Origin of the sequence: Streptomyces sp. 840.1 (genome assembly GCF_003751445.1) — a bacterium.
In the GTDB taxonomy this organism is placed as follows: Bacteria; Actinomycetota; Actinomycetes; order Streptomycetales; family Streptomycetaceae; genus Streptomyces.
The window spans coordinates 5,694,033-5,750,029 of the sequence record NZ_RJUU01000001.1; the positions used below are offsets into that span (position 1 = coordinate 5,694,033).

The 55,997-nt window shown below is 71.0% G+C and carries 54 protein-coding genes (1 of these 54 only partly in view); 22 read left to right on the plus strand and 32 right to left on the minus strand.

Translation table 11 applies throughout. The features are described 5' to 3' along the window. Positions 1-71: 71 nt before the first annotated feature. The gene (locus tag EDD93_RS26010) at positions 72-806 is read right to left on the minus strand and encodes a hypothetical protein (RefSeq protein ID WP_123527453.1); all 735 of its coding nucleotides are present in this window, start codon (positions 804-806) and stop codon (positions 72-74) included. Between the two features lie 301 nt (positions 807-1,107). On the opposite strand from EDD93_RS26010, the gene gcl reads away from it, so the two are divergent. Beyond that, entirely contained in the window at positions 1,108-2,892 is a 1,785-nt protein-coding gene (gcl, locus tag EDD93_RS26015) for a glyoxylate carboligase (RefSeq protein WP_123527454.1), read from the plus strand. A gap of 440 nt (positions 2,893-3,332) precedes the next feature. On the opposite strand, the gene EDD93_RS26020 is transcribed toward gcl, so the two are convergent. From EDD93_RS26020 to EDD93_RS26090, 16 genes are all read right to left on the minus strand, one after another. Then, the gene (locus EDD93_RS26020; protein ID WP_123527455.1) at positions 3,333-4,706 is read right to left on the minus strand and encodes a tryptophanase; all 1,374 of its coding nucleotides are present in this window, start codon (positions 4,704-4,706) and stop codon (positions 3,333-3,335) included. After that, positions 4,679-5,935 carry a tryptophan dimethylallyltransferase family protein gene (locus tag EDD93_RS26025; RefSeq protein WP_123527456.1) on the minus strand — a complete coding sequence of 419 codons (1,257 nt, stop codon included), beginning with the start codon at positions 5,933-5,935 and terminating at the stop codon, positions 4,679-4,681. The genes EDD93_RS26020 and EDD93_RS26025 overlap by 28 nt, the downstream gene beginning before the upstream one ends. Before the next feature lie 352 nt (positions 5,936-6,287). Beyond that, positions 6,288-7,634, minus strand: a complete 1,347-nt coding sequence (locus EDD93_RS26030) for a cytochrome P450 (protein ID WP_123527457.1) — start codon at positions 7,632-7,634, stop codon at positions 6,288-6,290. Next, a complete protein-coding gene (locus EDD93_RS26035; RefSeq protein ID WP_123527458.1) occupies positions 7,631-8,236 on the minus strand; it encodes an ATP/GTP-binding protein in 606 nt (201 codons plus the stop codon). The genes EDD93_RS26030 and EDD93_RS26035 overlap by 4 nt, the downstream gene beginning before the upstream one ends. Further along, positions 8,211-8,612, minus strand: coding sequence for a DUF742 domain-containing protein (locus tag EDD93_RS26040; RefSeq protein ID WP_123527459.1), 402 nt, complete (start codon positions 8,610-8,612; stop codon positions 8,211-8,213). Before EDD93_RS26040 ends, EDD93_RS26035 begins: the two co-directional genes overlap by 26 nt. After that, on the minus strand, positions 8,609-9,007 hold the full coding sequence (locus tag EDD93_RS26045; protein ID WP_018552722.1) for a roadblock/LC7 domain-containing protein: 399 nt from the start codon (positions 9,005-9,007) through the stop codon (positions 8,609-8,611). The genes EDD93_RS26040 and EDD93_RS26045 overlap by 4 nt, the downstream gene beginning before the upstream one ends. After that, positions 9,004-10,203: an ATP-binding protein gene (locus tag EDD93_RS26050; RefSeq protein WP_260255870.1), complete on the minus strand. Its 1,200-nt coding sequence runs from the start codon at positions 10,201-10,203 to the stop codon at positions 9,004-9,006. Before EDD93_RS26050 ends, EDD93_RS26045 begins: the two co-directional genes overlap by 4 nt. A gap of 281 nt (positions 10,204-10,484) precedes the next feature. Beyond that, positions 10,485-10,718 (minus strand): hypothetical protein, encoded by a 234-nt coding sequence (locus EDD93_RS39455; RefSeq protein ID WP_148083906.1) that lies wholly within the window; start codon positions 10,716-10,718, stop codon positions 10,485-10,487. 323 nt (positions 10,719-11,041) lie between these two features. Further along, positions 11,042-12,499, minus strand: coding sequence for a catalase (locus tag EDD93_RS26055; protein WP_123527460.1), 1,458 nt, complete (start codon positions 12,497-12,499; stop codon positions 11,042-11,044). A gap of 286 nt (positions 12,500-12,785) precedes the next feature. Further along, a complete protein-coding gene (locus EDD93_RS26060) occupies positions 12,786-13,685 on the minus strand; it encodes a 2-hydroxy-3-oxopropionate reductase (RefSeq protein ID WP_123527461.1) in 900 nt (299 codons plus the stop codon). 61 nt (positions 13,686-13,746) lie between these two features. Beyond that, the gene (locus EDD93_RS26065) at positions 13,747-14,586 is read right to left on the minus strand and encodes a TIM barrel protein (RefSeq protein WP_123527462.1); all 840 of its coding nucleotides are present in this window, start codon (positions 14,584-14,586) and stop codon (positions 13,747-13,749) included. 168 nt (positions 14,587-14,754) lie between these two features. After that, entirely contained in the window at positions 14,755-16,215 is a 1,461-nt protein-coding gene (locus EDD93_RS26070; RefSeq protein WP_123527463.1) for a cellulose binding domain-containing protein, read from the minus strand. Between the two features lie 40 nt (positions 16,216-16,255). Beyond that, complete coding sequence (locus EDD93_RS26075; RefSeq protein ID WP_123527464.1) at positions 16,256-17,848, minus strand: beta-N-acetylhexosaminidase; 1,593 nt, start codon at positions 17,846-17,848, stop codon at positions 16,256-16,258. Positions 17,849-17,878: 30 nt separating this feature from the next. Next, positions 17,879-18,718: a carbohydrate ABC transporter permease gene (locus EDD93_RS26080; protein WP_123527465.1), complete on the minus strand. Its 840-nt coding sequence runs from the start codon at positions 18,716-18,718 to the stop codon at positions 17,879-17,881. After that, positions 18,715-19,698 carry a carbohydrate ABC transporter permease gene (locus EDD93_RS26085; RefSeq protein ID WP_123527466.1) on the minus strand — a complete coding sequence of 328 codons (984 nt, stop codon included), beginning with the start codon at positions 19,696-19,698 and terminating at the stop codon, positions 18,715-18,717. Before EDD93_RS26085 ends, EDD93_RS26080 begins: the two co-directional genes overlap by 4 nt. A 41-nt stretch (positions 19,699-19,739) precedes the next feature. Beyond that, positions 19,740-21,008 (minus strand): extracellular solute-binding protein, encoded by a 1,269-nt coding sequence (locus tag EDD93_RS26090; RefSeq protein ID WP_123527467.1) that lies wholly within the window; start codon positions 21,006-21,008, stop codon positions 19,740-19,742. 257 nt (positions 21,009-21,265) lie between these two features. On the opposite strand from EDD93_RS26090, the gene EDD93_RS26095 reads away from it, so the two are divergent. From EDD93_RS26095 to EDD93_RS26140, 10 genes are all read left to right on the plus strand, one after another. Further along, entirely contained in the window at positions 21,266-22,105 is an 840-nt protein-coding gene (locus tag EDD93_RS26095; protein ID WP_123527468.1) for a GntR family transcriptional regulator, read from the plus strand. A gap of 134 nt (positions 22,106-22,239) precedes the next feature. After that, positions 22,240-23,409, plus strand: a complete 1,170-nt coding sequence (locus tag EDD93_RS26100; RefSeq protein WP_123527469.1) for a lactonase family protein — start codon at positions 22,240-22,242, stop codon at positions 23,407-23,409. Between the two features lie 85 nt (positions 23,410-23,494). Continuing rightward, on the plus strand, positions 23,495-23,746 hold the full coding sequence (locus tag EDD93_RS26105) for a hypothetical protein (RefSeq protein ID WP_123527470.1): 252 nt from the start codon (positions 23,495-23,497) through the stop codon (positions 23,744-23,746). Further along, positions 23,743-24,120 (plus strand): helix-turn-helix domain-containing protein, encoded by a 378-nt coding sequence (locus EDD93_RS26110; protein WP_123463609.1) that lies wholly within the window; start codon positions 23,743-23,745, stop codon positions 24,118-24,120. Before EDD93_RS26105 ends, EDD93_RS26110 begins: the two co-directional genes overlap by 4 nt. A 177-nt stretch (positions 24,121-24,297) precedes the next feature. Further along, entirely contained in the window at positions 24,298-24,807 is a 510-nt protein-coding gene (uraD, locus tag EDD93_RS26115) for a 2-oxo-4-hydroxy-4-carboxy-5-ureidoimidazoline decarboxylase (RefSeq protein WP_123527471.1), read from the plus strand. 28 nt (positions 24,808-24,835) lie between these two features. Next, positions 24,836-25,228, plus strand: coding sequence for a hydroxyisourate hydrolase (gene uraH / locus EDD93_RS26120; RefSeq protein WP_123527472.1), 393 nt, complete (start codon positions 24,836-24,838; stop codon positions 25,226-25,228). 7 nt (positions 25,229-25,235) lie between these two features. Then, on the plus strand, positions 25,236-26,159 hold the full coding sequence (gene pucL, locus EDD93_RS26125) for a factor-independent urate hydroxylase (RefSeq protein WP_123527473.1): 924 nt from the start codon (positions 25,236-25,238) through the stop codon (positions 26,157-26,159). A 67-nt stretch (positions 26,160-26,226) separates the two neighbouring features. After that, a complete protein-coding gene (locus tag EDD93_RS26130; RefSeq protein WP_123527474.1) occupies positions 26,227-27,624 on the plus strand; it encodes a nucleobase:cation symporter-2 family protein in 1,398 nt (465 codons plus the stop codon). Between the two features lie 41 nt (positions 27,625-27,665). Further along, a complete protein-coding gene (locus EDD93_RS26135; protein WP_123527475.1) occupies positions 27,666-29,063 on the plus strand; it encodes an 8-oxoguanine deaminase in 1,398 nt (465 codons plus the stop codon). Between the two features lie 225 nt (positions 29,064-29,288). Next, positions 29,289-30,737, plus strand: coding sequence for a nucleobase:cation symporter-2 family protein (locus EDD93_RS26140; protein ID WP_123527476.1), 1,449 nt, complete (start codon positions 29,289-29,291; stop codon positions 30,735-30,737). 79 nt (positions 30,738-30,816) lie between these two features. On the opposite strand, the gene EDD93_RS26145 is transcribed toward EDD93_RS26140, so the two are convergent. From EDD93_RS26145 to EDD93_RS26155, 3 genes are all read right to left on the minus strand, one after another. After that, the gene (locus EDD93_RS26145) at positions 30,817-31,680 is read right to left on the minus strand and encodes a chitosanase (RefSeq protein ID WP_123527477.1); all 864 of its coding nucleotides are present in this window, start codon (positions 31,678-31,680) and stop codon (positions 30,817-30,819) included. A 143-nt stretch (positions 31,681-31,823) separates the two neighbouring features. Then, a complete protein-coding gene (locus EDD93_RS26150; protein ID WP_123527478.1) occupies positions 31,824-32,660 on the minus strand; it encodes a chitosanase in 837 nt (278 codons plus the stop codon). Positions 32,661-32,749: 89 nt separating this feature from the next. After that, entirely contained in the window at positions 32,750-33,355 is a 606-nt protein-coding gene (locus tag EDD93_RS26155) for a TIGR03086 family metal-binding protein (RefSeq protein ID WP_123527479.1), read from the minus strand. Between the two features lie 160 nt (positions 33,356-33,515). On the opposite strand from EDD93_RS26155, the gene EDD93_RS26160 reads away from it, so the two are divergent. From EDD93_RS26160 to EDD93_RS26175, 4 genes are all read left to right on the plus strand, one after another. Next, positions 33,516-34,508, plus strand: coding sequence for a fibronectin type III domain-containing protein (locus EDD93_RS26160; RefSeq protein WP_123527480.1), 993 nt, complete (start codon positions 33,516-33,518; stop codon positions 34,506-34,508). An 89-nt stretch (positions 34,509-34,597) separates the two neighbouring features. Next, entirely contained in the window at positions 34,598-35,950 is a 1,353-nt protein-coding gene (locus tag EDD93_RS26165) for a M20/M25/M40 family metallo-hydrolase (RefSeq protein WP_123527481.1), read from the plus strand. Beyond that, positions 35,947-37,476: a YfcC family protein gene (locus tag EDD93_RS26170; RefSeq protein ID WP_123527482.1), complete on the plus strand. Its 1,530-nt coding sequence runs from the start codon at positions 35,947-35,949 to the stop codon at positions 37,474-37,476. The genes EDD93_RS26165 and EDD93_RS26170 overlap by 4 nt, the downstream gene beginning before the upstream one ends. 180 nt (positions 37,477-37,656) lie before the next feature. After that, entirely contained in the window at positions 37,657-39,948 is a 2,292-nt protein-coding gene (locus EDD93_RS26175) for a glycosyl hydrolase family 18 protein (protein WP_123527483.1), read from the plus strand. Between the two features lie 61 nt (positions 39,949-40,009). On the opposite strand, the gene EDD93_RS26180 is transcribed toward EDD93_RS26175, so the two are convergent. The 3 genes from EDD93_RS26180 to EDD93_RS26190 form a co-directional block, all read right to left on the minus strand. Continuing rightward, the gene (locus EDD93_RS26180; protein ID WP_123527484.1) at positions 40,010-40,657 is read right to left on the minus strand and encodes a hypothetical protein; all 648 of its coding nucleotides are present in this window, start codon (positions 40,655-40,657) and stop codon (positions 40,010-40,012) included. A 150-nt stretch (positions 40,658-40,807) separates the two neighbouring features. Next, positions 40,808-42,427: a malate synthase A gene (gene aceB, locus EDD93_RS26185; RefSeq protein ID WP_123527485.1), complete on the minus strand. Its 1,620-nt coding sequence runs from the start codon at positions 42,425-42,427 to the stop codon at positions 40,808-40,810. Positions 42,428-42,661: 234 nt separating this feature from the next. Beyond that, positions 42,662-43,309, minus strand: a complete 648-nt coding sequence (locus tag EDD93_RS26190; RefSeq protein WP_398904941.1) for an NTP transferase domain-containing protein — start codon at positions 43,307-43,309, stop codon at positions 42,662-42,664. 218 nt (positions 43,310-43,527) lie between these two features. Here EDD93_RS26190 and EDD93_RS26195 point away from each other — a divergent pair, with 218 nt between their 5' ends. Next, on the plus strand, positions 43,528-43,830 hold the full coding sequence (locus EDD93_RS26195) for a DUF5955 family protein (protein ID WP_185092526.1): 303 nt from the start codon (positions 43,528-43,530) through the stop codon (positions 43,828-43,830). A gap of 44 nt (positions 43,831-43,874) precedes the next feature. On the opposite strand, the gene EDD93_RS26200 is transcribed toward EDD93_RS26195, so the two are convergent. Then, positions 43,875-44,525 carry a response regulator transcription factor gene (locus tag EDD93_RS26200; RefSeq protein ID WP_123527487.1) on the minus strand — a complete coding sequence of 217 codons (651 nt, stop codon included), beginning with the start codon at positions 44,523-44,525 and terminating at the stop codon, positions 43,875-43,877. Beyond that, positions 44,522-45,730, minus strand: coding sequence for a sensor histidine kinase (locus EDD93_RS26205; protein WP_123527488.1), 1,209 nt, complete (start codon positions 45,728-45,730; stop codon positions 44,522-44,524). Before EDD93_RS26205 ends, EDD93_RS26200 begins: the two co-directional genes overlap by 4 nt. Before the next feature lie 110 nt (positions 45,731-45,840). Here EDD93_RS26205 and EDD93_RS26210 point away from each other — a divergent pair, with 110 nt between their 5' ends. Together EDD93_RS26210 and EDD93_RS26215 are read left to right on the plus strand one after the other, a co-directional pair. Then, a complete protein-coding gene (locus EDD93_RS26210) occupies positions 45,841-46,932 on the plus strand; it encodes an ABC transporter permease (protein ID WP_123527489.1) in 1,092 nt (363 codons plus the stop codon). Next, positions 46,929-47,639 carry an ABC transporter ATP-binding protein gene (locus tag EDD93_RS26215; protein WP_123527490.1) on the plus strand — a complete coding sequence of 237 codons (711 nt, stop codon included), beginning with the start codon at positions 46,929-46,931 and terminating at the stop codon, positions 47,637-47,639. The genes EDD93_RS26210 and EDD93_RS26215 overlap by 4 nt, the downstream gene beginning before the upstream one ends. Before the next feature lie 74 nt (positions 47,640-47,713). Here the strand turns inward: EDD93_RS26215 and EDD93_RS26220 are convergent, their stop codons facing one another. After that, positions 47,714-48,514: an IclR family transcriptional regulator gene (locus tag EDD93_RS26220; RefSeq protein WP_123527491.1), complete on the minus strand. Its 801-nt coding sequence runs from the start codon at positions 48,512-48,514 to the stop codon at positions 47,714-47,716. Positions 48,515-48,839: 325 nt separating this feature from the next. Between EDD93_RS26220 and allB the strand changes: the two genes are divergently transcribed. Next, entirely contained in the window at positions 48,840-50,183 is a 1,344-nt protein-coding gene (gene allB, locus EDD93_RS26225) for an allantoinase AllB (RefSeq protein ID WP_123527492.1), read from the plus strand. Between the two features lie 168 nt (positions 50,184-50,351). Then, positions 50,352-50,681: a putative quinol monooxygenase gene (locus tag EDD93_RS26230; RefSeq protein ID WP_123527493.1), complete on the plus strand. Its 330-nt coding sequence runs from the start codon at positions 50,352-50,354 to the stop codon at positions 50,679-50,681. A 64-nt stretch (positions 50,682-50,745) separates the two neighbouring features. Here EDD93_RS26230 and EDD93_RS26235 read toward each other — a convergent pair whose 3' ends face one another. The 3 genes from EDD93_RS26235 to EDD93_RS26245 form a co-directional block, all read right to left on the minus strand. Beyond that, positions 50,746-51,576: an aldo/keto reductase gene (locus EDD93_RS26235; RefSeq protein WP_123527494.1), complete on the minus strand. Its 831-nt coding sequence runs from the start codon at positions 51,574-51,576 to the stop codon at positions 50,746-50,748. Positions 51,577-51,655: 79 nt separating this feature from the next. Further along, entirely contained in the window at positions 51,656-51,889 is a 234-nt protein-coding gene (locus EDD93_RS26240; RefSeq protein ID WP_123527495.1) for a hypothetical protein, read from the minus strand. 70 nt (positions 51,890-51,959) lie between these two features. Next, the gene (locus tag EDD93_RS26245) at positions 51,960-52,724 is read right to left on the minus strand and encodes a 3-oxoacyl-ACP reductase family protein (RefSeq protein ID WP_123527496.1); all 765 of its coding nucleotides are present in this window, start codon (positions 52,722-52,724) and stop codon (positions 51,960-51,962) included. A 222-nt stretch (positions 52,725-52,946) separates the two neighbouring features. Here EDD93_RS26245 and EDD93_RS26250 point away from each other — a divergent pair, with 222 nt between their 5' ends. After that, positions 52,947-53,570 (plus strand): dihydrofolate reductase family protein, encoded by a 624-nt coding sequence (locus tag EDD93_RS26250; protein WP_123527497.1) that lies wholly within the window; start codon positions 52,947-52,949, stop codon positions 53,568-53,570. 72 nt (positions 53,571-53,642) lie between these two features. On the opposite strand, the gene EDD93_RS26255 is transcribed toward EDD93_RS26250, so the two are convergent. From EDD93_RS26255 to EDD93_RS26265, 3 genes are all read right to left on the minus strand, one after another. Beyond that, entirely contained in the window at positions 53,643-54,260 is a 618-nt protein-coding gene (locus EDD93_RS26255) for a TIGR03086 family metal-binding protein (RefSeq protein ID WP_123527498.1), read from the minus strand. A gap of 51 nt (positions 54,261-54,311) precedes the next feature. Continuing rightward, on the minus strand, positions 54,312-54,746 hold the full coding sequence (locus EDD93_RS26260) for a hypothetical protein (protein WP_123527499.1): 435 nt from the start codon (positions 54,744-54,746) through the stop codon (positions 54,312-54,314). 139 nt (positions 54,747-54,885) lie between these two features. Further along, positions 54,886-55,530: a TetR/AcrR family transcriptional regulator gene (locus EDD93_RS26265; protein WP_123527500.1), complete on the minus strand. Its 645-nt coding sequence runs from the start codon at positions 55,528-55,530 to the stop codon at positions 54,886-54,888. A 153-nt stretch (positions 55,531-55,683) separates the two neighbouring features. Here EDD93_RS26265 and EDD93_RS26270 point away from each other — a divergent pair, with 153 nt between their 5' ends. After that, positions 55,684-55,997, plus strand: partial view of a DMT family transporter gene (locus EDD93_RS26270; protein WP_123527501.1) — the beginning only. The gene runs 610 nt beyond the window's last position; the window shows 314 of its 924 coding nt (coding positions 1-314); its start codon is at positions 55,684-55,686; its stop codon lies beyond the right edge, outside the window.

The following is a 55,997-nucleotide window of genomic DNA, read 5'->3' on the forward strand; positions in this document are numbered from 1 at the left end:
CGTCGCGCCGAATACGCCCCCCCCGCCGCCGGTCCGGCCCGTGTTCTTCGTGAGCACGCGCACGCCCGCGCTCAGGCGCCGGTGCTGACCAGTTCGTCCGCAGGGCTGTTCACCGGCTGCGGGGTTCCGGTGAGGTCCATGACGAAGAGCGGGATGGCGAGCCCGTCCGCGCGCTCCCGGGCGTCGGGTGCGTATCCGGCGAGCGAGAACAGCACCCCGGACACCGAGGTGCTCAGCGCGTTGAGCCACAGGCATTCGACGTCGCGCAGCGCGGTCGCCCTGGTGGTGGAGTCGACCTGGGCGATCAGCCCCGCCGCCCGCAGGTCGATCCGGGACGAGGGGCGCTCGGCGGGCTGGACGACATCGCGGTAGCCGAGCCACTTCAGATACAGCGCTGCGGCGCCGACCGCGTCCCGCGCGGTACGGATCGTCAGTGGCCGGAACGCCGGTCTGGGGGCCGCGGCCGTACGGGGCAGCGGGATGTGCGACGGCCGCACCGGCCCCTCCGCCCGTTGGGGGCCCGTGCCCGCCGCGCGGCCCGCAGACGCCACCGGGCGGACCGGGACCCGCAGCACCGCCCCGCAGGGGCAGCACAGCTCGGGCTGCGGCCACTGGTCGTGCCGCCCGCAGGCGCGGCAGCGCACCGTCACCCAGTCGTCGTTCCAGGTGCGGTGGGTGATCGTCGTGACGGGGGCGCCGCGCAGCAGCGGCGGGGCGGTCGGGGAGCCGCACGGGCACGGGTAGGCGGCTGTGACGTACGTGTGGTCGCGGCGGCAGGCCGGGCACCGTACCGGCACTGACTCCACCCTGGGCTCCTTCCGCCGCGCGGGCCGCGGGCGAGCCGGGTTCCGGGCCGACTCCGCTCCGTACCCCCATGCTCCACCAAGAGCGAGGTCCGGGGGAGGGAGTTGAGCCACTTCGAGGTACTGCCTCCGCTTGTCCGCACGGGCCCGTACCCATCCGCGCTCGGCCCCTCCCTTGACGGCTGTCCGGGCACACTTTAGATTTGCTTCCGTATAGCAGAATCAACTTTCCGTAATGCGGAATTGGTGCTCTCAGGTGGCGCGACAGAGCCCGACTCCACCCAGGTCCGAGCAGGAGCACTCAATGCCTCGAATGACCGCTGCCCGAGCGGCAGTTGAGATCCTCAAGCGCGAAGGCGTCAGCAACGCGTTCGGTGTGCCGGGCGCGGCGATCAACCCCTTCTACGCGGCCCTCAAGGCCTCCGGCGGGGTTCATCACACGCTCGCCCGCCACGTCGAGGGCGCCTCGCACATGGCCGAGGGGTACACCCGGGCCAAGGCGGGCAACATCGGCGTCTGCATCGGTACGTCGGGTCCGGCCGGCACCGACATGATCACCGGCCTGTACTCGGCCATCGCGGACTCGATCCCGATCCTGTGCATCACCGGCCAGGCCCCGACCGCGGCCCTCCACAAGGAGGACTTCCAGGCCGTCGACATCGCGTCGATCGCCAAGCCGGTCACCAAGGCGGCCACCACCGTCCTGGAGGCCGCGCAGGTCCCCGGCGTCTTCCAGCAGGCCTTCCACCTGATGCGCACCGGCCGTCCCGGCCCGGTCCTCATCGACCTGCCGATCGACGTGCAGCTGACCGAGATCGAGTTCGACCCCGATCTGTACGAGCCGCTGCCGGTGCACAAGCCGGCCGCCAGCCGTAAGCAGATCGAGCGGGCCGTCGAGATGCTGAACGCCTCCGAGCGCCCCCTGCTCGTCGCGGGCGGCGGCATCATTAACGCCGACGCCTCCGAGCTCCTGGTGGAGTTCGCCGAGCTGACCGGCGTCCCGGTCGTCCCGACCCTGATGGGCTGGGGCATCCTCGCCGACGACCACGAGCTGAACGCCGGCATGGTGGGTCTGCAGACCTCCCACCGCTACGCCAACGCGACCTTCCTGGAGTCCGACTTCGTCATCGGCATCGGCAACCGCTGGGCCAACCGCCACACCGGCAAGCTGGACGTCTACACGCAGGGCCGGAAGTTCGTCCACGTCGACATCGAGCCGACCCAGCTGGGCAAGATCTTCGCCCCCGACCTCGGCATCGCCTCCGACGCCAAGGCGGCGCTGGAGCTGTTCGTCGAGGTGGCGCGCGAGCTGAAGGCGGCCGGCAAGCTGAAGGACCGCTCGCAGTGGGCCGCGTCCACGCAGGAGCGCAAGGCGACCCTCCAGCGGCGTACGCACTTCGACAACGTGCCGCTGAAGCCGCAGCGCGTGTACGAGGAGATGAACCGGGCGTTCGGCCCCGAGACCCGTTACGTCACCACCATCGGCCTCTCCCAGATCGCCGGCGCGCAGATGCTGCACGTCTACCGCCCGCGCCACTGGATCAACGCCGGCCAGGCCGGTCCGCTCGGCTGGACCATCCCGGCCGCGCTGGGCGTCGCCACGGCCGACCCCGAGGGCTCCGTCGTCGCGCTCTCCGGCGACTACGACTTCCAGTTCATGCTGGAGGAGCTCGCGGTCGGCGCCCAGCACCGCATCCCGTACGTGCACGTCCTGGTCAACAACTCCTACCTGGGGCTGATCCGCCAGGCGCAGCGCAACTTCGACATCGACTTCCAGGTCAACCTGGAGTTCGAGAACATCAACTCGCCGGAGCTGGGCGCCTACGGCGTCGACCACGTCAAGGTCGTCGAAGGCCTGGGCTGCAAGGCGATCCGGGTCACCGAGCCGGACCAGCTGCTGCCGGCCTTCGAGGAGGCCAAGAAGCTGGCGGCGGAGTTCCGGGTGCCGGTGGTCGTCGAGGCGATTCTGGAGCGCGTCACGAACATCTCGATGAGCGGTTCGGACATCGCCTCGGTGAACGAGTTCGAGGACATCGCGTCGGAGCCGGGCCACGCGCCCACGGCGATCCGCCCGCTCACGAAGGCCTGACGCCTCAGAGCCTGCGGTCCCGTTGCCGAAGAGCACCTGCGGAGGTCCGCAGGTGCTCTTCGGCGTCTGCCCCGGCACGAGGCGAACCTGCGACCCTCGCTCCGCAGGTTCGATCCGGGGGCTGCGAGCCGGTCACCTGTGCTGATGGTCCGCCGGCGGCCACGGTTTCCGTGAGTGCCGCGCAGTTGGACACTCACGCCGCCCCGACTCGCCCGCCCACGCAAGACGCCCGGCCGGGAATCCCCAGCCGGGCGTCTGTCCGAACTGCTCGCCACCACACGTCAGTGATCACGTGTTGCGACGGCGGCTGGAATTCGCCCACCGGGGTGGGGCCTTCCCGTCGCCGCCGCACTGTCGCTGGACCGGTACAGCCGAAGAATCCGCACTGCTCCGGGATTCTGATGGCTGGGGCTCGCGTCGCAACGAACGAAGAGTGCTGATCAGTCGCCGGACTTCACGGGCTCCAGTTTGATGCTGAAGTGCCGGAGGATCGGGGACTGGCCCGTAACCCGGTAGCCGCGCACTGATTCAGGGTTCTTCGCGATGTCCGCCAGGGTGGCGGCGACGTGGTCGTAGTGGCTGCGGGTGTAGACCCGTCGGGGGAGAGCCAGCCGGACAAGTTCGTAGGGCGCCGTCTTGACCGGGTTGCCGTGCTCGTCCTCTTCGCCGAGGTACAGCGACCCCAGCTCCGCCGAGCGGATGCCTCCGCGCAGATAGAGCTCGCAGACGAGTGCGGTGCCGGGGTACTGGTGCGGGGGGATGTGGGGCAGGAGGCGCCCGGCGTTGAGGTAGAGGGCGTGCAGACCGGCGGGTTCCACGATGTCGACGCCGGCCTCGCGGATGCGTGCGGCGAGATAGCCGGCTATGTCGGCACGCTCGGCGAGGTAGGCCGGCTCGGTCACTTCGAGGAGGCCGCGGGCCATCATGTCGAGGTCACGTCCGGACAGACCGCCGTAGGTGGTGAACCCTTCGGTGGCGATGAGCAGACCCCCGCACCGCTCGGCGAGTTCGGCGTCCTTGAGGCCGATGAAGCCGCCGATGTGGACGATCCCGTCCTTCTTCGCACTCATGACGCAGCCGTCGGCGAGGCGGAAGGCTTCCTCGGCGACCTGGCGCGGGGTGCGGTCGGCGTAGCCGGGCTCGCGCTGGGTCACCAGCCAGGCGTTCTCCGCGAACCGGGCCGCGTCGAGGATCATCGGGACGTTGTGACGGCGGCACAGTTCGGCGGTGCGGTGCAGGTTCTCCATGCTGACCGGCTGGCCCCCGCCACCGTTGTTGGTGATGGTCATCAGCACGGCCGCGACGGGCGTCCGGTCCGCGTTCTCCAGGGCCTGTTCGAGGGCGACCAGGTCGATGTTGCCCTTGAACGGAAAGTCGCTGTCGAGGTCCTTCGCCTCGGCGCAGGGCAGGTCGTGCGCCGTGCAGCCAGTCAGTTCGACGTTGGCGCGGGTGGTGTCGAAGTGCGTGTTGGACAGCACGCTCGTGCCGGGCCGGAGCAGCGAGGAGAAGAGGATGCGCTCGGCCGCGCGGCCCTGGTGGGCCGGCAGGATGTGGGGGTAGCCGGTGAGTTCGGAGACGACCTCGTGCCACCGGTAGAAGGAGCGGCTGCCGGCGTAGGACTCGTCGCCCTGCATTCCTGCCGCGAGCTGGTCTGCGGAAATGGCCCCGGTCCCGGAGTCGCTCAACAGGTCGATGGTGACTTCGTCGGCCCGAAGATCGAAGGGGTTGTAGGCGACCCGCTCCAGCGCGGCCTTGCGCTCCTCCCGGGTGGTGAAAGCAAGAGGTTCTACGACCTTGATGCGGTAGGGCTCCATGTGACTTCCTTCTGTGCGGTGTGCGGGCTGACGTGGCCGACGGCCTGGTGCCCGAGGTCCAGGAGGCTCTGGGTGCGTTGCGCAGACATCCAGGTTTCCTGCGGGTACTGCTCCTGCGGCGGCCGGACGCGGTAGGCCTCGGAACTCAGGTAGGTGGTGAGCCGGGGCGGCCGGTTGCGCTCGTACACCAGGGCCAGGTAGGCGATCAGCCCCACGCCGTCGGCGAGGTTTCGCTCTGTGAGCGCTCCCAGACTGCGGTTCAGGACGCTGGGGTCCATGCCGGCCCGGTTCAGCAGGGCTGCGGCGCGGGCGAGGGTCTCTTCGTCGTCGCGCACGTAGTCACGAATGGGAATGTGGAGTGTGAAGCCGCTCGGGTTGTTGTCGCCTTCGGTGAAGGAGTGGCAGGTGAGCGCCGGCCGCCGCACCAGTCGCAGGGGGTCCCTCCCGCCGCGCTCGGACGGCGTGAGGGAGCCCGCGCTCGCGTGGAAGAAGTAGCGGGTGTCGGCCGCTGTGGCTCCGGAGGTACGGCTGAGCGCGCAGGCGTCATCGGCCGACATGCGCGGGTGCCTCACGTAGACCTTGACGCGGGGGGACGCCCAGGCGCCCAGGTCCAGAGCGAGGAACGGATAGCCGGCCGCCGGGGGCAGTTGCTCGAAGGCCTGGCCGTAGCCGAGCCGCCGCAGTGCCTCGCGCACGGTGCGGGCCGCGTTTTCCGGGCCGGAGGCGGAGGGGTTCAGGTAGACCTTGACCCCTGGGACCCCTCCGGCGCGCAGATCGAGCGCGTACCACAGGGCCAGCGGGCCCTGGGCCGCAGCGGGGAAGAACAGGTCGGCGATGGCGTCGAGCCGGTCGGTGGCGAAGCCCCAGCGGGCGCCCATCGCGCGGATGACCGCAAGCCCGGCGCGGCCGCTTTCGGCCATGTCGCTGTGGGCCCACCCGGGCTCCACGAGCATGCGCAGGGCCGGGGCGGCGTCCGGAGCGCTGGCGAGGGAGAACTCGACGGGGGTGTGGTCGTCGGAGAGGAAGGTGGGCGAGGCCGGCGGCAGGGACAGCGGCCGGTGTGCGGAGCCCGCGAGGGAGTCGGTCAGGACCCGCCCGTACAGCTCGGTGTCCGCCTCGCTCAGGCCCACCGTGGCGCCCAGGCGCCGGAGTTGACCGAGTACGTGGTCGCCGAGCGTCGTCTCACCGGGGCTGGTTGCCGGTATGCCGGGCCCCGGGCGGGCGGTCATCGTGCACCTCGCACGTCGTGGTGCGTATCGCGTGCGGACGGTGCGGGAGTACGGGGGCGTGCTCTGCCGACAAGCAAGGAGGCGAGGGCCGGTCCGCTGCCGGGAGCAGCGGGTATTCGGTCCTGCGGCTGGTCGGGTTCGACGCCCCCGCACGGGTTCCTTCTGGTGGGGGTGGTGCGCTGTGGGCCCGGTCGGGCGCTGGCGGACGGGGGCGCGGAGATGTTTGCGAGGTCCACTGCCTCTCCTTCATCTTGTGTCACTCCAGAAACTCCGCGCCGTTCTACCCAGGAAGTTGATCTTTCATGCAGGCTACATCAACTGCCTGTGTCACATGCATCACAGGGGGTGTGGGCTACTGGCCCGTCAGCCACTTCATGAAGCCGCTCCAGCGCCCCGCTTTACCGGTGGGCTGCGGCGCCGCGTGCGCGGGTGCGGCCGCGCCGGGGGGTGCCTGGTAGCGGGGCGCGGCCGTCGGCTCCGGTGGGGCCGCGGCGCGCGGGGTGGCCGCGCTGAACCGGACGGGCAGCGAGGCCAGGGCCCGGTTGAAGGGGCCGGGCCGCCAGGCGAGGCTGTCCGCGGGAATGGCGAGTTCAACGTCGGGCAGGGCGTTGAACAGCGTCTCCAGGCCGGTCAGGGCGATCAGCCTGGCCGGCTCCTTCGACGGGCAGGCGTGCGGGCCCGCGCTCCAGGCGAGGTGACCGCGGGTGTCGGCACCGCGGTCCGCGAGCGCCGTGTTGGCGGCGCCGAAGGACACCAGCACCAGGTCACCGGCGCGCACCTTGTCGCCGGCCACGTCCGTGTCGACCACCGGGTAATGGGGCGCATAGTTCGACATCGGCGCATTGCGCCACAGAGTGTCGTCCACAGCCTTGTCGAACTGACCCAGGCGCGCGAACTCCTCGTTGGTCAGCATCGTGTAGAAGGCGTTGCCGATCAGGTTGCCCTCCGGCTCGCCGCCCGCACCGAGGAGCAACACCAGCGTGTGCGCCAGTTCCTCGTCGCTCAGCTGCGCCGGATGCTGCATCAGGTAGGACGTGACGTCCTCCCCGGGCTGGGAGCGCTTGAGCGCCACCAGCTCGCCGACCGCTCCGAGCAGGACCTGGCTGGCCGCCTCGGCGTTGACTCCGTCGAACATGCCGGAGATGCCGAACAGCACCCGGTCACCGATCTCTGCCGGGCAGCCGAACAGCTCGTTGAACACGTACAGCGGGAGCTGCTGGGCGTAGTCGCGGAGCAGGTCGGCGCTGCCGCGGGCGCTGAACTGGTTGATCAGGAACTGGGCTGCCTGGCTGACGATCCGGTTCAGCCGCTTGTTGCTGACGCGGGCGAAGGAGTCGGTGATGGCCTGCCGCAGCCGCACATGCTCGGCGCCGTCGGTGAACATCGCGTTCGGCCGGTAGGCCAGCAGCGGCAGGACCGGGCTGTCGGGGCGGACGCAGCCCTCAGCCAGTGCACGCCAGCGGCGTGAGTCCTTGCGGAAGGTCGTCGAATCCTGCAGCAGTTCCAGAGCCGCGTTGTAATCGGTCACCAGCGTCGCCTCCACGCCGGGGGCGATGGTGACCGCAGCGGTGGGGCCGAGCTCGCGCATGTAGCGGTAGTACGCGTGCGGATTGGCAGCGAACTCCGCACTGTCCAGGGGTATGCGCTGCCCGCTGCCGTGTGCGGGGCAGCCGGGCGGAGGTACTGAGGGGGTTGTCATGCGTGCTCCAGGTCGGCGCGCTCGTGCAGATAGCGGACCAAGGTGATCAGGGCGTCAACGGACGACTTCTCGTCGCGTGCGTCGATGGTGACGACGGGGGTGTCGGGCAGCAGGTCGAGTGCCTCCCGGACTTCCTCCGGGGTGTGGACCGTACTGCCGTCGAAGTGATTGATGGCCACGGCGAAATCGAGGCCGTAGCTCTCGACCAGATCCATGACGTCGAAGGAGTCGGCCAGGCGCTCGGGGTCCACCAGGACCAGGGCGCCCAGCGCGCCGCGGGCCGTGTCGTCCCACAGACTCACGAAGCGCTGCTGTCCGGGGGAGCCGAACAGATACAGAACGATGCGCTCGCTCAGCGTCAGCCGGCCGAAGTCCAGGGCGACGGTGGTGGTCGTCTTCCCCTGAACCCCTTTGAGGTCGTCGACGCGCTCCGAGAGCGCCGTCATCCGCTCCTCGGTGGACAACGGCGTGATCTCGGAGAGTGAGCCGATCAGGGTGGTCTTGCCGACGGCGAAATGCCCGACGACCAGGATTTTCACTGCAGTCTGCTGTGCGCCGCTGGGCACGTAGGCAGCCTCAGACAGAGAGAGCCTTGAGGCCATCGAGCACCTCCTTGAGCAGGGCCTTGTTGGTGGGACGGGCCGAGGGCACCGGCGCCCGGGTCACGAGATAGCCCCCCTCGGCGAGGGAACTGAGCAGCGCCTTCACCACCCCGAGCGGCAGCTGGGAGTGCGCGGCGACCTCAGCGACCGAGAGGTAGCCACTGGAGCACATCTCCAGGATCTGCTCCTCCTCGGGCGAGAGCCGCTGGGGGCGCTGCTGCTCGTCGGTGGCCGTCGTAACGAGAGTGATGAGGGCGAACTCGCCCTCATCGGGCAGGTCACGGCCACGGGTGATGACGTAGGGCCGGACCAGTTCTCCGGCCTCGGACTCGAACTCGGGCTCGGACACGAACTCGGGACGGCCGGGTTCTGTCATGAGGTGACCGTGTCGCCGCGAAGGCCGGTGGACATCGCCTTGCCCAGCCGGCTGACCAGTTGCTGCATCCGGTACGTGATGTCCTGCATGTCGACCTCGGCCGACGCCGCCACGGCAAGGTAGCTGCCGCCGCCCGCAGCATTCAGGAACACCCAGCCCCCGTCGAACTCGATGAGGGTCTGGCGCCAGTTCGCTCCGTGCTCACCGCAGAAGAAGCTGACGGCCCGGCTGAGCGACTGCAGGCCGGAGACTGCGGCGGCCACCTTGTCGGCATCGCCCCTGTCGATCTCCGCAGTACGGGACATCTGGAGGCCGTCGGCAGAGATCAGGACCGCGTGGAGAGCATGCGGTATCTGCAGCGCGTCCTCGAGCATCCAGGACAGGTCATCGCTCACGGGGCATCGAATCCTTCGTGTGAATCGGCAGTGGTGTCACCTTCGGCGGCCGGTACCCCCGCACCTCGGCCGCTGAGAGTGCCACGCTGAAACGCGCCCATGGCTGCCACCCGTGCCTCTGCTGACCGGGCCGGCGGCGCTGAGTCAGACCTGCGGCCTCCGTCCGGCACGAGTGCCATGCCGCGCTTGTTCCGTCGCCGGGGCAGCCCGCCCTCTGTCGACGCGGGAGCCGAACCGCGGCTCGCGGCAGCGGCATTGACTTCTTGCGTGGAAGCGGGCGTCTTGGGCTCGGGCATCTCGGTCAACAACTCCTTCGGCACCATCACCACCGCGCGGACGCCGCCGTAGGGAGAGGTGCTGTCGATGGCGACCGTGAACCCGAACCGCGCACACAGGGCACCGATCACCGCGAAGCCGAACGCGGGAGGGTTGCCGAGCTCCGAAACGCTCACCGCCGTCCCGCTGGACAGCAGAGCGGTGGCGTTCGTCCGCTCTTCCTCGCTCATGCCGACACCGGCGTCGTCGATCACGATGCAGATGCCCCGGGGCACCGTCCGCACCTCGACCTCGACCATGGTGGACGGCTCGGAGTAGCTGGTCGCGTTGTCGAGCAGCTCGGCCACCGTCAGTGCGATCGGTTCGACGGCACGGCTGGTCACCGCGAAATCGACCCGCGAGGCTATTTCGATGCGCTGGTAGTGCCGGATACGGCCCTGCGCTCCGCGGATCACGTCATAGACCGATGCGGCCTCGCGCTGCCGGCCGAGCCACCCGCCGCACAGCACAGCAATGGACTGCGCGCGCCGGTTGAATTGCGAGTTCATGTGGTCGATGCCCAGCATGTCCCGCAACACGGCAGAGTCGCCGTACTTCTTCTGCAGCCCGGAGATGGCCCGCTGCTGCTCCGCGGCGAGGCCCTGAAGGGTCCGCATAGCCGACTTCAGTACGGTGTTTGTGGCCTCCTCCGCCTCTTCCTTGGCCTGGCGGACCACCTCGTCGTAGCCGCCGCGCAGCTCGGTGACGGTGGAACCGAGGCCGTCGGCCCTGCCCTGAGATGCGGTCAGCTCACCTTGAAGGCCCTGCTTCTGGCGATGTAGCGCCTTGATCGTTTTTCGCTGGCGAGTGATTACCGTGGCGGCGAGAGCGACGCCGACGGCAAGCGCCCAGACTGTCGGATCCTGCCAAAAATTCGTCATGTGACTCTCTATTGAGCGGCTGGATTCCAGCTGTCGAAATCTGTCCAAGCGGACCCTCGGCTGTGGGCAGACGTCACCGCCCGGAGAGCCCCCCTGGCTGTAGCCATGCCAAGGTGAAAGCTCACGTGGCATGTGCACGCGAGCGTATCACCGGACGATCATGAGACTTTGTCAAGTACGCCACTTCGGAGACCCGTTGGCGAGTAATGCATGTTCATGTCAGTGAGGGAGGTGTGGCCGCGAGGTGGAGGCCCGCAGTCGTGGAGCGTGCACCACGCCGCTCAGCCGCGGGCGGTTGACCGGGCGGGGCAGGCACACGCGCAACGCAGGACGAGCCGGATGACGAGGTCGGCGCCGCCCGGCGGTGCCTCGGCGATCTCCCTGTCGTCGTTGCCGTCCGCGATCCAGGTCCCGGCGGACAGTGCGGCGCAGCGGACCGAATCGTGGAGGGCGTCCGGGGGCGAGTGCCGCGTACGCGCCCACGAACTCGGTACGCGTCTTGCGCCGGTTGTCACGATTCACCCGTGGCACAGCGAAAAGGGCGTGGAGTACGGGACCGTAATCCGTACTCCACGCCCTGGTTCAGGGAGTGACAGGGGCCGCGGCGGGCGTGTGACGGGGGTGGGGGTTTCCGGCTCCTTCAGGTCAGGAGACGGGACCTCCACCCACACCACCGCACTGGCGTCGCACAACCGCCGCGGCCTCGTCCTGCCCGCACTGCGCGCAACCCCTCATCCGGGTGGGCGCAGCGGTGCGGGCAGGGTCTTTGGGAGGCCAGGGCGTGTTCTGAAAGTCCCGTCTGCCCGGCGGGCGGGCGACGCTACTTTCAAAACACGTCCTAGTCCTCGCGCAGGGCGCGGACGGCCTCCTCCACGCGCTTGCCGTACTCGGCGTCCGCGGCGTGGAAGTGGGCGAGGTTCTTCTCGATCACGTCGTCCCGGGTGACCTGGGACAGGCCGCCCGCGATGTTGGCGATCAGCCGCCCCTTCTCGTCGTCCGACATCAGGCGGTACAGCTCGCCGGCCTGGAAGAAGTCGTCGTCCTTGTTGTGGGCGGGCGCCTCGTGGGTGCCGGTCCAGCCCTGGACGGCCAGCGGGGCGGAGAGCGCCGAGTCCGTCTGGGCCGGGCCCGCGTACGAGTTGGGCTCGTAGTTCTTGTCGTGGCGGGCGCCGTACCGGGTGGCGTGCAGTCCGTCGCGGCCGTAGTTGTCGACGACGGCGGTGCGCGGGGCGTTCACCGGCAGCTGGGTGTGGTTGATGCCCAGGCGGTAGCGGTGCGCGTCCGCGTAGGCGAACAGCCGGCCCTGGAGCATCTTGTCCGGGGAGGGGCCGATGCCGGGGACGAAGTTGTTCGGGGAGAAGGCGGCCTGCTCGACCTCGGCGAAGACGTTGTCCGGGTTGCGGTCCAGCACGAGCCGGCCCACCCGCTGGAGCGGGTAGTCGCTGTGCCGCCACACCTTGGTCACGTCGAACGGGTTGAAGCGGTAGTCCGCGGCGTCGGCGGCCGGCATCACCTGCACGTGCAGGGTCCAGGACGGGTTCATGCCGCGCTCGATGGCCTGCAGCAGGTCCGTCTGGTGCGAGGAGGCGTCCTTGCCGACGAGCTCGGCGGCCTGGTCGGCGGAGAGCGAACGCACGCCCTGGTTGGTCTTGAAGTGGTACTTGACGAAGAAGGCCTCGCCCGCGGCGTTCGTCCACTGGTAGGTGTGCGAGCCGAAGCCGTTCATGTGGCGGTACGAGGCGGGGATGCCCCGGTCGCCCATCAGCCAGGTGACCTGGTGCGTGGCCTCGGGGGAGTTGCCCCAGAAGTCCCATACGTTGTCCGGCTCCTGACGGCCCGTGAACGGGTCGCGCTTCTGGGAGTGGATGAAGTCGGGGAACTTGATGGGGTCCTTGATGAAGAACACCGGGGTGTTGTTGCCGACCAGGTCGTAATTGCCCTCGTCCGTGTAGAACTTGAGGGCGAAGCCGCGCGGGTCGCGTACCGCGTCCGCGCCGCCGAGCGAGTCGGCGACCGTCGAGAACCGGATGAAGGTCTCGGTGCGGCGGCCCACCTCGGAGAGGAAGTCGGCGCGGGTGAAGCCGGTGACGTCGTCGGTGACCTCGAAGTAGCCGTACGCACCGGAGCCCCGGGCGTGCACCACGCGCTCCGGGATGCGCTCCCGGTTGAAGCGGGCGAGCTTCTCCAGGAGGTGACCGTCCTGGAGGAGGATCGGGCCACCGACGCCGGCGGTGGCGGAGTTCTGGTTGTCGGCGACCGGGGCGCCTGACTCGGTCGTAAGCACACGCTGCGTCATGGTGTCGGGGCGACCTTCCGTACGGGAGCTGCTGAACTGCGACGTCCTGGGGCTCCAGGAGCGTAAGTACGCACCGAACCTGACGTCAACAGTTTGTTGAAATTCATGGTGGAGGGGTGTTCCGGACGGCGCCGGCGCCTGGGCGCGACAGGACAGGTGTCAGCGCCGACGCCGCCCGGAAGTCTGTGGGCCGGGGCGTGGACACCCGGCGGGCTGGTGCGGTCATGCGGTCATGCGGTCATGCGGTGGTGCCGGCCGGGCCCGCGCGGGGCCCGGCCGTGGTGGGTCAGTCCTGGACGGGCTGGCCGGAGAGGCGCTCGACCGAGCGCAGCAGCGCGGAGTGGTCCAGGCCGCCGTCACCCTGCGCGCGCAGCGAGGCGACGAGCTGGGCGACGACTCCGCCGACGGGCAGCGCGGCACCGACGTTGCGGGCGGCGTCCGTGACGATGCCCATGTCCTTGTGGTGCAGGTCGATCCGGAAGCCGGGAGCGAAGTCGCGGTTCAGGAAGTTGGCCTTCTTGCGGGTCAGCACGGTCGAGCCGGCCAGCCCGCCGTTGAGGACGTCGAGCGCCGCGGCGAGGTCGACCCCGGACTTCTCCAGGAAGACGACGGCCTCGGCGCAGGCCTGGATGTTGACCGCGACGATCAGCTGGTTGGCCGCCTTCACCGTCTGGCCGGAGCCGTGCGGACCGCAGAGCACGATGGTCTTGCCGAGCGCGTCCAGCAGGGGCTTGGCGGCGTCGAAGTCGGCCTGCTCGCCGCCGACCATGATCGACAGCACGGCCTCGATGGCGCCGGCCTCGCCGCCGGAGACGGGGGCGTCCAGGACCCGGATGCCCTTGTCCCGGGCGTTCTTCGCGAGGTCCACGGAGGTCTGCGGGGTGATCGAGGACATGTCGACCAGCAGCGCGCCGCGCTTCGCGTTCTCCAGGATGCCCTCGGAGCCGTACGCGATGGCCTCGACCTGCGGGGAGGCGGGCACCATCGTGATGATCACGTCGGCGTCCTTGACCGCTTCGGCGATCGAGGAGGCGCCGGTGCCGCCGGCCGCGGCCAGCCGGTCGACCTTGTCCTGCTCCAGCGTGTAACCGGTGACGTCGTAACCGGCCTTGATCAGGTTCTCGGACATGGGCGAACCCATGATGCCGAGCCCGATCCACGCAACCTTGGGGAGGTTGTTGCTCATGAGGGTGCCTTCCGATAAGCGTGTGTACTGGGGCCGACGGGCCCCGGGGTGTCCGCCGTGCTCAGCGGGCGGCCCGCGCGGTGGCCGGGAGCCACTCGAACGACTCGGCGCTCGGCCGCTCGCCCGGCTTGTACTCCAGGCCGACCCAGCCGTCGTAACCGGCCTTCGTCAGCTCGTCCAGGAGCTGCTCCAGGGGGAGCGACCCGGTGCCGGGCGCGCCGCGCCCCGGGTTGTCCGCGATCTGGACGTGCCCGGTCTTGCCGGCGTAGGCGGTGATGACCTGGCTGAGGTCCTCGCCGTTCATCGACAGGTGGTACAGGTCCATCAGGAACTTCGCGTTGCCCAGGCCCGTCGCCGCGTTGATCCGGTCGACGACCTCGATCCCGGCCGGCGCGCTGACGAGCGGGTAGCTCGGCGACTCCGGCGCGTTCAGGGTCTCGATCAGCAGGACCGCCCCGACCCGGTCCGCCGCGCGGGCGGCGAGAACCAGGTTCTCCAGGGCGAGTTCGTCCTGGATGCCGGGGTCCACGCCGTCGATCCGGTTGCCGTAGAGCGCGTTGAGCGCCTTGCAGCCGACCGAGGCGGCGAAGTCGGCCGCCACCTCGATGTTGGCGCGGAAGCGGTCCGACTCCGTGCCGGGCACGGAGAGTGCGCCCCGGTCGGGGCCGGGCAGCTGTCCTGCGTAGAAGTTCAGCCCCACCAGTTGGGTGCCCGCGTCGTCGAGCGCCTTCTTGAGGGCGTCGAGCTCCGCCTGCGGAGGGGTGGGGGTCTCGATCCAGGGCCACCACAGCTCGACCGCCGTGAAGCCCGCCGCGGCCGCTGCCGCAGGGCGCTCCAGGAGCGGGAGTTCCGTGAAGAGGATCGAAAGGTTTACATCGAAGCGCTGGTCCGGGTAGCCCATGAGGGTTTCGGCGCTCCTTCCGTATTGCGGAAGTTAGTTTCTGCTTAACGGAAGATTGCCCGGCGGGTGGGCGGGCTGTCAAGGGGGTGCCCGAAATTGGGGCATACGGAAGGCGGGGCGGAGGGCCCGTCGGCCCGTCCGCCCCGCCTCCTCGCCTCCGCTACCGGGTCACCCGGCCGGGACCGTGTCCTGGAAGGCGGTCCCCGCCGCGCGGTAGGCGCTCACCCGGGCGTTCACCTGTGCCGGGGTGAGGACCTGGTCCTTCACGTGCAGGACGTAGTCCACCTGCTGGTCGTACGAGCGGGGCGTCGTGCTCGTCTGCCCGGCCAGGTCGATCAGCCACTGGTTGAAGTTGATCGACATCCCGCGCTCCGGCAGATAGGCCGCCCCGTGGGTGCCGAACAGCTGCCCGTCGATGTAGTACGTGATCGCGCTGTCGTCGATGGTCACGACCAGGTCGTGCCAGCCGGCGTAGCTCTGCCGGGACTCGGTGTGCGCGTTGACCGCCTCCCAGGGGTCGGGCCGGTAGGTCTCCCACGAGGTCGTGTAGAGGATGTTGCCGCTCTCGCCCCAGCCGCCGTTGGGCAGGTACTCGAAGTCGTACTCGGCGTAGTCGTCGGCCATCGGCGCCTTGAGGTCGTTGATGGTGAAGAACGTCTGGACCAGGTGGTCGCCGTCGGGGCCCGAGACCGGCGCGTCGTTGAACTTCACCCGCGCCGCGTAGGTGCCGTTGCGGAACTTCATGGACTGGGTCAGGATCTCGGTCTGCTTCGTCGACTCGCCGCTGCCCGCCGTCGACGTCTCCAGGTTCATCACGGAGTTGCCGCTCTGGGTGGCGAACGTGACGTTCTGCGGGGCCCAGGTCGCCCCCGGCACGCCGGGACCGCCGGAGTTCGAGCGGACACTCCAGCCGTGGGCGGCTATCTGCGGATCGGTGTGGCCGCTGTAGTCGAAGTCGTCGAAGAGCGTGGGCGCGCCGTCCGGCGGGTCGGTCGGGTCGGTCGGGTCGGTCGGGTCGGTCGGGTCCGTGGGGTCGGTCGGATCGGTGGGGCCGTTGCCCGGCGGGGCCTCGCCCCACACCTGGGCGCCGCCGAGCCGCGCCGTCACCTTCGTCCAGTCGCCGTACGCGCTCGCACCCGCGCCGAAGGAGTAGTCGTCGCTCTGCACCAGCGGCTGCCAGTTCGACCGGTAGAAGCGCAGCTGCATGTCGCCCGTGTCGGCGCCCGGTGCGAGCGATCCCGCGCCGGCGGTGAAGCCGATCTCCAGATAGCGGTCGGCGGTGGCGGTGGGCGAGGCGAGCGTGCCGAACGTCCCGGTGATGTTCGCGCAGCCCTTCACCGCCCAGGAGCAGGCGAACCGGTAGGCGTCGGCGGCCGCCTCGCCCTTGAAGTAGTAGCGGATCTTGACGTCGCTGAGCTGTACGGCCCCGCTGCCGGTGTTGCGCACCTTCAGCCAGGGCTCGCTCTGGTCGGCCGTTGCCCCGGCGGCGCCGGTGCGGTACTGCACGGCGAGCGAGCCGTCGGCGGCGCTCGCCGTCGACGGGACGGCGGCGAGCGCCGTGCAGCCGAGGGCAACGGTGGCGGCGGCTGCGGCCACCGCGCGGATTCGGCTCTTGGCGAGTGACTTCATGAACCTGTTCCTCTCCGGAACGGTCGTGGGGGAGTGGTGCCTACGGGGTCGGCGCTGTTCCTGGGGAGGGGGCCGCGAGCGGCCGGGGGGCGAGGGGGCGGTAGCGGACGCCGAGTGCGTCGAGCCGCGCCGTGTGCCCGCCGAGGCGGGACAGGAACCCGGGCCAGTCGCCGCCGCCACCGGACCAGGCCCGGTCGGCGAGGGCGCACAGCCGCGGATAGGTCTGGTACTCGATCCGGTCCGGCGTGCTGGCGTACTCGGTCCACAACTGGGCCTGGGTGCCCAGGAGTCTGCCGGTCTCGGCCGCGTCCCAGTCGTCCGTCAGCGGCCGGTGCCCGTGCACCGCCCGCAGGTCGACCGGCGGCCCCGGCTGCGTCGCCGGTTCGCCGGGGCCCGGGGACTGGGCGTAGTCGAGGTAGGTGGTCCGGTGGTGCGCGGCGACGACGTGGTGGCCGCGGCGGGCGGCGGCGCGGGCGTGGGCCGCGCCGCGCCAGGTCATCACCGTGAATTCGAGGGGCAGTTCGGCCCCGGTCTCCGCCCAGCCGACGGGCCGCCTGCCCTGCTCGGCCAGGAAGGACCCGATCCGGCCCATGAACCAGCCGTGCAGGGCGCGGGCGTCGGGCAGCCCCTCGGCGGCGGCCCGCTCCCGGGCGGCCGGGCTGTTCTCCCACTCGGTGGTCGGGCACTCCTCGCCGCCGATGTGGATGTACGGGGACGGGAAGACGTCCATGACCTCCTCGAGCACCGTCCGGCAGAAGTCGAAGACCTCCTCGTGGACGCCGAAGATCGTGTCGCAGACTCCCCAGCGGGTCCACACGCCCAGCCGCCGTGAGGGGTCGTTGCCCAGCTCGGGGTGGGCGGCGAGGGCCGCGCGCGCATGGCCGGGCATCTCGATCTCGGGCACCACCCGCACCCCGAGGCCCGCCGCGTAGCTCACCAGCTCCCGCAGCTCCCGCCGGGTGTACGCGCCCGAGTGCGGAATTCCGTCGTACGTCCCGGGGGCGCTGCCCGGCGGCCCGGACGCCGACTGGGTGCGGTGGCCGCCGATGCCGGTCAGCCTCGGGTACGCGGCGACGGGCATGCGCCAGCCCTGGTCGTCGGTGAGGTGGAGGTGCAGGGTGTTGAGCTTGTGCAGCGCCATCAGGTCCACGTACCGGCGCAGGTAGGAGACTGGCTGGAAGTGCCGGGCGACATCCAGCATCGTGCCGCGCCACGGGTGCGCGGGCACGTCGCTGATCTCGACGCAGGGCAGCAGCCACTGCTCCTGCCGCTGCGCGATCTCCGACAGGGCCTCGGCGGGCAGCAGTTGGCGGATCGTCTGCACGCCGCGGAGCAGGCCGGGCAGCCGTGCCGCCCGCAGCAGCAGCGCGTCCGGGCCGATGGTGAGCCCGTAGCCCTCCTCGCCGAGCCCGCCGAGCTGCGGGTCGAGTGCCAGCACGACCCGGCCGGCTGCCGACGGGGCGAGCGGCAGCCCGGTGGCGGGGGCGAGCAGCGTGCGCAGCAGGCCGGCGGCGCTCTGAGCCCCGGGGTAGGCCCGGACGGTGGTCTCGCGGTCGAGGACGAACCGGCCGGGGCGGGGCGATACCTTGCTGGGCCGGGGGACGAGTGTGTGTTCGGGGCGTGATGCGGGCACGGGGTGCCTCCGGGTTCGGGTCTGGGCCGGTCAGCCCTTGACGGCGCCGGCCGCGAAGCCGGAGGTGACATGGCGCTGGAGCAGCAGGAAGACCACCAGCGCGGGCAGGGCGAACAGGGTCGAGGCGGCCATCGTGGCGCCCCAGTCGGTGCCGAAGGTGTTCTGGAACGAGGACAGCCAGACCGGCAGCGTGCGGCTGTCCTGGTGCTTGATGATCAGGAAGTTGGCGTAGGCGAACTCGTTCCACGCGGTGATGAAGCCGAACAGCGAGGTGGCCAGCAGCCCCGGTGCCAGCAGTGGCAGCGCCACCCGCCGGAAGGCGCCGGTCCTGGTGCACCCGTCGACCTGCGCGGCCTCCTCCAGCTCCGGCGGGATGGTGGCGATGAAGCCGCGCAGCACCACGATCGAGAACGGCAGCGTGACCATGAAGTAGACGAGGGTGAGTGTCGGCAGCCGGTCCAGCATGTCCGTGTCGCGGGAGATGATGTAGATCGGGATGATCAGTGATTCCCAGGGCGCCATCTGGGCGACGAAGACCATGAGCATGAACTGGCGCCTCCCCTTCCAGCGCATCCGGGCCACCGCGTAGGCGGATGCGATGGCGACCAGCAGGGCCAGCAGGATCGCGCTGAGCGTCACCAGGATGCTGTTGCGCCAGAACACCCCGAACCCGTCGGCCTGCACGGCCGTGCGGAAGTGGTCGAGGGTCCAGGTGTGCGGGAAGAGGTCCGGATCGGTGGACTGGATGTCGCGGGACGGTTTGAACGCGGTCGAGATCATCCAGTAGACGGGGAACAGGCAGACCAGGACGGTCATTGCGGCGGCGGCGTTCAGCGGGATCCGCCGCGGTCTCGGGCGCAGCAGGGTCATCGGGTCTCGTCCTCCTGGCGGAGCATCTGGCGGAAGTACAGGACGAGCACCCCGGACATCAGGACCACGGTGACCATCGAGGCGGCCGATCCCAGGTCGCAGCGCTGCCCGGCGAGGGCGGTCTGCACCGCGTAGACGGGCAGGATCGTCGTGGCGTCGCCGGGACCGCCGCGCGTCATCACCCAGATCTGCACGAACGCCTTGAACGTCCAGATCACTTCGAGCGAGAAGACCAGCAGGAAGATCGGCCGCAGGATGGGGAAGGTGACCGAGCGGAAGATCCTGGAGGCGCTCGCCCCGTCCAGCCGGGCCGATTCGTAGAGTTCCGCCGGCACGGTGGTGAGGGCCGAGTAGATGGTGACCGCCGCGAACGGCACCGACTGCCAGACGATCAGCAGGACCAGGATCGAGAACGCGGCGGTGCCGTGCGCGAACCACGGATAGCGGTCGAACGAGGAGAAGCCCGCCTCGGTCAGCAGCCCGTTGACGATGCCGAACTCGGAGTGGAACAGCCACTGGAAGACCGTGGTGGCCGCGATCACGGGCATGGCCCAGGCCAGCACCAGTGAGCTGAGCACCATTCCCCGGCCGAACCGGCCGAGCCGTTCGGTCATCAGGGCGACCAGGGTCGCGATGGCCATGATCAGGACGACGTTGATCGCCATGAACACGAAGGTGCGCCGGACCACCTCCCAGAACCGGGGGTCGGACAGCAGCGTGCGGTAGTTGCGCAGGCCGACGAACTCCGCGTCGCCCACGATCAGCTGGCGCAGCCTGAAGTCCTGGAGCGAGATGAGCACGGCCCGCAGCAGCGGGTAGAGCAGCAGGTAGAGCATGCCGCCGACAGCGGGTGCGATCAGCAGGTACGGCCAGGGGCCGCGCGGCTCCCCGGCCCGTCGCCGGCGGGCGGGTGCCGGAGCGGGCGGCGCCGGCCGGAGCCGGGGTCTGGGGGGTGCGGTCCGTTCCCGGATGACCGGCACGGCACGCCTCCTCTCGGTGGTCTGACGGGTGGCTGAGCGGGTCAGGACGCGGTGTTCATGGCCCGGGTGATGTCGCCGGAGGCCTTGGCGGCCTCCTTCGCCGGATCGCCGCCCGTCAGGACGGCGGCCATGTAGTCCTTGATCGGGTTCTCCGCCTCGACGGCCGCCCAGCCGGGAGTGTTGGGCGTCGCGTGGCCGTTCGCCGCGCCGGCCGCCATCGCCGCCGCGCCCGGGTCGTCCGCCACCGCGGAGGCGAGGGTCGTCCGGTTCGGCACATAGCTCATGGCCACGGCCAGCTTCTTCTGCCAGACGTCTGAGGTGAGCTCCTTGACGAGGGTGAGCGCCGCCTCCTGGTGGCCGGAGGCCGTGGGGATCACCAGGTCGGAGCCGCCGGTGAAGACGGCGCCCGGGGTGTCCGCGCCCGGCCCCGGCACCGGGAAGAAGCCGAGCTTCCCCTTGAGCTCCGCGTTCTTCCCGGCGACGATGCCGGCGCCGCCCGGGGTGGAGATCACCTGGGCCACCTGCCCCTTCGCCATGACGTCGGCCTGCGGCGGGTCGTCCTCGTCGGAGTCCCTCGGGCCCTTGCCCAGCGCCTGGAGCTGCCCGTAGAACTTCATCCCGCGCAGCGCCTCCGGGGTGTCCAGGGCGCCCTTCCACTTCCCGCCGGACTCGGTGGCGAGGTCGCCGCCCTCGTCCCAGATGAACCCGGCCAGCGCGTACCACATCTGCCCGGGGAGGTAGATGCCCTGTGTGCCGCCCCTGTTGAGCTTCGCGGTGGCGGCGAGCCACTGCTCGCGCGTCTTGATCGCGGAGGCGTCGACCCCGGCCTTCTCGAAGAGGTCGGTGCGGTAGATGACGACGCGGTTGGCCGCGTAGTACGGGATGCCGTACTGCTTGCCCTCGTACGCGCCCGGCTCGGCCAGCCCCTTGAGCCAGTCCTTGCCGTTCAGCTCGTCGACCTTGTCGCTGAGGTCGAGGAGCCCGCCGCTCTGGGCGAACTGCGCGACCTGGGTGTTGCCGCTCTCGATGACGTCCGGCGCGTCGTTGCTGGCCAGCGCGGCGGTGATCTTCTCGCCGATGCCGTCCCACTCCTGGATCTGCACCCGCACCCTGATGTCGGGGTGCTGGGCCTGGAAGCCCTTGACGAACTCCTTCTGGAACTGTGCGGAGACGCTGTCGCGCATCAGCCACACGTCGATGTCCGTCCGCCCGTCACCGGATGACCCGGTCGAGTCGGAGGACGAGCTGCAGGCACTGAGGGCGGCGGCCATCACGAGCGCGGACCCACCGGCAAGCAAGCGGTACTTCACGGTTCACCTCTGGAGAACAACCTGACCACCTGACCAGTGAAGTCCACTGGACAGCTCACCTCTTGATGGTGGATGAAGGTGGCATAGACCAATGGGGCCGTCAAGTCTCTTGGTGGCAAAGGGTTTTGGCGATCTACGCGAAAATCGCCTCGCGAAGTTTTCCGCAACAGCGGCTACAATCCACCTGACCAGTGGCTCAGTTGCCTCGACTGGTTGGTCAACTGGTCAATAAGAGATGTGTCAGGAGGGGGCATCACATGGACGCCGACGCACCGGGGACGGTGCTCAAACGGGAACGGGCCCGCGACGCCGTATTGGAGCTGATCGAGTCGCGCAGGCCGGGTGACGCCATCCCCTCGGAGCGGTCCCTGTGCGCCACGCTCGGAGTCTCCCGGCCCACCCTGCGCGCCGCGGTCGACGAACTGGTGGCCGCCGGGCTGCTGGTGCGCGAGCACGGCCGGGGGATGTTCGTCGCACCCGCGAAGATCACCCAGGAACTGATCTCGGCCGACCTGGCCCTGTCCGTCCCGCCGGCCGCCGGGGCCTGGTCGAGCAGGCTGCTGGAGTTCACCACCCTCCAGGCCGGAGCCCGGGTCGGCCGCAAGCTGCGCATGTCACCGGCCGCCGACATCGTCTACGTCGCCCGGCTGAGGCTGGTCGACGGCGCCCCGATGGCGATCGAGCACCTGCACATCAGGGCCGAACTGGTCCCGGGCCTGTCCGCCCAGGAGCTGGAGGACGGCGACCTGTACGAGCACCTGCGCGAGCGCCACGACGTACACGTTCACGAAGCGGTCCAGGCGATCGAGCCGACCGTCGTGACCCGCGCCGAGGCCGGGCTGCTCGACGTGCCCGAGCTCTCCCCGGCCCTGCTCTTCGAGCGGCTGACCTCGGACACCGCAGGCCGCCCCGTGGAGTACGTGCACTCGCTCTACCGGGGCGACCGCTACCGGATCGTCTCCCGGCTGGCCCTCGGGCCCGCCGCGGCCGTACGGCCCGTCGAGGGCGGACACCACCCGGGGATCCCGCCGGGCGACTTCGCCCACCGGGACCCGATCACCTCCTCCACCCGGGGCGACATCCAGTCCGGCGGCTGACGCAGTGCGCCCGCCGCTCCGCCCGCCCCCGCGTTGCGTCCTGCGCAATGACCGGTGCGAGTCTTGCGCCGCTCCTCGGGGAAGGCCACTGTGACTGACACATCCGACGCAGCCGACCCCACGAGGTGCCTCGCATGACCACCCCCACAAGCCGCCGCACCCTTCTTGGAGCACTCCTGGCGGGCGGCGCCCTCGCCGCCGCCCCCTCACTGCCCCGCTCCGGACATCCGGGGCCGGCGGCGCGCACCGCGCCGGAGGCGGCGCGCAAGGCCGCGACGCTGTTCCTCGGCACCTACACCTCGACGACGCCGGGAGGCACCGGCATCGGTGTCGCCTCGTACGACCCGGCGGCCGGCACCATCACCGGCCGCACTGTCGTCACCGGCGTCGAGAACCCCTCGTTCCTCGCGCTGCACCCCACCGGCGCCACGCTCTACGCCGTCGACGAGCAGCAGCAGGGCGGCGTCACCGCGGTGGCGCTCGCCGCCGACGGCACCTTCCGGGTGCTGGCGACCCGGGACACCGGCGGCGCCGGACCCTGCCACCTCTCCGTCCACCCCGGCGGAAAGTGGCTGCTCAGCGCCAACTACACCTCCGGCAGCGTCGCCGTGCACCCCCTCGCCGCCGACGGCACACCGGGGGAGCGCACCGACCTGGTCGCCCACTCCACCCCCGCGCCCGGCCCCGGCCAGGACGGGCCGCACGCCCACCAGATCATCACCGCGCCGGACGGGGGCCACGTCCTCGCCGTCGACCTGGGCAACGACACGGTGTACACCTACCGGCTCGACGAGGACCGAGGCACCCTGGAGCAGCTCTCCCACGCCGCGCTGCGCCCCGGCGCCGGACCGCGCTCCCTCACCTTCCACCCCGGCGGCCGCTACGCCTACCTGGCCTGCGAGCTCGACAACACGGTCGTGGTCTGCGGCTACGACCCGACCACCGGCGTGCTGACCCCGGGCGACCCGCAGTCCACCGGAACGGGCGGCGGCACCAGCTACCCCGCCCAGCTGCTGGTCACCGGGGACGGCCGCTTCGCCTACCTGGCCAACCGGGGGCACAACAGCCTCACCAGGTACGCCGTCGAGGACGGCGGGGCCACGCTGCGGCTGCTGGACACCGTGCCGGTGGGCGGTGACTTCCCCCGGCACATCGCCTTCTCGCCCGACGGGACGCTGCTCCTGGCCGCGAACCAGAAGTCCGGCACGGTCACGGTGTTCCGGGTCGACGCGGAGAGCGGCGCCCTGGAGTCCGTGGGGACGCCCTTCGCCGCCCCGGCGGCGGTCTGCGTGCTGCCTCTCTGAGGCCTGCGCGGCGGCGCCCGTCCGTTAGGGTCGTGCCCGAGCTGCGGGGGTTCCCCGCCGCGGCGACACGCACCATGGAGGCACCGTGCGCTTGAGAGTGGAGTTCACCACCGAGCCCTTCGATCTCGACGAGGCGCCGGCCCACGCGGTCGTCGCCCGCGAGGTCGTCCAGTCGGCCGATCTGGACGCCGTGGACGTCGGCCCCTTCGGCAACACGGCCGAGGGCGGCGCCGACGAGGTCCTCACCGCGGTGGACTCCCTCCTGCGCAAGGCCCTGGCATCGGGTGCCACCCGGGTCTCCCTCCAGGTCAACGTGATCGGGGAGGGCTCCAAGTGACCGAGCCCGCGGACCACCCCCTCGTCGCCGCGGTCAAGCCGCTCGTCGACGCCATGGGCGCCGAGCTGCTCGGGCCGGAGCAGGCGCTCCCCGACGACGTCGTGCTGGCGTGGGAGGGGCTGGACGTCATAGCGGTCCGGCTGCCCCAGCTCTCGGACTCGCTGGATCACATTCTGGCCGCCATGGAGCGCCGGCACGGCATGCCGCTGGCCGAGCTGGACCGCAGGACCAAGCAGGCGGTCGTCCGGACCCTGGAGGCACGCGGTGCCTTCTCCGTACGGCACGGCGTGGAGACGGTGGCGGGGGCCCTTGGCGTCAGCCGGTTCACCGTCTACAACTACCTGAACAGGGATATCGGGCCGAAGAGCGAGTAGTTGGGACCGCGGGCGGTCACGGTCCGCGCAGCGCCACGGAAGGCCGTCGTCCGGATCATCGGGCGACGGCCTTTTACATGAACGTAATTTCAACAAAGTGTTGACGTGGTGTTGTGGAGGGCGTTAGCTATCCGCAGCCCGACCAACGCACAGCGAAAAACAGCCACGGAGGCTCCCGTGACTTCGAGCTCCACACCGGGCCTGTCCCGGTTCAACACCCTGGCGGACCGCGAGGCGGCCGCCGCACTGCACGAGGTGTGTGCCAGTGCGGCCTGGGGAGGAGCGATCCTCTCCGGGCGCCCCTACGCCACGACGGAAGCCCTGTTCCTCGCGAGCGACACCGCCACGGCGGCCCTCGACGCGCAGGACCTGGCCGAAGCCATGGCCGGCCACCCGCCGATCGGCCGCCCGAAGCCCGGGGACCCGACCTCCTCCCGCGAACAGCGGGGAATGGCCGGCGCCACCGAGGAGCTCAAGGCCGAAATGCTCGAACTCAACCTGGCCTACCAGGAGCGGTTCGGACACGTCTTCCTGATCTGCGCCACCGGGGCCACCGGTGAGCAGATGCGCGACGCGCTGAGGACCCGGTCCCGGAACTCGCCCGAGCAGGAGCGCGGACACGTCCGCACCGAACTGGGCAAGATCAACCGCATCAGGCTGACCCGTCTCGTCACGGAAGACGCGTAAGACTCGCAACCGAAGGAGAGTGAAGGTCTTGAGCACCTTCGCCACCGCATCGGTGTCCACCCACATCCTGGACACCAGCATCGGCCGCCCCGCCGCGGACGTCGCCATCTCGCTCGCGGCCCGCTCGGGCAGTGACGCGCGGTGGGTGGCGCTCGGCGGTTCCGCGACCGATGCGGACGGGCGCTGCAAGGACCTGCCGGCCCTGCCGGAGGGCACCACCCACGTACGGCTCGACTTCCAGACCGAGTCGTACTTCGCCAGCAAGAAGCAAGCCGAGGCGCAGCAGGACGCCCCCCGCGTAAGGGACAGCGGTGCGTTCTTCCCGGAGGTGGCGATCACTTTCGCCGTCACTCCGGGCGAGCACTATCACGTACCGCTGCTGCTCAACCCGTTCGGCTACTCCGTATACCGAGGGAGCTAGCAGACACATGCCCACGATTCTCGGCCAGAACCAGTACGGCAAAGCAGAGAACCGCGTCGTCAAGATCACGCGGGACGGCGACACCCACCACATCAAGGACCTGAACGTCTCGGTCGCCCTGTCGGGTGACATGGAGGACGTGCACTACTCCGGCTCGAACGCGAACGTCCTTCCCACGGACACCACCAAGAACACGGTGTTCGCGTTCGCCAAGGAGCACGGCATCGACTCCGCCGAGCAGTTCGGCATCCACCTCGCACGTCACTTCGTGACGAGCCAGGAGCCGATCAAGATCGCCCGGATCCGGATCGAGGAGTACGCCTGGGACCGCATCGCGACCTCCGGCGGCAACTCCCAGTTCATCGGTGCCGACGAGGTCAAGCACTCCTTCGTCCGCAAGAACCAGGAGATCCGCACCGCTCAGATCACCTACGACGGCGAGTCGTGGCAGGTCATCTCGGGTCTCAAGGACCTCACGGTGATGAACTCGACCAACTCCGAGTTCTGGGGCTACGTCAAGGACAAGTACACGACGCTCAAGGAGGCGTACGACCGCATCCTGTGCACCGACGTCTCGGCCCGCTGGCGCTACAACTGGACCAGCGACGAGCAGCGGATGCCGAACTGGGAGAAGTCCTATGAGCAGGCGCGCAAGCACATGCTCCACGCCTTCGCCGAGACGTACTCCCTCTCGCTCCAGCAGACCCTGTACCAGATGGGTTCGCGGATCATCAACAGCCGCAGCGAGATCGACGAGATCCGGTTCTCGCTCCCGAACAACCACAACTTCCTTGTGGACCTTGAGCCGTTCGGCCTCAAGAACGACAACGAGGTCTACTTCGCCGCCGACCGTCCCTACGGGCTCATCGAGGGCACCGTGCTGCGTGACGGCATCGAGCCGCAGATCCCGGTCGATCTGACCAACCTCTGACGCGGCGCCGCGCCGGTCCCCGTCCGTCCACAGCGGACGGGGGCCGGCCGGCCCGGAGGGAACTCCCATGGCACAGCCTGCACGTGGGCCTGATGCAGCGATAGGTCCATGTCCCACCCCACCGGACGGCTCGATCCATCCGGTGGACGAGAAGCTCGCCCCGTCGCGGCTCCTGCCCGCCGCGCTCCAGCACATCGCCGCCATGTACGCGGGCGTCGTCACCCCTCCGCTCATCATCGGACAGGCCGTCGGCCTCGACACGGCCGGACTGACCCGGCTGATCGCGGCGAGCCTGCTCATCGCCGGCTGCGCCACCATCCTGCAGACCCTCGGCATCGGCGGCTTCGCCGGCAACCGGCTGCCGTTCGTCAACGCCGCCTCGTCCGCCGGGATCGCCCCGATGCTCGCCATCGCCGAGACCAGCGCGCCCGGCCACCAACTCCCCGCGATCTACGGGGCGGTGCTCGTCGCAGGCGTGTTCTGCCTGCTCGTCGGCCCGTTCTTCGGCAGGCTGCTCAGATTCTTCCCGCCGCTCGTCACCGGCGTCGTCATCACCCTCATCGGCGTCACCCTGATGCCGGTCCCGGTCTCCTGGGCGCAGGGCGGCGACAAGACAGCGACCGACTTCGGCGCGATGAAGTACCTCGCGCTGGCCGCCTTCACGCTGGCCGTCATCCTGGTCATCCAGAGGTTCGGCCGTGGATTCCTCAAGCAAGTCGCCTTGCTGATGGGGCTGTTGATAGGTACCTTGGCCGCCATCCCCTTCGGCCTCGCGGACTTCTCCGCCCTGAGCTCCGCTCCGCTCGCCGCACTGCCCACCCCCTTCGCCTTCGGCGCACCGGAGTTCCAGCCCGCCGCGATCCTCTCCCTCTGCATCGTGATGCTCGTCCTGATGACCGAGTCGTCCGCCGGCATGCTGGCCCTCGGCGAGATCTGCGACCGGCCCACCGACGGCCGGACCATCACGCGAGGCCTGCGCACCGACGGCATCGCCACCCTCGTCGGGCCGGTCTTCGGCGGCTTCCCGACGAGCGCCTTCGCACAGAACGTCGGCGTCGTCTCCCTCACGAAGGTACGGAGCCGCTACGTCGTCGCGGCCGCCGGCGGCGCCCTGCTGATCCTCGGCGTCTTCCCGGTACTCGGCGCGGTCGTCTCGCTCGTCCCGATGCCCGTGCTCGGCGGCGCCGGCATCGTCCTGTTCGGCTCGATCGCGGTGAGCGGCATCCGTACGCTCTCCGAGGCCGGGCTCGACGACAGCTCCAACATCATCCTGGTCGCCGTGGCGCTCGGCGCGGGCATCATCCCGCTCGCCGCGCCCGGCTTCTACGCGGGATTCCCGTCCTGGGCGCAGACCGTCCTGGGCTCCGGCATCAGCGCCGGAGCGCTGGCCGCGGTCCTGCTCAATCTCTTCTTCCACCATCTCGGCACCCACGGCCGCACGGCCGTGGCACTCAAATCCTCCTAGGGTCCTGCCGTGCCCACATCGCTATGAGAGAAGGAAGCACCATGGCAGCACAGGCAGCGACCGAGCGCGTGGAACGCATCGTCATCGAGAACTGTTCGATCGCGACCGTCGACGCCGACGACACCGAGTACGCCTCGGGCCATGTCGTCGTCGCCGGCAACCGCATCGAGTCGGTCGGCGCCGGCCGGGCACCGGAGGGCCTGGACAACGTCGTACGCCGGATCGACGGCACCGGCCACCTCGTCACACCCGGCCTGATCAACACGCACCACCACTTCTACCAGTGGATCACCCGGGGCCTGGCCACCGACCACAACCTCTTCGAGTGGCTGGTCGCCCTGTACCCGACCTGGGCACGCATCGACGAGCCGATGGCCCGCGCCGCCGCGCAGGGCTCGCTCGCCATGCTGGCCCGAGGCGGTGTCACCACCGCGATGGACCACCACTACGTGTTCCCGCGCGGCTCCGGCGACCTGTCCGGCGCGATCATCGGCGCCGCCCGTGAGATGGGCGTACGGTTCACCCTCGCCCGCGGCTCCATGGACCGCAGCGAGAAGGACGGCGGGCTGCCGCCGGACTTCGCCGTGGAGACCCTCGACGGGGCGCTCGCCGCCACCGAGGCGACCATCGACGCGCACCACGACGCCTCCTTCGACGCGATGACCCAGATCGCCGTCGCGCCCTGCTCCCCCTTCTCGGTGTCCACCGAACTGATGCGGCAGGGAGCCGAGTTGGCCCGCCGTCGCGGAGTGCGGCTGCACACCCATGGTTCGGAGACCGTGGAGGAGGAGAAGTTCTGCCACGAGCTGTTCGGCATGGGCCCGACCGACTACTTCGAGTCGACCGGCTGGCTCGGTGAGGACGTGTGGATGGCGCACTGCGTCCACATGAACGACTCCGACATCGCCGCGTTCGCCCGCACCGGCACCGGCGTCGCCCACTGCCCGTCCTCCAACGCCCGGCTCGCCGCCGGCATCGCCCGGGTCCCGGACATGCTCGCCGCAGGCGTCCCGGTCGGCCTCGGCGTCGACGGCACCGCGTCCAACGAGTCCGGCGAGCTCCACACCGAACTGCGCAACGCCCTCCTCATCAACCGCCTCGGCCCGCACCGCGAACGCGCCCTGAACGCCCGTCAGGCCCTGCGCCTGGGCACGTACGGCGGCGCCCAGGTCCTCGGCCGCGCCGACCAGATCGGCTCCCTGGAGCCCGGCAAGCTCGCGGACCTGGTCCTGTGGAAGCTGGACACCATCGCCCACGCCTCCATCGCGGACCCGGTCACGGCCCTGGTGTTCGGCGCCGCGGCGCCCGTCACCCTCTCGCTCGTCAACGGCAGGCCGGTCGTCGAGGACACCCGCCTGACCACCGTGGACGAGGACGCCATCGCCCGCGCCACCCGCGACGAGGCCCGCCGCCTCGCGCAGATCGCCGCCGGGGCCTGAGGTCCCGGCGCCCCCGACAGGCCGGCCGAGGGGGACGGCCCTCGACCGGCCGCCGTGGACCCGAGCGGGGCCCACGGCAACCGGTACGGGAGGCGCGCACCCATACGTACGCGCCTCCCGTACCGCTGAACCAAGCTGCCCGCACCAGCTGCACGACCTGCACCAACGCTCCACCTCCCTGATACCCACGTCACCGCAGACGTGTACCCGACCGGAGGAACCGCCGTGGCAGCTACGCCCAGGTTTCGCAATGACGCAGTCGCAGCATCCGACCCCGACGACACGTCGGAGCCGGTCCAGTCCGGCCGGAGCCATCCGGTCGACGAGACGCTTCCCCCACTGAAGATGTTCACCAGCGGCCTTCAGCACGTGGCCGCGATGTACGCGGGTGTGGTGGCCCCGCCCATGGTGGTGGGCCCCGCCGTGGGCCTCACCCCCAAGGAGACCGCCTTCCTGGTGGCGGCGAGCCTGTTCACCGCGGGCATCGCCACCCTGCTCCAGACCCTCGGCTTCTGGCGCATCGGCGCCCGGCTGCCGTTCGTCAACGGCGTCTCGTTCGCCGGGGTCACGCCCATGGTGGCGATCGGCAAGGACCGGGGACACGACGGGATCGCCGTCATCTTCGGCGCGATCATCGTCGCGAGCCTCCTCGGCTTCGTCCTCGCCCCCTACTTCTGCAAACTGGTCCGGTTCTTCCCGCCCGTGGTCACCGGCACGGTCATCACCCTGATCGGTGTCTCGCTGCTGCCGGTCGCCTTCAACTGGTCGCAGGGCGGCAACGCCACGGCCGACGACTACGGCTCCACCACCAACATCATCATGGCGGCGGTCACCCTGGTGATCGTCCTCGCGCTGAGGAAGCTGCTCCGCGGCTTCCTCCAGCAGATCGCGATCCTGCTCGGACTCATCATCGGCACACTCGTCGCGATCCCGGTCGGCATCACCGACTTCGGTGCCATCAAGGACGCCGACGCCATCGGCTTCCCCACCCCGTTCCACTTCGGGGCACCGCAGTTCGAGATCGCCGCGATCGTCTCGATGTGCATCGTCATGCTGGTCTGCATGACCGAGTCGACCGCGGACATGCTCGCCCTCGGCAAGATCGTCGACCGTCCGGCCGACGAGCGGACCATCGAGGGAGGTCTGCGGGCCGACACCCTGGGCAGCGCCATCAGCCCGCTGTTCAACGGCTTCATGTGCAGTGCCTTCGCCCAGAACATCGGGCTGGTCGCGATGACGAAGGTCCGCAGTCGCTTCGTCGTGGCCACGGGCGGTGGCATCCTCATCGTGCTCGGCCTGGTCCCGGTGGCCGCGTCCGTCATCGCGCTGGTACCGCTTCCCGTGCTCGGCGGCGCCGGCATCGTGCTCTTCGGGTCGGTCGCCGCGAGCGGCATCCAGACCCTGGCGACCGCCGCTCTGGAGAAGGGCGAGAACGCGCTGATAGTGGCCGCCGCCGTCGGCATAGGCCTGATACCGATCGCCGCGCCGGACTTCTACCACGCGTTCCCCAAGGACATGCTCGTCGTCCTGGACTCCGGGATATCCACCGGATGCGTCGTGGCGATCGTCCTCAACCTGGCCTTCAACCACCTGGGCCGGAAGGCGGAGGCAGAGGAGGATGCCGGGGCGGTGAGCGACGAGACGGTCGGTGCCTCCTCGGTGGGGGCGCACTGACGTAACGTCACAGCGCCGTGGCGCGCAGGGCCCCACCCGTGAGGGGGAGCCGTGCGCGCCACGGCCGTGCCCGGGACCGTCAGCCGATGTGGAAGCTGTCGCCGTACACCTTCCAGTCGAGCGGCGGGTCCAGGTTCAGATTGCCCTTCTTCAGGAAGACCCGCTGGGCGGTGTCCACCCGGCTGGTGTCCGAGTGGGCCTCCTCCTGCTGCATGGCCCAGACCCGCGCGTCCAGGAAGGCGTTGAGGTAGGTGACCTCGTTGCCGCCCTGGGCCGGCGGCTTGGCCTTCGCCAGGGCGTGCTTGCGGATGCTGCTGAAGCTCGTGCTGTCGCCGCCGTCACCGTGCATGACGATGGCGTCGTAGTAGGCGAACTGGCCGAGCGTGCCCAGCCCGTCGCTCTTGCCCCGGCTCACGGCCGGGTCGAAGTACACCCGGTCGCGCTCGTCGTTCTGCGCCTGCTGGAACGCCGAGTCGGCCGCGGCCTTCTTCCAGGCGGCCTGGAAGCCCGGGTCCAGTCCTTCGTGGGAGTCGCTGCCGTCCACCTCGCGCAGGGCGGGCAGGTACTGGGCGAGCGGGTTGCCCGGCTTGCGCTGCGTGTACAGCTCCACGAGGTCCAGCATGTCGCCGGTGCCGGAACAGAAGCCGATGATGCCCGCGGTGTAGCCGCGGCCGTCGTCGATGTCCTCGATGTACTTGTACTGGGACTTCCAGTCCAGCGAGGAGTTCTCCGCGCTGGAGACCAGCTGCATGGCGATGTCCTTCTTCGCCGGATCGTCCAGTCCGGTCGCGGCGGCCTCCTGGTGGTGTACGGCCGACGGCGCGGGGGCGGTGCCGGCGAATGCGGTGGCGGGAACAGCTGTGAGTGTCAGCCCGAGCGCGACGAGAGCGATGCGCAGGGTGCGGGTGTTGCGACGTGCGGTGCGCTTGTGGGGAGCGTTCACCAGTCCTCCAAGGGAGTTCGTCGTTCCGACTCATCTGTTAGGAAGCTTTCCTATCAGAGTCGAACGAGTGTCGTACACCCCTGTGACGCATACGAGTTGGGCGCGCCCCGTAAAAGACGCGGTGGAGTGGCCGGGCCGGCGGGCTACGGGCCGTCGATCCGGAAGCTGTCGCCGTACACCTTCCACCGCAGCGGTGTCTCCAGGCCGAGCTTGCCCTCGCGCAGGAACACCCGCTGGGCCGTCTCGACCCGGCTCGTGTCGTGGTGCGAGGGCTCCTGGCGCATCGCCGCGACCCGGACGTCCAGAAACGCGTCGAGGTACGCCGTCTCGTCGCCGCCCCGCGCGGGGGCACCGGCCTTCGCGAGCGCGCGCTCGCGCATGGTGCGGAAGCCGACCGTGCCCTCCGCGTCGCCGGACCCGTGCATCACGTAGGCGTCGTAGTAGATGAACTGGCCGAGCGCGCCGAGCCCGTCCGCCCTGGCCTGCGCGACCGAGGGGCCGAAGTACGAGGCGTCACGTTCGGCGTCCTGCGCGGACCGGAAGGCGGCGTCGCCGGCCGCGTCCGCCCAGGCCTCGGTGAACCGGCTGCCCAGCCCGGTGTGCGCGTCGGTGCCCTCGACCGCCCGCAGTGCCGGCTCGAACCGCTCCAGCGGGTTTCCGGGGCGGGCCTTCGCGTACCGCTCGACGACCCGGCGCATGTCGCCGGTGCCGGAGCAGAAGCCGATGATGCCCGCGGTGTAGCCGCGGCCGTCGTGGATGTCCTCGATGTACTTGTACTGGGATCTCCAGTCCAGCGAGGAGTTCTCCGCGCTGGAGACCAGCTGCATGGCGATGTCCTTCTTCGCCGGGTCGTCCAGTCCGGCCGCCGCCCCCTTGCCGTACGCGGTGTCCGGCCCGGCCCCGGAGCATCCGGAGAGCACGGCCGCGGCCAGGGCGAGGGCGGCGGCCGATGCGATCAGGGAACGCGTGCTGAGCTTCACCGCTCCAGCCTGCCAGGCCGGGGGAGCGGTGGAGCCCGTTCGCCGCGTTCATCGGCTGGTCAGGCGAGCGCGCGCCGCTGCCGCAGGCGTCAGTCGCCCGGCTGCCAGTCGGGCCGCCGGCCGCTCCGGGCGACCGCCCGGTCCAGCAGCGGAGCGTCGTCCGGCACCGGGACCGGCGGGCCGAACGGCGAACCGGCCGGCGGGCTGTCACCCAGGTCGGCCAGCAGGGCCAGCGTGGAGCGCAGGTGCGCCTCCTCGGCCCGGAACGGCTGCCCGGTCGACCTCGCCAGGTCCCAGCCGTGCAGCACCAGCTCGTTGAGCCCGACCATGCCCGCGACCTCGCCCGGCAGGTCCACGCTGCCCGCCCGGCTCATGCCCTGCCAGGCCTCGGGGGAGCGCCAGGCGGTGACCATGGCGTCGAGCGCCGAGGGCAGTGTGTCGCGCCAGCCCTCCTCCAGCACCATCTCGGCCACCGAGGGCGCCGTGCTCGTCGTCGGCCCCAGCTCCTTGTGCGCTGCGTCGCGGAAGGCGACGGCGAGCCCGCCGATGTGGGCGAGCAGGGCGCTCACCGTCACACCGGGACAGGGGGTCGGCGCCGACAGCCGTGTGTCGTCGACGGCGTCGAGCAGCCCGGCGATCTGCCTGGCCGCGGGTTCCAGGTCCTGCGGGGGAGCGGTCTTCGTCTCGTTGTCCATACAGTGCAGACTCGCCGGGCGCCCCGAACTCATCGGCCCGCGACGCGCGGACTTCCCGGCCCGGCCGAGGTGCACACCGGCACATTGCGGAAGGTTCCGCTCCGTCCTCTTGTCGCGGACCCCCGCGCCATGCGATACAGGTCTGGACCATTGCTGCCGGATGGAAGGCAAGACCGTGCAACGCCCCCACGCAACGGCCGCGTTGGCCTGCTCAGCCGCCCTGTTCCTCGCCACCCTCACCGCCTGCGGCTCCGAGGCCGAGGCCGACACCAGCAGCCCCACGGCGCCGCGCGGGGTGACGGTCCAGGCCGGCAGCGCCACCTCCGCGCACGTGATGTGGAAGGCGGCCACCGACGACAAGGCCGTCACCGCGTACGAGATCTACCGCAAGGGCAAGAAGGTCAAGACCGTTCCGGCCGCCAGGGTGATGATCGACATCGACGGGCTGACCGCCTCGACCGCCTACAGCTTCACCGTCCGTGCCCGGGACGCCGCCGGGAACCTCTCCGCGCCGAGCGCCGCCGCGTCCGTCACCACGCCCGCCCCGACCCCGGCCGACCACGAGGCCCCCACCCGGCCGGTTCAGCTGCGCGGCAAGGCCGACGGCAGCCGGGCGGCGACGCTGTCCTGGGGCGGATCCACGGACGACGTCGGCGTCACCTCGTACGACATCTACCAGGAGGGCTCGCGCATCCACACCGTGCCCGGCGCGCAGACCACGGCTCGCCTGACCGGGCTGCGGCCCGGCACGGTCTACACCTTCACCGTCCGTGCCCGCGACGCCGCCGACACCTCGTCCAAGGACAGCAACGCCTTCGACCTCACCACCGCCACCGCCCCCGGCGCACCCGCCTCCACCGCCCCCACCGACCTGCGGATCACCAGCACCGCCCAGGGCAAGGAGTACGCGGTCGACCTGGACTGGAAGCAGCCGCGCACCGGCGGCGAGATCCCCGCCTACCAGCTCTACCTGGACGGCCGGCTGACCACCACGATCGTCTGGGGAAGCAAGCCGCCCACCGGCCGGGCGAGCTACCGGCTGACCGTCGGCGACCCGCGCGGCACCCGCTACGCGATGAAGATCCGAGCCAAGCTCCCCGACGGGAAGTGGGGCGACTTCTCCGCCTCGCGGACGGTGGTACTGGGAGGCTGACCGCCCCTCAGCCGTGCGGGAGCGCGCCCCATATGATCCATTTGACCCCAGAACCTCATTGACGGACTCCACGAGGAACAGGGGATGCGATGGACCTGGGCTCCCGCGTCGACGCACTGATGGACGGGCTCACCGCAGACCTGGAGCGGCTGGCGGCCATCCCGTCCGTCGCGTTCCCCGGCTTCCCCGCCGAACCCGTGCGGCGGGCCCACGACCTCCTCGTGGACCTGCTGCGCGGCGCGGGCGTCGAACGGATCGAACGGCTCGACCTGCCCGACACCGCGCCGGTCATCGTCGCCGAGGTCCCGCCACCGACGCCGGACGCCCCGACCGTGCTGCTCTACGGCCACTACGACGTACAGCCACCCGGCGACGAGAGCCTGTGGCTCTCACCGCCGTTCGAGCCCACCCCCGTGGCGGGCGGGCTGCGCGCCCGGGGCATCGCGGACGACAAGTCGAACCTGATCGTGCACCTCGGCGTACTCAGGGCGTACGGGGGCCGGCCGCCGACCGGACTCCGAATCGTCCTGGAGGGCCAGGAGGAGTACGGCAGCGCCTTCGACGACTACCCGCCCACCGACCCCGCCCGCTTCGCCTGCGACGCGATGGTCATCGCGGACATGGGGAACCTCCGCCCCGGCAGCCCCACGCTTACCACGGGCCTGCGCGGCGCGGCCGAGCTGCTGGTCGAGGTGCGGACCCTGGACGGACCGCGGCACAGCGGCGAGTTCGGCGGCGCCGCCCCCGACGCGCTGCTCGCCCTGGTCAACGCGCTGGCCACCCTGCACGACGTGTACGGGGACGTCGCCGTCGAGGGCCTGCGCCGCGAGGAGTGGAGCGGTACGACCTACACCGAGGAGGAGTTCCGCACCCTGGCCGGGGTCCGTGACGGGGTACCGCTGACCGGGTCCGGCAGCCTCGGCGAGCGGCTGTGGAGCGGGCCGGCCATCACGGTCATCGGCATCGACGCCCCGGCCGTCGACCAGGCCGCGTCCGCCGTCGTCCCGTACGCGCGGGCCAAGCTGAACCTGCGCTTCCATCCGCGACAGGACCCCGAGGAGGCGCTGGGGCTGCTCGTCACCCACCTGGAGGCACTGCGCCCGTTCGGTATCCCGCTCACCGTCACCCCCGGCGACACCGGCCCCGGATTCGAGCCCGCGACCGGCGGCCCCGCCTACCGGGCCGCGTGGACGGCTCTGCGCGAGGGCTGGGGCTCCGAACCCGCCTTCGTCGCGAGCGGCGGCTCCATCCCGCTCGTCAACGGCCTGGCCAGAGCCGTCCCGGACGCCGAGATCCTGCTCTTCGGCGCCCAGGACAGCATGTGCAACCTGCACGCCCCCAACGAGCGCGTCCTCTTCTCGGAGCTCCGCTCGGCCGTCATCGCGGAGGCGGCGTTCCTGCGGGAGTACGCTGCGGCGCACCGCGGCGGGAGCGCCGCGTGAGCACCCTGGACACCGGTACCCCGCCCGGGGAGAAGCCCTCGCGGGGCGGCAAGTTCGTCTTCCCCAGCGCCCTGACCGTGCTGGTCGTCGTCACGCTCGCCGTCTGGGCGCTGGCCTTCCTGATCCCGTCCGGCGCGTACGACCGCACCGAGGCCGGTGCGCCGGTCCAGGGCACGTACCACCGCGTCCCGTCCGGGCAGAGCGTGGTCGACCGGCTGAACGACCTCTTCCTCTCCCCGGTCAACGGCCTGTACGGGGTGCAGGACACCAGGACCGGACAGGTCGGCCCGGACATGGCCGGTGAACTGTACGGCAGCGCGGGCGTGTTCCTCTTCGTCATCGCGATCGGCGCCTTCATCACCGTCGTCTTCGCCACCGGTGCGCTCGACCTCGGGATCGGCCGCCTCGCCCACCGGCTGCGCGAGCGCGGCGCACTGCTCATCGCGGGCGTGATGCTGGTCTTCTCGCTGCTCGGCACGGTCGAGGGCTTCGCGGAGGAGACCCTCGGCTTCTACGGGCTGATCGTCCCGCTGATGCTCGCCCTCGGCTACGACCGGATGGTCGCCACCGGCACGATCATCCTCGGCGCCGGCGTCGGCGTGCTCTGCTCCACGGTCAACCCGTTCGCCACCGGTGTCGCCTCCGCCGCCGCCGACATCTCGCTGGGCGACGGGATCGTCCTGCGCGCGGCGATGTGGGTCGTCCTGACGGCGGTGACGATCGGCTACGTCATCCGGTACGCCGAGCGCGTGCGCAAGGACCCCGGCCGCTCGCTGTCCGGATTCCTGCCCGGCGACCGCGAACACGCGGCGGCCGATGCGGGCGAACCGCCCGAACTCACCCCGCTCCACCGGGTCGTCCTGGTGCTCGTCGGACTGACCTTCGCCTTCATGATCTTCTCGGTGGTCCCGTGGTCCAGCGCCCTGACCGGGGAGGCGGACGCCACCCCGTACGGCTTCGAGCTGGGCTGGTCCTTCCCGCAGCTGGCCGCGCTGTTCCTGGTCGCGGCGGTCCTCGTCGGCATCGTCGCCCGGTTCGGGGAGCAGAAGATCAGCGCGACGGTCGTCCAGGGCGCCGCCGACTTCATCTCGCCCGCACTGGTCATCGTGCTGGCCCGCGGGGTCACGGTCATCATGAACAACTCCCGGATCACCGACACCGTCCTGCACTCCATCGAGGGCCTGGTCTCCGGCACCTCATCCGCGGTGTTCGCCGTCGTCGTGTTCGTCGTCAACCTCCCGCTGGCCTTCCTCATCCCGTCCACCTCCGGCCACGCGACCCTGGCCATGCCGATCCTGGCCCCGCTCGCGGACTTCGCGGGCGTCTCGCGCGCGGTCGTCGTCACGGCCTGGCAGGCGGCGAGCGGCTGGATGAACCTGTGGGTGCCCACGACGGCGGTGACGATCGGCGGGGTGGCGCTGGCCAAGGTGGGTTACGACAAGTACCTGCGCTTCGTCTGGCCGCTGCTCGCCGTCCTCGCGGTGCTGATCTGCGCGTCCGTCGCGCTGGGAGCGGTGGGGACGTGAGGGGTGGGACGGGACACGCTCTAGGGGCGGCCGGCGTGCGGGCAGCCGGTGAACCGTAATTGGTCTGTACCTATTGACGGGATGGTCCAGACCAATTAGTTTCCGCTGTGCTCCATGGAACGAAGGACACCAGCTCCCCCCTCAGGACCTCCTCACAGGTCCCTGCCACAAGGGAGAACCATGTTCGAGCACATGCCTCTCAGACGGAGAACGGTGACCGCGCTGGTCGCCGCCCTCGCCCTCCTACTCGCCCTGCTGTCCCTCCAGGCCACGCCCGCGCACGCGGCGGGCAAGCTGACGGCCACCTTCACCTCCGCCGACAACGGCCCCTGGTGGAAGGGGACATACATCCTGCACAACGACACCGACACCGCCGTCACCAACTGGAGCCTCGAATTCGACCTGCCGGCCGGGGTCGCGATCAGCAGCTCCTACAACGGCACCGTCACCACCCAGGGCAAGCACATCACCGCGGTCAACGCCCACTACAACGGCACGGTCGCCGCGCACAGCACCACCGAGCCGTACAGCTTCTGGTTCGTCGCCACCGGACCGATCACCGCGCCCACCGGCTGCCGGATCAACGGCGACAAGTGCGACGGCTCCGCGGACGCCCCGCCGGGCGCGCCCGGCGGCCTGAAGAAGACCGATGTCACCGCCCGTACCGCCTCGCTGTCCTGGACGGCCGCCACGGCGGGGGACTTCCCCGTGGCCTCGTACGACATCCTTGCGGGCGGCAAGGTGCTGGGCTCGGCCACCGCCGCGACCTCCGCCACGGTCACCGGTCTGACCCCCGCCACCGCGTACTCCTTCACCGTCCGGGCCAAGGACACCCGGGGCAACACCTCCGCCGAGAGCGCCCCGCTGACCGTCACCACGGTCGACCCGGCCTCCGACACCTCCCCGCCGACGGCCCCCGGCGCACTGCACTCGACGGCCGCCGACTCCTCGTCCGTCACCCTGGCCTGGACCGCCGCCACGGACAACCAGCGGGTCGCCGCGTACGACGTCTACAAGGGATCCGCCCTGGCCACCACGGTCTCCGGCACCACGACCACCGCCACCATCGGCGGCCTGTCGCCCTCGACCTCGTACACCTTCACGGTCAAGGCACGCGACCCGGCGGACAACGCCTCGGCGGCGAGCAGCGCGCTCACGGTGAAGACCGACGACATCGTCGGCGCCGGCAAGTACGCGAAGGTCGGCTACTTCGTCCAGTGGGGCATCTACGGCCGCCAGTACTTCGTGAAGAACCTCCAGGACTCCGGGGCCGCCGGCAAGCTCGACATCGTCAACTACGCCTTCGCCAACATCGACCCCAACAACCTCACCTGCCTGAACGGCGTCACCAAGGGCACCACCGCCGACCCCGAGGACCCCGAGCAGGGCACCGGCGCCGGTGACGCGGACGCCGACTACACCCGCCCCTTCAGCGCCGCCCAGTCGGTCGATGGCGTCGCGGACGACGGCTGGGGCAAACTGCGCGGGAACTTCAACCAGCTGAAGAAGCTGAAGAAGCTCCACCCGAACCTGAAGATCGTGGTCTCGCTCGGCGGCTGGACGTACTCGAAGTACTTCTCCGACGTGGCCGCCACCGACGCGGCCCGCAAGAAGTTCGTCTCCTCCTGCATCGACATGTACATCAAGGGCAACCTGCCCGAGTACGGCGGCGCGGGCGGCCCCGGCACCGCCGCAGGCATCTTCGACGGCTTCGACATCGACTGGGAGTGGCCGGGCACCGGAACCGGACACCCCGGCAACCACTACTCGCCGAACGACAAGGGCAACCTCACCCTGCTGCTCGCCGAGTTCCGCAAGCAACTGGACGCGCTGGGCGGCGGCCACCGCCTGCTCACCGCCTTCACCCCCGCCGACCCCCAGAAGATCGGTGACGGCTGGGACCTGGGCAAGGTCTTCGACTCCCTCGACGTCGCCAACGTCCAGGGCTACGACTTCCACGGCTCGGGCAGCGACAACTCCTGGGAACCGAACCGCACCGGCCACCAGGCCAACCTCTACAACGACGACCAGGACCCGTACGGCTTCCACTTCAGCGCCGACACCGCGATCAAGGCGTACACGGACGCGGGCGTCGAACCCCGCAAGCTGACCCTGGGCATCCCGTTCTACGGCCGGGGCTGGCAGAACGTCACTGACGGCGGCGCGGCGGGCGAATGGCAGCCCGCGGGCGGAGCCGCCCCGGGCCAGTTCGCCGAGGAGGCCGGCACCCGCGGGTACTCCAATCTCATCGGCGCCTACCCGACGATGACGGTCCACCACGACGAGCAGTCCGTGTCCACGTACGGCTACACCGGGAACCAGTGGTGGTCCTTCGACGACACCTGGTCCATCGGCAAGAAGACGGCCTACGTGAAGGACAAGGGCCTGCTGGGCGTCATGGTCTGGGAGATGTCGGGCGACACCCCGCAGGGCACCCTGCTGGGAGCGCTCGACTCCGGCCTGAAGAAGTAGCCGGTCCCCACGGCCGGTCCGCCGGGTCCCGCCGGGACCTGCGGACCGGCCACCCGCCGCGTCAGAGCACGATGCGGTCCCGCACCAGCCGCAGACAGTCCTCGTCCCCGGCCGGCAGCTCCTCGCCCGCCGGCCAGGGGTGCACGGTCAGCGTCAGGTGGGTCAGATAGCCGTAGGGCCCGCCGTCCTCGCGCGGGGCGAGCACGACCCCGTGCTCGCCCATGCGCCATATCCGGCACCACAGATGAGGCCCCAGCCCGAGCCGGTCGTCGGCGCGCAGCGTGCGCAGCGGCGGACCGAGCTCGGCGACGACGACCTCCGCCGCCCGGTCGAGCACGGCTTCGCACTCCGCCAGGGCGGGCTCCTCGAGCAACTCCCAGCCGGGCAGGGCCGCCCAGTCCCCGATCAGCTCGACGAGCGCGTCGCGACCGTACTCATCGGGATCGGGCGGCTCGACGGGATACGCCTCGCCGAACGTCAGGATCAGCGTGGCCTCCGGATCGCCCAGCGGAGCGCCTTCGTACCAGAGGACGTGGTGGTGCCGGGTGAGGACCGCGTCGCAGACGAGATCGGTGAACTCCCAGCCGAGTTCCGCCTCGGTGTACTCGTAGAACTCCTCCTCGGGCACGGGCGGCATGGCAGGCATGGCCAGCAACTCCCTGACCGAGGCGGCGGAGAGCGGTGAGTGGGCGAGCGAATGTACGGGCATGAGGCGCGGAGCTCCCCTGGTCGACGCGTGACGGGGCCGGGGTCCGAGGACCGGCGCCGGGATGATTTCACAGCGCCGGGCCCGTGCACCGGACACGCCTCCGCCCCCGGAGCCGCACGGCACCGGGGGCGGGAGTTCGTACCGGAGCCGTCAGCGCAGCTGCTCGTACGCCGGCAGCGTCAGGAAGTCCGCGTAGTCCTGGTCCAGGGAGACCTGGAGGAGGAGGTCGTGGGCCTGCTGCCACTTGCCGGCGGCGAAGGCCTCGTCGCCGATCTCGGCGCGGATCGCGGCCAGTTCCTCGGCGGCGACCTTACGGGCCAGCTCCGCCGTGGCGTGCTCGCCGTTCTCGAAGACCACGTCCGCGTTGATCCACTGCCAGATCTGCGAGCGCGAGATCTCGGCGGTGGCCGCGTCCTCCATCAGGTTGAAGATGGCGACCGCGCCCATGCCGCGCAGCCAGGCCTCGATGTAGCGGATGCCGACCGCGACGGCGTTGCGCAGGCCGTCGTAGGTGGGCTTGGCGTGCAGGGTGTCGATGGCGATCAGGTCGCCGGGGGCCACCGAGACGTCCTCGCGCAGGCGCTCCTTCTGGTTCGGCTTCTCGCCGAGCACCGCGTCGAAGGAAGCCATCGCGATCGGGACCAGGTCGGGGTGGGCGACCCAGGAGCCGTCGAAGCCGTCGCCGGCCTCGCGGTCCTTGTCGGCCTTGACCTTCTCGAAGGCGACCTTGTTGACCTCGGCGTCACGGCGCGACGGGATGAAGGCCGCCATGCCGCCGATCGCGTGGGCGCCGCGCTTGTGGCAGGTGCGGACGAGGAGTTCGGTGTAGGCCCGCATGAACGGGGCGGTCATCGTCACCGCGTTGCGGTCCGGCAGGACGAACTTGGCGCCGCCGTCACGGAAGTTCTTGACGATGGAGAAGAGGTAGTCCCAGCGGCCCGCGTTCAGCCCGGAGGCGTGGTCGCGGAGCTCGTAGAGGATCTCCTCCATCTCGTAGGCGGCGGTGATCGTCTCGATCAGGACCGTCGCGCGGACCGTGCCCTGCGGGATGCCGAGCTCGTCCTGGGCGAAGACGAAGATGTCGTTCCAGAGGCGGGCCTCCAGGTGTGACTCGGTCTTCGGCAGGTAGAAGTACGGGCCCTTGCCGAGGTCGATGAGGCGCTGGGCGTTGTGGAAGAAGTAGAGGCCGAAGTCGACCAGCGCGCCGGGCACCGGGGTGCCGTCGAGCTGGAGGTGGCGCTCCTCCAGGTGCCAGCCGCGCGGGCGGGTGACGACGGTCGCGAGCTCGTCGGCGGGCTTCAGGGCGTACGACTTGCCGGACTTCGGGTCCGTGAAGTCGATCGCGCGGTTGTAGGCGTCGATCAGATTGAGCTGGCCGAGGACGACGTTCTCCCACGTGGGGGCGGACGCGTCCTCGAAGTCGGCGAGCCAGACCTTGGCGCCCGAGTTCAGGGCGTTGATGGTCATCTTGCGGTCGGTGGGACCGGTGATCTCCACCCGGCGGTCGTTCAGCGCGGCCGGGGCCGGCGCGACCTTCCAGGAGTCGTCCGCACGGATCGCCGCGGTCTCCGGCAGGAAGTCCAGCGTGGAGGTGCGGGCGATCTCGGCGCGGCGCTCACCGCGGCGGGCGAGGAGCTCGTCACGGCGCGGGGTGAACCGGCGGTGCAGCTCGGCCACGAACGCGAGGGCCGCGGGGGTGAGGACCTCGTCCTGCCGGGGCAGGGGCTCGGCATCGACGATGGCCAGCGAGGACGGCGCTGGTGCGGACATGAGCTGTCACTCCTTCAGCGGGCGGTGCGGACGGCTTCTCACGGCCGCCGGGTCGCCTGAAACGGCACGGCGTGCCATGGCTCCGGGATACGGCCGTGGCCGCCGTCTGGGGTGCAGAGGGCTTCTGACCAGTGGATAGTAGTTTCCTCATGGTGGAAGTTCAATGGTTTGTTGATGTCGAGATTCTCCGGGTCGACAGAAGTGCCCCTCGGTTGGCGCAGCGTGCCAGTGCGTTCACTCAAGGTGGAACAGGTCCTCCGCCGTGTCGATGTCGTACGCCTGAGCCACATCGGAACACTCGACGAGCGTGATCGCATCGCGGTGCGCCCGCAGATAGGCGCGCGCCCCCTGATCGCCCACCGCCCCCGCCGCGATGTCTGCCCACAGACCGGCCCCGAACAACACCGGATGGCCGCGTTCACCCTCGTACGAGGCGGCCGCCAGGCTCGTGCGGGAGCGGTAGGCCGACCGCACCCGCGCCACCGCCCCGGCGCCGATACCGGGCTGGTCGACCAGGAGTACGACGACCGCGTCCGCGTCCGTGCCGGCCAGCGCGCCGAGGCCGGCCCGCAGCGAGGAGCCCATGCCCTCGGCCCACTCGGGGTTGACGGTCACGGTGCAGCCGGACAGCTCCGCCCTGGCCCCCACCTCGTCGGCCGCCGCCCCGAGCACCACGTGGACCGGGCCGCAGCCACCGTCGCGCAGGGTGCGTACCGCGTGGTCGACGAGGAGGCCGCCGCGGTGTTCCAGCAGTGCCTTGGGGCGGCCGCCCAGCCGGCGGCCGCCGCCCGCGGCGAGGAGCAGCCCGGCGACGGTGGGGTTTGCGGCCGGGTTGACGATCGGGTTGACGGAGGGGGAGGAGTGGTGCGGATTGCTTGTCATGCGGCCTGGATACCTCACAAGCCGGGCTCCCGCACAGACGGACCGTTTCTGCAACCGCCTGTGATCGCTCGGGACACACCGAGTTCCGTTCGTGGAGTGGCGCCCGGTACCTTTCATGGCGTTAACTTGCCCGCACTCCGGGACACTTGACCAAGGTCCGGGTCTCGGTCGTGACACCGGCACAAGGATGTGCGAGGGGGAGTGCTTTGTTGAAGAGCGTGGGGCAGGCGCGGGTGACCAGCAGCAACGAGGACCCGAGGGTGACGGAGCTGCGTACAGCCGTCTCCCGGCTCCGGCGGGAGCTGGCCGGACATCCCGCGGAGTTTCCGGACCGCGCGATCGCCGAGGAGGAGCTGGCGGCGCTGGACGCGATGGCGGTCAGCGGAGCGCCCGAGATTCCCCGGCTCCGCCGCTCGCTGCTGCTGATCGCGGGGGCGATCGGCTCGGTCAGCGCGCTGGCGTCGGCGCTCAGGGACGTACGGGTCGCCGTGGATCTCTTCGGAGAGCCGCCGCGCCGCTGAAGCGGAGCGAGCGGGGCGGCGGAGCCGGCGGGATGGGCGGCGGTTCAGCGCCGGATGAGCCTGCGAGCCGTCGCCGCCGCGACCGCCGCCGTACGTGAGTCGACGCCCAGCTTGGCGTAGATGTGCACCAGGTGGGACTTCACCGTCGCCTGGCTCAGGAACAGCTTCTTGCTGATCCGCAGGTTCGACAGCCCCTCACCCACCAGTTGCAGGACCTCCAGCTCGCGCTTGGTGAGCGCCTCGGCCGGGGTCCTCATCCGGTCCATCAGCCGGTGTGCGACGGCGGGGGCGAGCGCGGACCGGCCTGCCGCAGCCGTGCGGACCGCGGCGGCCAGCTCCTCGGGCGGAGCGTCCTTCAGCAGGTAGCCTGCGGCGCCCGCCTCGACCGCGGCGAGGATGTCGGCGTCCGTGTCGTAGGTGGTCAGGATCAGCACCCGGGGCGCGTCCGGCACCGCGGTGATCGCGGCGGTGGCCGCCGAGCCGTGCAGCCCCGGGCCGAACTGCAGGTCCATCAGGACGACGTCGAACCCGCCGGTCGCGGCCAGGGCCACGGCCTGCTCGGCGGTGGCTGCCTCGGCGGCGACGTGGAAGTCCGGCTCGGTGTCCAGGACGGCCCGCAGCCCGGCCCGGACCACCGGGTGGTCATCGGCGAGCAGCAGCCTGATCGGTGTGCCCGGTGTGATGGGCGACGTCATGCGGAGTCCTGTCCGTTCGGGCCGGCGGGGAGCGGCAGGGTGAGGGCGACGGCCGTGCCCTGGCCGGGCGCCGACTCGACGCTCAGCGTGCCGCCCAGGGAACGGGCCCGCGAGCGCATGGCGGGCAGCCCGAAGCCACCGGTCCCGCTGCGGCCGGGGGCGGCGGCCGGGGAGTCCGGCGAGAAGCCCCGGCCGTCGTCGACCACGTCCAGCGACACCGAGGTGTCCATGAAGCTCAGCGTGATCTCCGCCCGTCGCGCCCCGGCGTGCCGCGCGGTGTTGGCCAGCGCCGACTGCGCGGTACGCAACAGCGCCACCTCGTACGGAGTGGGCAGCTCCACCGGAGTGCCGCTGACGGCGAACTGCACGGTGAGAGCGGCGTCCGTGCTGCGGGCCGAGAGCCGTTCCAGGGCGGCCGCCAGCGAACCGTTCGCCAGGTCGGGCGGGGTCAGGGCGCGCACGAAGCGGCGGGCCTCGGCGAGGTTGTCCTGGGCGGCCTCGCGGGCCTGGCGGACATGGGAGGTGGCGGGCGCGTCCGGCTCCAGGGTGCGTTCGGCGGCGCGCAGGAGGAGCTGAATGCTGGACAGGCCCTGCGCGAGCGTGTCGTGGATCTCCCGCGCCAGCCGTTCGCGTTCGGCGAGGGTGCCGGCCGTGCGTTCGGCCGCCGCCAGCTCCGCCCGGGTCGAGACGAGCTCCTCGATGAGTTCGCGGCGCCGCTCGCTCTCCCGGAACAGCGCGTCGTACCCGAGCACCGTCGCGACGGCCACCGCGGCGCCGAGCACCGGGCCGATGAAGGTGCCGGGCGTGACCGTCTGCCCGTGCACCAGGAAACTGGTGATGGCGGCGCCCGCGGTCACCGCCACGGCGGGCAGCCCCCAGCGCATCGGCAACAGGTGCAGCTCGAGGAAGTACAGCGGGAACGCCACCCACAGCCCGTCCGGCGACAGCGCCAGCAGCACCAGCCAGAGCGCCCCGAGCACCCCGAGCCAGTACGCCCCCGCCCGGGTCCCCGGCTGCACGACGGGGGCGAGCGCACCGCCCGCGTACGCGCCGGCCAGCACGCAGGACACCACGACGACGGCGGCGGCGTGCGGATCCCCGGCGCTCACGGCCTTGACCGCCGCCAGCGCCAGCAGCCCCAGCAGCAGGGCGTGCAGACACAGCCGCAGCGCGGCGGCGACCGGCGGATGAACACGTGTTTCCATGATTCGTCCAGCGTAGGCGGGCGGTGCCGGGGGCCGGTCAATCGAAAGGTTGATGTCGGGCCCAGCCGGCGGGCGATGTTTCCAGAGCGGCGCGGACCGACGCTGGAGTCATGTTCGTCGCATGGAGAGATCTTCGGTTCGCCAAGGGCCGGTTCGCGCTCATGGGCACGGTCGTGGTGCTGATCACGCTGCTCGTGGGTCTGCTGTCCGGCCTCACGGCCGGACTGGCCCGGGAGAACACCTCGGCCGTCACGGGGCTGAGCGCCGACCACCTGGCGTTCGCCGCCCCGCCCGACGGCCAGTCGGTGTCCTTCACCAATTCCACCGTCGAGGAGCGTGCCTGGCTGAGCTGGGCCGGGCGGCCCGGCGTCGAGAAGGCGCAGCCGCTCGGCATCCGCACGGTCAACGCCGCCTCGGTGGCGGGGGAGCGGACCTCGGCCGTCTCGGCGTTCGGCGTCGAGCCGGACAGCGGCCCGGCGCCCTTCGGCACCCGGGTGGCACCGGGGCAGGTGGTGCTCTCCGCCCAGGCGGCCGAGGACCTCTCCGCAGGGGCCGGCGACCGGCTGCGGCTCGGCGGCACCGAGGTCACCGTCGCGGCGGTCGCGGGCGACGCCTCCTACAGCCATACGCCGGTCGTGTGGACCGCGCTGGCCGACTGGCAGCGGCTCGGCGCCGACGGCGCGGGCGGCGGGGCCCACGCCACGGTGATCGCCCTGACCACGACGGAGGGCGCCGATCTGGCGGCGGGCGACCGCGCGGCCGGCACCAGCACGCTCACCCTGGACGGCTCGCTCACCGCCATCGGCTCCTACCAGGCCGAGAACGGCTCGCTCCAGCTGATGCGCGGCTTCCTGTTCGCCATCTCCGCCCTGGTCATCGGCGCCTTCTTCACCGTCTGGACGATCCAGCGCAGCGGCGACGTCGCCGTCCTCAAGGCACTCGGTGCCTCCACGCCCTATCTGCTCCGGGACGCGCTCGGGCAGGCCGTGGTGTTGCTCGCCATCGGTACGGGGACCGGCACCGCGCTCGCCTCGGGCATCGGCGCCCTGGTCAGCGGCGGGGCCGTGCCCTTCGTCCTGGAGGCGTCGACCGTCCTCGTCCCGGCGGCCGTGATGATCACCCTCGGCGCCGTCGGGGCGGCCCTGTCCATCCGGCGGATCACCGCCGTCGACCCACTCACCGCACTCGGGAGTGCCCGATGACCCTCACGCTCACCGATGTCACGCTCACCTACCCCGACGGCGACGCGCGGCTCACCGCCCTGGACCGGGTGGGACTCGACGTGCCCGCCGGCACCCTGACCGCGGTCGTCGGCCCCTCCGGCTCGGGCAAGTCGAGCCTGCTGGCCGTGGCCGCCACCCTGGTCACCCCGGACGAGGGCGCCGTCGTCGTCGCCGGGACGGACACCGCGGGGCTCGGCCGCGCGGACAAGGCGGCGCTGCGCCGCGAGCGGATCGGCATCGTCTTCCAGCAGCCGAACCTGCTGCCGTCGCTCACCGCGGCCGAGCAGCTCCAGGTCATGGCCCATCTGTCGGGCGGTGCGCCCCGGACCGCCCGGACCCGGGCGCTGGAACTGCTCGACGCGGTCGGTCTGGCCGACCAGGCCGGCCGCAGGCCGCACCAGCTCTCCGGCGGCCAGCGTCAGCGGATCAACATCGCGCGGGCGCTGATGAACGACCCGGCGGTCCTGCTCGTCGACGAACCGACCAGCGCACTGGACCACGAACGGGGTGCGGCCGTGCTCGATCTCCTCGTCACGCTGACCCGGGAGCGGTCCACGGCGACCGTCATGGTCACCCACGACCGGACGCACCTGGACCGGATGGACACGACGGTCACCATGCAGGACGGCCGGCTGACCACCCCGGCTCCGGCCCCGACCCAGGCCCAGGTCCCGGCCTCGCTCTGAGGACACGAACGACGCGGCGGTGGCCCGGAGCCTTCGAGCTCCGGGCCACCGCCGTGTCGTTCCTGCGAGCCGTCTCAGCCGGACGTCCCGCTGCTGGCCAGCGCCTCGGAGAGCTCCTTGGCCGCCTGCTGGAGAATCGGCACGATCCGCTCGGTGGCCGCCTCGGTCACCCGGCCCGCCGGACCGGAGATCGAGAGGGCGGCCGAGGTCGGCGAGTTGGGCACCGACACCGCGAGGCAGCGGACCCCTATCTCCTGCTCGTTGTCGTCCACCGCGTAGCCCGCCCTGCGCACCTGCTCCAGCGCGTCCAGGAAGCCCTCCGGGGTGGTGATCGTCTTCTCGGTGGCGGCCGGCATCCCGGTGCGCGCGAGCAGCGCCCGCACCTCGTCCGGCGGGGTGTGCGCGAGCAGCGCCTTGCCGACCCCGGTGGAGTGCGGCAGCACCCGGCGGCCCACTTCGGTGAACATGCGCATCGAGTGCTTGGACGGCACCTGCGCCACGTACACGATCTCGTCGCCGTCGAGCAGCGCCATGTTCGCCGTCTCGCCGGTCTCCTCGACCAGCCGCGCGAGATACGGGCGGGCCCAGGTGCCGAGCAGCCGTGCGGCGGACTCCCCGAGCCGGATCAGGCGCGGGCCGAGCGCGTAGCGCCGGTTGGGCTGCTGGCGCACGTATCCGCAGACCACCAGCGTGCGCATCAGCCGGTGAATGGTGGGCAGCGGCAGACCGCTGCTCGCGGAGAGCTCACTCAGCCCGACCTCGCCCCCCGCATCGGCCATCCGCTCCAGCAGATCGAAGGCGCGCTCAAGGGACTGCACACCACCGCTGGGTCCGGCGGGCTTGGAGTCGGATGTGCTGGCGTGGGACGGCGGCACGTCAACGGTCCTTTCGAAGCGGAAGAGCAAGGCAGCAGCCTATCGGGCACTTCCCGATCGGCCCACTGTTCCGGGGCGGCGTCCTGGCCGGTCAGGGCCCGTTTGTCCGGGTGTCCACCGGCAGCCGGGCGGTTCTGCGGCACCGCGTCCGGCTTATTCTACGTTCCGCTCTCCGAAATTAGTCTTTTACTTTGTGGAAATCTCCAGTCGACATCCCGAGTGGTCCGCCGACTGGCAGAAGCGGAAAATGGGGTCTTGACGGGCCGCTGTCGCGAGTGAAGACTCCTTCAACAGTTCGTTGAATTTCTTGAAGTGGGGAGCACGTGTGTCCGGTACGGACGTGAAGCTGGTACTGCGCTCGACGCGCGTCGTCACCCCCGGGGGGACACGGCCCGCGACGGTCGCCGTCACCGGCGGGAAGATCGACGCCGTCCTGGCGTACGACGCGCAGGTGCCCGAGGGCGCCCGGCTGGAGGACTTCGGCGACGACGTCCTGCTGCCCGGCCTGGTGGACACCCATGTCCATGTGAACGACCCCGGCCGCACCGAGTGGGAGGGCTTCTACACGGCCACCCGTGCCGCCGCGGCCGGCGGGATCACCACGCTGCTCGACATGCCGCTCAACTCCCTCCCGCCGACCACCACCGTCGACCACCTGCGCGTCAAGCAGCGCGTCGCGGCACCCAAGGCGCACATCGACACCGGCTTCTGGGGCGGCGCGATCCCGTCCAACGTGAAGGACCTGCGGCCCCTGTACGAGGCCGGCGTCTTCGGCTTCAAGTGCTTCCTGTCGCCCTCCGGCGTCGAGGAGTTCCCCGAGCTGGACCAGGAGCAGCTGGCCCGGTCGATGGCGGAGATCGCCGGCTTCGGCGGGCTCCTGATCGTGCACGCCGAGGACCCGCACCACCTGGCGGCCGCACCCCAGCGGGGCGGCCCCGCCTACGCGGACTTCCTCGCCTCCCGCCCGCGCGACGCCGAGAACACCGCGATCGAGGGACTGATCGCCCACGCCAAGCGGCTCGACGCCCGCGTCCATGTGCTGCACCTGTCCTCCAGCGACGCGCTGCCGCTGATCGCGGCGGCCAAGCGCGAGGGCGTACGCGTCACGGTCGAGTCCTGCCCGCACTTCCTCACCCTCACCGCCGAGGAGGTCCCGGACGGCGCCACCGAGTTCAAGTGCTGCCCGCCCATCCGTGAGGCGGCCAACCAGGACGCGCTGTGGGAGGGGCTCGCGGACGGCACCATCGACTGCATCGTGTCCGACCACTCGCCCTGCACCACCGACCTCAAGACGCCGGACTTCGCCTCCGCGTGGGGCGGGATCTCCTCCCTCCAGCTCGGCCTGCCCGCCATCTGGACCGAGGCCCGCAGGCGCGGCCACTCGCTCGACGACGTGGCCCGCTGGATGTCGGCGGCCCCCGCCGAACTGGCCGGGCTGCGCGACAAGGGCGCGATCGAGGCCGGCCGGGACGCCGACTTCGCCGTCCTCGCCCCCGACGCCACCTTCACCGTCGACCCGGCCGGGCTGTTCCACCGCAATCAGGTCACCGCGTACGCCGGCCGGACCCTGCACGGCGTCGTCAGGTCCACCTGGCTGCGCGGCGTACGGATCGCGTCGGACGGCGTCCTGACCGCGCCCACCGGCCGCCTCCTCGAAAGGGACCGCTGAACACGGCCGCGACGGGGCGCACTTGACCGTCGGCGAGAACCGGGTCCGGCACGGGGGTGACGGCCGGGGGACCGCCGCCGGTGGCTGTCCGTATTCGGGGGATACGGTGGTGGCGCGGGACCCCGCGCGGGTTGCCGCGCTCCCCGTCAGCCCTCAGCAGGAGTCGTCATGATCTTCATCGCCGTCAGGTTCACCGTCCGCAGCGCCGAGCGCGACAAGTGGCTCCCGGCCGTCGAGGACTTCACCCTCGCCACCCGCAACGAGCCGGGCAACGTCTTCTTCGACTGGTCGTACAGCGTGGAGAACCCGGACCAGTTCGTGCTGCTGGAGGCGTTCGCGTCCGCCGAGGCCGGCGCGGCCCACGTGGGCTCAGAGCACTTCGCCGCGGCCATGGACCGGATGGCGGACCTGGTTGCCGAGACGCCCGAGATCATCAATGTCGAGGTGCCGGGCGAGGGCTGGTCCCGGATGACGGAGCTCCGGCCCCGCACGAGCTGAACCGGGACCGGGAGGCCGGAGCCGTCCCGATCCCGAAGTCCGCCGGCCCCGGCCGCCGGGCCGCTCAGAACTCCTCGTGTGTCGACGGGTCCCCGCCGAACCGCTGTCGCGGTCCGGCCGTGATGCGCTCCAGCTCATGCGCCGTCAGCTCGAAGCCGAAGAGGTCAAGATTCTCGCGCTGGCGCCCCGGGTCGGCGGACTTCGGGATCGGGACGGCTCCGAGCTGGACGTGCCAGCGCAGCAGCGCCTGCCCCGGCGTCACACCGTGCGCCCGCGCGACGGCGACGAGATCCGGATCGGCCAGCAGATCGCGGCCCCGCCCCAGTGGGCTCCAGCTCTGCGTGAGGATGCCCTTGGCGGCGTGCACGGCCCGCAGCTCCTCCTGCGGCAGCCGCGGATGCATCTCGATCTGGTTGACGGCGGGCACCACGCCCGTCTCGCGTTCCAGCCGGTCCAGTTGTTCCGCGGTGAAGTTGGACACCCCGATGGACCGCACCAGCCCCTCCTCGCGGAGCCGGATCATCGCCTTCCAGGTGTCCACGTACAGATCGACACGGGGCAGCGGCCAGTGGATCAGATAGAGGTCCACGTAGGAGAGGCCGAGGTTGTGCCGGGACTCCTCGAACGAGGCCAGCGTCTTCTCGTACCCCTGGTGGCGGCCCGGCACCTTGGTGGTGACGAAGACGTCCTCCCGGGGCACGTCACTGCGGGCGATGCCGCGTCCGGTGCCGGTCTCGTTGCCGTAGTTCAGCGCGGTGTCGACGAGCCGGTAGCCGAGGCCCAGGGCCCCGGCCACGGCCTGCTCGGCCGCGTCGTCGTCCAGTGGCCAGGTGCCGAGTCCGACCGCGGGGACGGTTCGGCCGTCGTTCAGGTGGTGCGCCGGGGTCCCGGGCATGGTCTTTCCTCTCGCCGGACGGCTGGGTGTCCGGCCAGGTTAGGGCGGTGCCGGCCGCCCGCGCCTGTCCGGCTCACCCCTACCGGCCGGCCTCGCGGTGCAGCCGGGCGATGACCTCGTCCACCCGGCTCCGCTCGTAGCCGCGGCGCACGAGCTCGAAGGCCACCACGCCGGCCGGCGGGGTGCCGCCGCGGAGCCCGGTGATGTAGGCGTCGACCTGGTCGCGGTCGTAGCCGCGCCGGGCGATGCCGAAGCCGAACTCCTCGTGCAGCGGACGTTCGTGCTCCTCGCGCGACCCGCGTGACCCGAACATGCGTGCCCCCTCCGGGCGGATGGCGAATGGGTGGACGGACAGGAACCGTCCGTCCACCCTGCCACGGAACTCAGGCCGCGTGACCACCGTCCACCACGACCTCGGTCCCGGTGATGTACGCGGCCTCGTCACCCGCCAGGTAGGTGATGAGCGAGGCCACCTCGTCGGCCGTGCCGAACCGGTCCAGCGCCGTCGCGGCCCGCTGTCCGGCGGCGAACGGGCCGTCGGCCGGGTTGAGATCGGTGTCCACCGGTCCGGGCTGGACCAGGTTGACGGTGATCCCGCGCGGGCCGAGCTCACGGGCGAGCGGCTTGGTGAGCCCCGACAGCGCGGACTTGCTCATCGCGTAGAGCGTGCCGCCCGGTCCGCCCGCGAACCGGCTCAGGGCCGTACCGAGGGTGATGATGCGGCCGCCGCGCTCCATCAGCCCGGCCGCTGCCTGGCAGGCCAGGAAGACGGCCCGCACGTTGACGGCGAGCACCTGGTCGACATCGGCGGTGGTGAGGGCGTCGATGGGGCCGAGGACACCGATGCCCGCGTTGTTGACCAGGATGTCGAGCCGGCCGAACGTCTCCACCGTCCGGTGCACCGCCGCCGGGACGGCCTCCGCGTCGGCCGAGTCCGCGCGCAGGGCGACCGCGCGGCGGCCGCACGCCTCGATCTTCCGGACGGTCTCCTGGGCGGCCGCCTCGTCCCTGGCGTAGGTCAGTGCCACATCGGCGCCGTCCTGCGCGAGCCGCAGAGCGGTCGCGGCCCCGATGCCCCGGCTGCCGCCGGTGACGAGCGCGACGCGGTTCGAGCCGGCGGCGAGGTTGTTGTCGCTGGTGCTGTTCATCAGGGTTCCTGTCCGTTGCCGGTGGTGGTGTCGCCGGTTGGCTGACAAGGACAAGGAAAGTTCTTCTGCGGCCCGGGGGCCGGCGGGAAACGGACGCCCACTCCGCTTCGATGTTCCGGCCGGCCGATGAGTTGCGGCCCGCACGGGGGTCGGAACAGATGGAAGCGGAACCCGGCCATTGCCGAGTCGCGGCCATTCCCGAGTTCCAGAAGGAGCAGGACCATGGCGAAGCTGACCCTCATCACCTTCCTGACGCTCGACGGCGTCATGCAGGCCCCGGGCGCACCCGAGGAGGACCCGAGCGACGGATTCGAGTACGGCGGCTGGCAGGCCCCGGTCATCGACCGGGACTCGTCGCAGTTCGTCGGGGAGATGTTCGACCGCTCGGCGGCCTTCCTGCTGGGCAGGCGGACCTACGACATCTTCGCCGGGTACTGGCCGGGCATCACCGACCCCGGCAACCCGGTCGCCTCCCGGCTCAACCGGTATCCCAAGTACGTCGTCTCGACCACCCTGGAGAAGGCCGGCTGGGAGAACACCACCGTGATCTCCACCGATGTCGCCGCGGAGGTCGCCCGGGTCAAGGAGCGCACGCAAGGGGGCGAGGTGCAGATCTACGGCAGTGGCGTGCTCGCCCGGTCCCTGATGGCGCACGGCCTGATCGACGAGTACAACCTGCTGGTCCACCCCGTCGTGCTGGGCGCCGGCAAGCGGCTGTTCACGGACGGCGGGCTGCCGACGGCCTTCGAGCTGACTGGCGCCCGCATGACCCCCAACGGCATCGCGATCAACACCTACCGGCCCACCGGCCGGGCCGAGTTCGGGTCCATCCCCGACGGCACCTGAACGAGCGTCCAGTGAACGGCCGCCACGTCGAAGGCGCTACGTGACCGGCCGCCACGACAACCACCCGCGTGGTCAGCCGGCCTGCGGCGGGGCCCAGTCCGGCGAACGGCCGAGCGCCGACAGGACGAGCGCGAAGGTGCCCGCCCCGCCGCCCTCCACCTGATCGCCGACGGGCAGCGCGGGCCGGAAGGCCGCACCCGGCCGTTCGCGCGACTCGCCGCCGGGGACGCGCAGGGCGATGGGCAGCGCGGCCTCGACGACGTCCGCAGGAAAGACGGGCCGCGACCCGAGCGAGGCCGCCGCGTCCCAGGAATGCACGACGTAGTCGATGAAGTGGAACCCGATCGCGGCCGGTGCGGCGAACGTCGCGGCGGCGTCGATCTCCGGGAGCGCGAACCGCCGCTCCAGCACGCCCGGTTCGGCGAACGCCTCCAGCACGGCGTCGGCCGCCTCGCGATACCGGGCGGCCGGGTCGTCCCCGTACGGGCGGGTCCGCCAGGTGTCCGCGCCGGCCCCCCGGCCTCGCGCGGCGGCGGCGAACCCGAGGTGCTGGGCGCCCATGTGCTCGACGAGGCGGCGCAGCGTCCAGTCGGAGCAGGGCGAGGGCCGGTCCCAGTCGCCGGGGCCCGCGCTCCGCACGATGCGTACGGATTCCAGCACTGCGGCCCGGTCGAGCTGCACGATGTCCACGGTCGGGGTTCCTTTCACCGGGTGTTCGGGCGGGTTCGGGGTGGCGGGGAGTCAGGCCGACGGCGTCGGCCACGGCGTCGCTCCGGTGACCAGCGGCCAGGCGGATTCGCGGAGGTCGGCGGGGGAGGTGTACGGGGCCGTCCAGGTCGCGGAACGCAGGGCGCCGCGGTCGCGGTGCGCGCGGACGATGCGCCGGTGGTCGGGGCGGGCGACGAAGCCCATCAGGTGCTCGTGGGCGGTCCACACGGTGATGGAACCGGAACGGTTCATCCGGGGGCCCACGTCCACCCACAGCCACATGCCGACCGCGCCCGGGGTCGCCGGCCAGGTGCGGCGCAGCCGCATCCCCGCGGTCCCGACGGACAGCGTGCTCCAGGGGCGGTGCGTGACGAACTCGGTGACGCCGACGACGACTTCGGTCCCTGGTTCCACGGTCGGGGCGGCGGGGCCGCCCCGCCAGTGCGTGCTCCAGAGGGTGTGCGGCACGGGCGGTCCTTCCCTGCGTGGTTCGGCCGGACCGCCGCGGGGCTCCGCGGCGGATGACTGTGACCATACAGTTGAACGAACGATCGTGCTATTAGTTACGGCCGGGCCGCCCCGGACGGTTCACCGGTGCGTGCCCCCGCTACCCGGTGCCGGGCAGGGATGACGCGTCCGTCGCCACCGCCCGCAGCCGACCCAGGATCGCGCGCGCCGCCCGCGTGTAGCCCTCCGGGCTGTCCCGGAGCACCGAGTCGCCGTTGGCCAGCTCCAGGAACGCGATGATCTCGAAGGCGAGCTGGGGGACGTCGCAGTCCTCCCGGATCTCGCCCAGCACCCGCGCCTCCTCGATCCGGCGCTCCACGAAGGCGACCCAGTCGGCCTGCGCGGCCACGACCGCGTCGTGCACCGGGCCCTCGCGCGCGTCGAACTCCGCGATGGCCGCGTAGAAGAAGCAGCCCCCCGGGAACACCCGCCGCTCCGAGTAGGCGATCCAGCGCTCGTACAGCTCCCGGACCCGCCCCAGCCCGGCCGGAACGGCCCGTACCGGCTGCACGACGTGCTCGTCGTACACCGCGGCGGCGGCTCGCACGGTGGCCAGCTGGAGCTCCTCCTTGGAGCCGAAGAGGGCGAACACGCCGCTCTTGCTCAGCCGGAGCTCGGTGGCGAGCCGGCCCAGCGAGAGGCCTTCCAGGCCCTCCACCGAGGCGACCGCGGCCGCGTGCGCGAGAACCAGCTGCCGGGTGCGGTTGCCCCGCTCGACCCTTCCGTCCTGGCGTGCTCCCGCCATCTGGCGACTCCGTGCTCGGTGGGGTGCGGGGCGGCGTGCGTCGGACCGGCCCCGGGGCTCGCCATTGTAGGAGTGCGGCCGGTACGGTGATCGCTCCGCGTGCGAGCCAGTGAGGTCTCCGCATCCTGCCTGTGGAGAACCAGGAGAATCCGGGTGTCCTCGATCGCCGTACCCGTCCTCGCCCCGCCGCGCCGGGCGTGGCTCACCGATCTGCCCGTCCTGCTGGTCGCGGTGGTCTGGGGCTCCAGCTACCTGGCCGCCAAGGGCATCACCACGGCGCACACCGTCATCGCCGTCCTCGTCCTCAGATTCGCCGTGGTGCTGCCCGTCCTGGTGGCCGCCGGGTGGCGCAGGCTCTCGGCGCTGACCGCCGCGCAGTGGCGGGGTGCGGGGCTGCTGGGCCTGGTGCTCAGCGGGATCTTCCTGGTGGAGACGTACGGCATCGTGCACACCTCGGCGACCAACGC

What these genes read in the sequence shown, in the direction of transcription:
- gcl (WP_123527454.1), top strand. Translation starts at nt 1,108, where the DNA reads ATGCCTCGAATGACCGCTGCCCGAGCGGCAGTTGAGATCCTCAAGCGC.
- EDD93_RS26020 (WP_123527455.1), bottom strand. Translation starts at nt 4,706, where the DNA reads ATGGAGCCCTACCGCATCAAGGTCGTAGAACCTCTTGCTTTCACCACC.
- EDD93_RS26025 (WP_123527456.1), bottom strand. Translation starts at nt 5,935, where the DNA reads ATGACCGCCCGCCCGGGGCCCGGCATACCGGCAACCAGCCCCGGTGAG.
- EDD93_RS26030 (WP_123527457.1), bottom strand. Translation starts at nt 7,634, where the DNA reads ATGACAACCCCCTCAGTACCTCCGCCCGGCTGCCCCGCACACGGCAGC.
- EDD93_RS26035 (WP_123527458.1), bottom strand. Translation starts at nt 8,236, where the DNA reads ATGGCCTCAAGGCTCTCTCTGTCTGAGGCTGCCTACGTGCCCAGCGGC.
- EDD93_RS26040 (WP_123527459.1), bottom strand. Translation starts at nt 8,612, where the DNA reads ATGACAGAACCCGGCCGTCCCGAGTTCGTGTCCGAGCCCGAGTTCGAG.
- EDD93_RS26050 (WP_260255870.1), bottom strand. Translation starts at nt 10,203, where the DNA reads ATGACGAATTTTTGGCAGGATCCGACAGTCTGGGCGCTTGCCGTCGGC.
- EDD93_RS26055 (WP_123527460.1), bottom strand. Translation starts at nt 12,499, where the DNA reads ATGACGCAGCGTGTGCTTACGACCGAGTCAGGCGCCCCGGTCGCCGAC.
- EDD93_RS26060 (WP_123527461.1), bottom strand. Translation starts at nt 13,685, where the DNA reads ATGAGCAACAACCTCCCCAAGGTTGCGTGGATCGGGCTCGGCATCATG.
- EDD93_RS26065 (WP_123527462.1), bottom strand. Translation starts at nt 14,586, where the DNA reads ATGGGCTACCCGGACCAGCGCTTCGATGTAAACCTTTCGATCCTCTTC.
- EDD93_RS26070 (WP_123527463.1), bottom strand. Translation starts at nt 16,215, where the DNA reads ATGAAGTCACTCGCCAAGAGCCGAATCCGCGCGGTGGCCGCAGCCGCC.
- EDD93_RS26080 (WP_123527465.1), bottom strand. Translation starts at nt 18,718, where the DNA reads ATGACCCTGCTGCGCCCGAGACCGCGGCGGATCCCGCTGAACGCCGCC.
- EDD93_RS26095 (WP_123527468.1), top strand. Translation starts at nt 21,266, where the DNA reads ATGGACGCCGACGCACCGGGGACGGTGCTCAAACGGGAACGGGCCCGC.
- EDD93_RS26100 (WP_123527469.1), top strand. Translation starts at nt 22,240, where the DNA reads ATGACCACCCCCACAAGCCGCCGCACCCTTCTTGGAGCACTCCTGGCG.
- pucL (WP_123527473.1), top strand. Translation starts at nt 25,236, where the DNA reads ATGCCCACGATTCTCGGCCAGAACCAGTACGGCAAAGCAGAGAACCGC.
- EDD93_RS26130 (WP_123527474.1), top strand. Translation starts at nt 26,227, where the DNA reads ATGGCACAGCCTGCACGTGGGCCTGATGCAGCGATAGGTCCATGTCCC.
- EDD93_RS26135 (WP_123527475.1), top strand. Translation starts at nt 27,666, where the DNA reads ATGGCAGCACAGGCAGCGACCGAGCGCGTGGAACGCATCGTCATCGAG.
- EDD93_RS26155 (WP_123527479.1), bottom strand. Translation starts at nt 33,355, where the DNA reads ATGGACAACGAGACGAAGACCGCTCCCCCGCAGGACCTGGAACCCGCG.
- EDD93_RS26160 (WP_123527480.1), top strand. Translation starts at nt 33,516, where the DNA reads ATGGAAGGCAAGACCGTGCAACGCCCCCACGCAACGGCCGCGTTGGCC.
- EDD93_RS26165 (WP_123527481.1), top strand. Translation starts at nt 34,598, where the DNA reads ATGGACCTGGGCTCCCGCGTCGACGCACTGATGGACGGGCTCACCGCA.
- EDD93_RS26175 (WP_123527483.1), top strand. Translation starts at nt 37,657, where the DNA reads ATGTTCGAGCACATGCCTCTCAGACGGAGAACGGTGACCGCGCTGGTC.
- EDD93_RS26180 (WP_123527484.1), bottom strand. Translation starts at nt 40,657, where the DNA reads ATGCCCGTACATTCGCTCGCCCACTCACCGCTCTCCGCCGCCTCGGTC.
- aceB (WP_123527485.1), bottom strand. Translation starts at nt 42,427, where the DNA reads ATGTCCGCACCAGCGCCGTCCTCGCTGGCCATCGTCGATGCCGAGCCC.
- EDD93_RS26190 (WP_398904941.1), bottom strand. Translation starts at nt 43,309, where the DNA reads ATGACAAGCAATCCGCACCACTCCTCCCCCTCCGTCAACCCGATCGTC.
- EDD93_RS26200 (WP_123527487.1), bottom strand. Translation starts at nt 44,525, where the DNA reads ATGACGTCGCCCATCACACCGGGCACACCGATCAGGCTGCTGCTCGCC.
- EDD93_RS26205 (WP_123527488.1), bottom strand. Translation starts at nt 45,730, where the DNA reads ATGGAAACACGTGTTCATCCGCCGGTCGCCGCCGCGCTGCGGCTGTGT.
- EDD93_RS26210 (WP_123527489.1), top strand. Translation starts at nt 45,841, where the DNA reads ATGTTCGTCGCATGGAGAGATCTTCGGTTCGCCAAGGGCCGGTTCGCG.
- EDD93_RS26215 (WP_123527490.1), top strand. Translation starts at nt 46,929, where the DNA reads ATGACCCTCACGCTCACCGATGTCACGCTCACCTACCCCGACGGCGAC.
- EDD93_RS26230 (WP_123527493.1), top strand. Translation starts at nt 50,352, where the DNA reads ATGATCTTCATCGCCGTCAGGTTCACCGTCCGCAGCGCCGAGCGCGAC.
- EDD93_RS26235 (WP_123527494.1), bottom strand. Translation starts at nt 51,576, where the DNA reads ATGCCCGGGACCCCGGCGCACCACCTGAACGACGGCCGAACCGTCCCC.
- EDD93_RS26240 (WP_123527495.1), bottom strand. Translation starts at nt 51,889, where the DNA reads ATGTTCGGGTCACGCGGGTCGCGCGAGGAGCACGAACGTCCGCTGCAC.
- EDD93_RS26245 (WP_123527496.1), bottom strand. Translation starts at nt 52,724, where the DNA reads ATGAACAGCACCAGCGACAACAACCTCGCCGCCGGCTCGAACCGCGTC.
- EDD93_RS26250 (WP_123527497.1), top strand. Translation starts at nt 52,947, where the DNA reads ATGGCGAAGCTGACCCTCATCACCTTCCTGACGCTCGACGGCGTCATG.
- EDD93_RS26265 (WP_123527500.1), bottom strand. Translation starts at nt 55,530, where the DNA reads ATGGCGGGAGCACGCCAGGACGGAAGGGTCGAGCGGGGCAACCGCACC.